At 60.2% G+C, this 57,349-nt stretch carries 50 protein-coding genes and 1 pseudogene (2 of these 51 cut by a window edge); 28 read left to right on the forward strand and 23 right to left on the reverse strand.

All coding sequences use genetic code 11. The annotated features are described in order from the left end of the window. The 3 genes from ACVVH8_RS06700 to ACVVH8_RS06710 form a co-directional block, all read right to left on the reverse strand. Positions 1-944: the 5' portion of a high-affinity branched-chain amino acid ABC transporter permease LivM gene (locus tag ACVVH8_RS06700; RefSeq protein ID WP_475229142.1), read on the reverse strand. It extends 313 nt beyond the left edge of the window; the window shows 944 of its 1,257 coding nt (coding positions 1-944); it begins with the start codon at positions 942-944; its stop codon lies beyond the left edge, outside the window. After that, a complete protein-coding gene (gene livH / locus ACVVH8_RS06705; protein WP_103307207.1) occupies positions 941-1,864 on the reverse strand; it encodes a high-affinity branched-chain amino acid ABC transporter permease LivH in 924 nt (307 codons plus the stop codon). Before livH ends, ACVVH8_RS06700 begins: the two co-directional genes overlap by 4 nt. A gap of 230 nt (positions 1,865-2,094) precedes the next feature. Further along, complete coding sequence (locus tag ACVVH8_RS06710; protein ID WP_093438696.1) at positions 2,095-3,222, reverse strand: branched-chain amino acid ABC transporter substrate-binding protein; 1,128 nt, start codon at positions 3,220-3,222, stop codon at positions 2,095-2,097. A gap of 352 nt (positions 3,223-3,574) precedes the next feature. Here ACVVH8_RS06710 and ACVVH8_RS06715 point away from each other — a divergent pair, with 352 nt between their 5' ends. Next, positions 3,575-3,880 (forward strand): DUF2288 domain-containing protein, encoded by a 306-nt coding sequence (locus tag ACVVH8_RS06715; RefSeq protein ID WP_475229145.1) that lies wholly within the window; start codon positions 3,575-3,577, stop codon positions 3,878-3,880. Between the two features lie 319 nt (positions 3,881-4,199). Here ACVVH8_RS06715 and ACVVH8_RS06720 read toward each other — a convergent pair whose 3' ends face one another. Continuing rightward, complete coding sequence (locus tag ACVVH8_RS06720; RefSeq protein ID WP_475229147.1) at positions 4,200-6,401, reverse strand: hypothetical protein; 2,202 nt, start codon at positions 6,399-6,401, stop codon at positions 4,200-4,202. Between the two features lie 196 nt (positions 6,402-6,597). On the opposite strand from ACVVH8_RS06720, the gene ACVVH8_RS06725 reads away from it, so the two are divergent. Then, positions 6,598-7,494: an NAD(P)-dependent oxidoreductase gene (locus ACVVH8_RS06725; RefSeq protein ID WP_475229149.1), complete on the forward strand. Its 897-nt coding sequence runs from the start codon at positions 6,598-6,600 to the stop codon at positions 7,492-7,494. Here ACVVH8_RS06725 and ACVVH8_RS06730 read toward each other — a convergent pair. Both ACVVH8_RS06730 and ACVVH8_RS06735 read right to left on the reverse strand, forming a co-directional pair. Next, complete coding sequence (locus ACVVH8_RS06730; protein ID WP_475229152.1) at positions 7,385-9,667, reverse strand: putative bifunctional diguanylate cyclase/phosphodiesterase; 2,283 nt, start codon at positions 9,665-9,667, stop codon at positions 7,385-7,387. The genes ACVVH8_RS06725 and ACVVH8_RS06730 overlap by 110 nt on opposite strands. Positions 9,668-9,815: 148 nt before the next feature. Beyond that, positions 9,816-10,184, reverse strand: a complete 369-nt coding sequence (locus ACVVH8_RS06735) for a YkgJ family cysteine cluster protein (RefSeq protein WP_103307211.1) — start codon at positions 10,182-10,184, stop codon at positions 9,816-9,818. A 302-nt stretch (positions 10,185-10,486) separates the two neighbouring features. Here ACVVH8_RS06735 and ACVVH8_RS06740 point away from each other — a divergent pair, with 302 nt between their 5' ends. Further along, positions 10,487-11,836 (forward strand): spinster family MFS transporter, encoded by a 1,350-nt coding sequence (locus ACVVH8_RS06740; protein WP_475229154.1) that lies wholly within the window; start codon positions 10,487-10,489, stop codon positions 11,834-11,836. 169 nt (positions 11,837-12,005) lie between these two features. On the opposite strand, the gene rapA is transcribed toward ACVVH8_RS06740, so the two are convergent. Then, positions 12,006-14,852, reverse strand: a complete 2,847-nt coding sequence (rapA, locus tag ACVVH8_RS06745; protein ID WP_213027777.1) for an RNA polymerase-associated protein RapA — start codon at positions 14,850-14,852, stop codon at positions 12,006-12,008. Positions 14,853-15,092: 240 nt separating this feature from the next. Between rapA and ACVVH8_RS06750 the strand changes: the two genes are divergently transcribed. Next, on the forward strand, positions 15,093-15,434 hold the full coding sequence (locus ACVVH8_RS06750) for an aspartate-semialdehyde dehydrogenase (protein ID WP_103307214.1): 342 nt from the start codon (positions 15,093-15,095) through the stop codon (positions 15,432-15,434). Here ACVVH8_RS06750 and ACVVH8_RS06755 read toward each other — a convergent pair. The 3 genes from ACVVH8_RS06755 to ACVVH8_RS06765 all read right to left on the reverse strand — a co-directional run bounded on the left by ACVVH8_RS06755 (position 15,404) and on the right by ACVVH8_RS06765 (position 18,037). Further along, a complete protein-coding gene (locus ACVVH8_RS06755) occupies positions 15,404-16,615 on the reverse strand; it encodes an aminotransferase class V-fold PLP-dependent enzyme (protein WP_475229156.1) in 1,212 nt (403 codons plus the stop codon). The two genes, ACVVH8_RS06750 and ACVVH8_RS06755, sit on opposite strands and share 31 nt — an antisense overlap. Continuing rightward, positions 16,612-17,082 (reverse strand): RidA family protein, encoded by a 471-nt coding sequence (locus tag ACVVH8_RS06760; protein WP_213027779.1) that lies wholly within the window; start codon positions 17,080-17,082, stop codon positions 16,612-16,614. The genes ACVVH8_RS06755 and ACVVH8_RS06760 overlap by 4 nt, the downstream gene beginning before the upstream one ends. 88 nt (positions 17,083-17,170) lie before the next feature. Continuing rightward, positions 17,171-18,037 carry a LysR substrate-binding domain-containing protein gene (locus ACVVH8_RS06765; RefSeq protein WP_103307219.1) on the reverse strand — a complete coding sequence of 289 codons (867 nt, stop codon included), beginning with the start codon at positions 18,035-18,037 and terminating at the stop codon, positions 17,171-17,173. Between the two features lie 183 nt (positions 18,038-18,220). Between ACVVH8_RS06765 and ACVVH8_RS06770 the strand changes: the two genes are divergently transcribed. The 3 genes from ACVVH8_RS06770 to ACVVH8_RS06780 all read left to right on the forward strand — a co-directional run bounded on the left by ACVVH8_RS06770 (position 18,221) and on the right by ACVVH8_RS06780 (position 19,547). Then, on the forward strand, positions 18,221-18,382 hold the full coding sequence (locus tag ACVVH8_RS06770) for a hypothetical protein (protein WP_475229158.1): 162 nt from the start codon (positions 18,221-18,223) through the stop codon (positions 18,380-18,382). A gap of 145 nt (positions 18,383-18,527) precedes the next feature. Then, positions 18,528-18,644 carry a cytochrome c oxidase subunit CcoM gene (ccoM, locus tag ACVVH8_RS06775; RefSeq protein ID WP_007959205.1) on the forward strand — a complete coding sequence of 39 codons (117 nt, stop codon included), beginning with the start codon at positions 18,528-18,530 and terminating at the stop codon, positions 18,642-18,644. A gap of 630 nt (positions 18,645-19,274) precedes the next feature. Further along, the gene (locus ACVVH8_RS06780) at positions 19,275-19,547 is read left to right on the forward strand and encodes a hypothetical protein (protein ID WP_475226325.1); all 273 of its coding nucleotides are present in this window, start codon (positions 19,275-19,277) and stop codon (positions 19,545-19,547) included. A 203-nt stretch (positions 19,548-19,750) separates the two neighbouring features. On the opposite strand, the gene ACVVH8_RS06785 is transcribed toward ACVVH8_RS06780, so the two are convergent. Together ACVVH8_RS06785 and ACVVH8_RS06790 are read right to left on the reverse strand one after the other, a co-directional pair. Further along, positions 19,751-21,226 (reverse strand): inorganic phosphate transporter, encoded by a 1,476-nt coding sequence (locus tag ACVVH8_RS06785; protein WP_103307050.1) that lies wholly within the window; start codon positions 21,224-21,226, stop codon positions 19,751-19,753. Positions 21,227-21,599: 373 nt separating this feature from the next. Then, a complete protein-coding gene (locus ACVVH8_RS06790; protein ID WP_103307048.1) occupies positions 21,600-21,800 on the reverse strand; it encodes a hypothetical protein in 201 nt (66 codons plus the stop codon). A 653-nt stretch (positions 21,801-22,453) separates the two neighbouring features. On the opposite strand from ACVVH8_RS06790, the gene pcaR reads away from it, so the two are divergent. The 11 genes and pseudogenes from pcaR (at position 22,454) to pcaC (ending at position 33,474) form a co-directional block, all read left to right on the forward strand. After that, positions 22,454-23,296, forward strand: coding sequence for a pca regulon transcriptional regulator PcaR (gene pcaR, locus ACVVH8_RS06795; RefSeq protein WP_123465317.1), 843 nt, complete (start codon positions 22,454-22,456; stop codon positions 23,294-23,296). A gap of 295 nt (positions 23,297-23,591) precedes the next feature. After that, positions 23,592-24,938 carry a 4-hydroxybenzoate transporter PcaK gene (pcaK, locus tag ACVVH8_RS06800; protein ID WP_103307045.1) on the forward strand — a complete coding sequence of 449 codons (1,347 nt, stop codon included), beginning with the start codon at positions 23,592-23,594 and terminating at the stop codon, positions 24,936-24,938. Positions 24,939-25,212: 274 nt separating this feature from the next. Further along, positions 25,213-26,070: a CoA transferase subunit A gene (locus tag ACVVH8_RS06805; RefSeq protein ID WP_315449174.1), complete on the forward strand. Its 858-nt coding sequence runs from the start codon at positions 25,213-25,215 to the stop codon at positions 26,068-26,070. Next, complete coding sequence (locus ACVVH8_RS06810; RefSeq protein WP_475231142.1) at positions 26,067-26,849, forward strand: CoA-transferase subunit beta; 783 nt, start codon at positions 26,067-26,069, stop codon at positions 26,847-26,849. The genes ACVVH8_RS06805 and ACVVH8_RS06810 overlap by 4 nt, the downstream gene beginning before the upstream one ends. Continuing rightward, positions 26,846-28,051 (forward strand): 3-oxoadipyl-CoA thiolase, encoded by a 1,206-nt coding sequence (gene pcaF / locus ACVVH8_RS06815; RefSeq protein ID WP_401297985.1) that lies wholly within the window; start codon positions 26,846-26,848, stop codon positions 28,049-28,051. Before ACVVH8_RS06810 ends, pcaF begins: the two co-directional genes overlap by 4 nt. Positions 28,052-28,087: 36 nt before the next feature. Beyond that, positions 28,088-28,792, forward strand: coding sequence for a protocatechuate 3,4-dioxygenase subunit beta (pcaH, locus tag ACVVH8_RS06820; protein ID WP_103307041.1), 705 nt, complete (start codon positions 28,088-28,090; stop codon positions 28,790-28,792). A 1-nt stretch (position 28,793) separates the two neighbouring features. Continuing rightward, a complete protein-coding gene (gene pcaG, locus ACVVH8_RS06825) occupies positions 28,794-29,360 on the forward strand; it encodes a protocatechuate 3,4-dioxygenase subunit alpha (RefSeq protein ID WP_475229161.1) in 567 nt (188 codons plus the stop codon). A 187-nt stretch (positions 29,361-29,547) separates the two neighbouring features. Then, positions 29,548-30,843, forward strand: a complete 1,296-nt coding sequence (locus ACVVH8_RS06830; RefSeq protein ID WP_213027784.1) for an MFS family transporter — start codon at positions 29,548-29,550, stop codon at positions 30,841-30,843. 46 nt (positions 30,844-30,889) lie between these two features. Next, positions 30,890-32,253 (forward strand): annotated as a pseudogene (locus ACVVH8_RS06835) (3-carboxy-cis,cis-muconate cycloisomerase). An 11-nt stretch (positions 32,254-32,264) separates the two neighbouring features. Further along, entirely contained in the window at positions 32,265-33,071 is an 807-nt protein-coding gene (gene pcaD, locus ACVVH8_RS06840; RefSeq protein ID WP_475229163.1) for a 3-oxoadipate enol-lactonase, read from the forward strand. 10 nt (positions 33,072-33,081) lie between these two features. Continuing rightward, positions 33,082-33,474: a 4-carboxymuconolactone decarboxylase gene (gene pcaC, locus ACVVH8_RS06845; protein ID WP_475229166.1), complete on the forward strand. Its 393-nt coding sequence runs from the start codon at positions 33,082-33,084 to the stop codon at positions 33,472-33,474. 132 nt (positions 33,475-33,606) lie between these two features. Here the strand turns inward: pcaC and ACVVH8_RS06850 are convergent, their stop codons facing one another. The 5 genes from ACVVH8_RS06850 to emhA all read right to left on the reverse strand — a co-directional run bounded on the left by ACVVH8_RS06850 (position 33,607) and on the right by emhA (position 42,172). Continuing rightward, positions 33,607-34,413, reverse strand: a complete 807-nt coding sequence (locus tag ACVVH8_RS06850; protein WP_315449185.1) for a methyltransferase domain-containing protein — start codon at positions 34,411-34,413, stop codon at positions 33,607-33,609. Positions 34,414-34,687: 274 nt separating this feature from the next. Further along, positions 34,688-35,947, reverse strand: coding sequence for an OprD family porin (locus ACVVH8_RS06855; protein ID WP_475229168.1), 1,260 nt, complete (start codon positions 35,945-35,947; stop codon positions 34,688-34,690). Positions 35,948-36,389: 442 nt separating this feature from the next. After that, positions 36,390-37,850, reverse strand: a complete 1,461-nt coding sequence (emhC, locus tag ACVVH8_RS06860) for an efflux RND transporter outer membrane subunit EmhC (protein ID WP_475229170.1) — start codon at positions 37,848-37,850, stop codon at positions 36,390-36,392. Beyond that, positions 37,847-41,011 (reverse strand): efflux RND transporter permease subunit EmhB, encoded by a 3,165-nt coding sequence (gene emhB / locus ACVVH8_RS06865; RefSeq protein ID WP_213027790.1) that lies wholly within the window; start codon positions 41,009-41,011, stop codon positions 37,847-37,849. The genes emhC and emhB overlap by 4 nt, the downstream gene beginning before the upstream one ends. Positions 41,012-41,014: 3 nt before the next feature. Continuing rightward, positions 41,015-42,172: an efflux RND transporter periplasmic adaptor subunit EmhA gene (emhA, locus tag ACVVH8_RS06870; RefSeq protein ID WP_103307024.1), complete on the reverse strand. Its 1,158-nt coding sequence runs from the start codon at positions 42,170-42,172 to the stop codon at positions 41,015-41,017. A gap of 267 nt (positions 42,173-42,439) precedes the next feature. On the opposite strand from emhA, the gene emhR reads away from it, so the two are divergent. After that, on the forward strand, positions 42,440-43,072 hold the full coding sequence (gene emhR / locus ACVVH8_RS06875) for an efflux system transcriptional repressor EmhR (protein ID WP_103307022.1): 633 nt from the start codon (positions 42,440-42,442) through the stop codon (positions 43,070-43,072). Between the two features lie 402 nt (positions 43,073-43,474). Here the strand turns inward: emhR and ACVVH8_RS06880 are convergent, their stop codons facing one another. The 3 genes from ACVVH8_RS06880 to ACVVH8_RS06890 are packed head-to-tail and all read right to left on the reverse strand — an operon-like array spanning position 43,475 to position 46,047. Then, entirely contained in the window at positions 43,475-44,524 is a 1,050-nt protein-coding gene (locus ACVVH8_RS06880; protein WP_103307020.1) for an alkene reductase, read from the reverse strand. A 30-nt stretch (positions 44,525-44,554) separates the two neighbouring features. Beyond that, entirely contained in the window at positions 44,555-45,721 is a 1,167-nt protein-coding gene (locus ACVVH8_RS06885; protein ID WP_475229173.1) for an MFS transporter, read from the reverse strand. A 5-nt stretch (positions 45,722-45,726) separates the two neighbouring features. Next, the gene (locus ACVVH8_RS06890; protein WP_103307017.1) at positions 45,727-46,047 is read right to left on the reverse strand and encodes an ArsR/SmtB family transcription factor; all 321 of its coding nucleotides are present in this window, start codon (positions 46,045-46,047) and stop codon (positions 45,727-45,729) included. A 171-nt stretch (positions 46,048-46,218) separates the two neighbouring features. Here ACVVH8_RS06890 and ACVVH8_RS06895 point away from each other — a divergent pair, with 171 nt between their 5' ends. Further along, positions 46,219-46,797: an acyl carrier protein phosphodiesterase gene (locus ACVVH8_RS06895; RefSeq protein WP_103307016.1), complete on the forward strand. Its 579-nt coding sequence runs from the start codon at positions 46,219-46,221 to the stop codon at positions 46,795-46,797. 125 nt (positions 46,798-46,922) lie between these two features. On the opposite strand, the gene ACVVH8_RS06900 is transcribed toward ACVVH8_RS06895, so the two are convergent. Continuing rightward, a complete protein-coding gene (locus ACVVH8_RS06900) occupies positions 46,923-47,714 on the reverse strand; it encodes a lysophospholipid acyltransferase family protein (protein ID WP_475229175.1) in 792 nt (263 codons plus the stop codon). Then, on the reverse strand, positions 47,714-48,469 hold the full coding sequence (gene olsB, locus ACVVH8_RS06905; protein ID WP_475229177.1) for an L-ornithine N(alpha)-acyltransferase: 756 nt from the start codon (positions 48,467-48,469) through the stop codon (positions 47,714-47,716). Before olsB ends, ACVVH8_RS06900 begins: the two co-directional genes overlap by 1 nt. A gap of 153 nt (positions 48,470-48,622) precedes the next feature. Between olsB and ACVVH8_RS06910 the strand changes: the two genes are divergently transcribed. The 5 genes from ACVVH8_RS06910 (at position 48,623) to ACVVH8_RS06930 (ending at position 53,017) form a co-directional block, all read left to right on the forward strand. Then, positions 48,623-49,501 (forward strand): acyl-CoA dehydrogenase middle domain-containing protein, encoded by an 879-nt coding sequence (locus tag ACVVH8_RS06910; RefSeq protein ID WP_475229180.1) that lies wholly within the window; start codon positions 48,623-48,625, stop codon positions 49,499-49,501. Positions 49,502-49,682: 181 nt separating this feature from the next. Next, positions 49,683-50,756, forward strand: coding sequence for a serine hydrolase domain-containing protein (locus tag ACVVH8_RS06915; protein WP_213027795.1), 1,074 nt, complete (start codon positions 49,683-49,685; stop codon positions 50,754-50,756). Continuing rightward, positions 50,753-51,049 carry an amidase gene (locus tag ACVVH8_RS06920; RefSeq protein WP_103307009.1) on the forward strand — a complete coding sequence of 99 codons (297 nt, stop codon included), beginning with the start codon at positions 50,753-50,755 and terminating at the stop codon, positions 51,047-51,049. The genes ACVVH8_RS06915 and ACVVH8_RS06920 overlap by 4 nt, the downstream gene beginning before the upstream one ends. 218 nt (positions 51,050-51,267) lie before the next feature. Beyond that, a complete protein-coding gene (locus tag ACVVH8_RS06925; RefSeq protein ID WP_401297948.1) occupies positions 51,268-51,858 on the forward strand; it encodes a YceI family protein in 591 nt (196 codons plus the stop codon). A gap of 1 nt (position 51,859) precedes the next feature. Continuing rightward, entirely contained in the window at positions 51,860-53,017 is a 1,158-nt protein-coding gene (locus tag ACVVH8_RS06930; protein WP_103307005.1) for a phospholipase D-like domain-containing protein, read from the forward strand. A gap of 132 nt (positions 53,018-53,149) precedes the next feature. Here ACVVH8_RS06930 and bglX read toward each other — a convergent pair whose 3' ends face one another. Beyond that, positions 53,150-55,441 (reverse strand): beta-glucosidase BglX, encoded by a 2,292-nt coding sequence (bglX, locus tag ACVVH8_RS06935; RefSeq protein ID WP_475229182.1) that lies wholly within the window; start codon positions 55,439-55,441, stop codon positions 53,150-53,152. A 262-nt stretch (positions 55,442-55,703) separates the two neighbouring features. Here bglX and ACVVH8_RS06940 point away from each other — a divergent pair, with 262 nt between their 5' ends. The 3 genes in view from ACVVH8_RS06940 to ACVVH8_RS06950 are tightly spaced (at most 33 nt apart) and all read left to right on the forward strand, a layout consistent with a single transcriptional unit that may run on beyond the window. After that, positions 55,704-56,312 carry a LemA family protein gene (locus ACVVH8_RS06940; RefSeq protein ID WP_103307001.1) on the forward strand — a complete coding sequence of 203 codons (609 nt, stop codon included), beginning with the start codon at positions 55,704-55,706 and terminating at the stop codon, positions 56,310-56,312. Positions 56,313-56,325: 13 nt separating this feature from the next. Beyond that, positions 56,326-57,081 (forward strand): TPM domain-containing protein, encoded by a 756-nt coding sequence (locus ACVVH8_RS06945; RefSeq protein ID WP_475229184.1) that lies wholly within the window; start codon positions 56,326-56,328, stop codon positions 57,079-57,081. 33 nt (positions 57,082-57,114) lie between these two features. After that, positions 57,115-57,349, forward strand: the beginning of a protein-coding gene (locus ACVVH8_RS06950; RefSeq protein WP_103307434.1) for a TPM domain-containing protein. Its footprint extends 383 nt past the window's final position; 235 of the gene's 618 nt are visible here — the first part of the coding sequence; its start codon is at positions 57,115-57,117; its stop codon lies beyond the right edge, outside the window.

Consider the following 57,349-nt stretch of genomic DNA (forward strand, 5'->3'; position numbering starts at 1 on the left):
GACAGTTTGATGATCGTCGGGTTGAGACCGAGCGCACGGCAGGCGATTTCGTCTTCACGCAGCGCTTCCCACGCACGGCCGATCGGCATGCGCAGCAGGCGGTTGATGACGAACAGTGCTGCCAGCGCCAGCAACAGGGCAACGAGGTAGAGGAAGATCACCTTGTTGATCGAGTTGTATTGCAGGCCGAAATACTCGTGGAAGGTTTGCATGCCTTCCGCAGCTTTACGTTCGAAGGTCAGACCGAAGAACGTCGGTTTCTCGATGTTGCTGATGCCGTTCGGGCCACCGGTGATATCGGTCAGGTTACGCAGGAACAGACGGATGATCTCGCCGAAGCCGAGGGTCACGATCGCCAGATAGTCACCGCGCAGACGCAACACCGGGAAACCCAGCAGGAAGCCGAAAGTCGCCGCCATCAGGCCGGCAATCGGCAGGCAGATCCAGAAGCTCAGGCCGTAGTAGTGCGACAGCAGCGCGTAGCTGTAGGCGCCGACGGCATAGAAGCCGACGTAACCGAGGTCGAGCAGACCGGCCAGACCGACGACGATGTTCAGGCCCAGGCCAAGCATCACGTAGATCAGGATCAGCGTTGCGATATCCACCGCGCCACGGGAGCCGAAGAACGGCCACACCAGCGCAATGAGGATCAGCGCAATGATGAAATAGCGCTGGGTGGTTGGCAGGGTCAGGAAGTTGCTGGCCTTGGCCGGGATCAGCGGCAGGCCCGGCGAGGAGTTCCACGCCTTGCTGATCTGCTGGTTGAACAGCACCCGCAGGAACATCAGCACCGAGCACACGGTGATGGTCGCCAGAATGGCCGGGCTGGTGCCGTGCACTTCGAGGTTGATGCCGACGATGGTCAGTTTCAGACCGAGTACCGGGTAGGCCACGGCCCACACCAGCAAGGCACTGAACAGTGCCTGTTTAAGATTCCTAGTCATACTTTCTCAACCTCCGGACGGCCCAGAATGCCGGTCGGACGGAACAACAGCACCAGAACCAACAAGCCGAAAGCCACGACGTCCTTGTACTGGTCGCCGAAGATATCGGCGCCAAAGGCTTCCGCCACCCCAAGCACCAACCCGCCGAGCATGGCGCCGGGGATGCTGCCGATGCCGCCAAGTACCGCAGCGGTGAAGGCTTTGAGGCCGACGAGGAAACCGGCGTTCGGGTTGATCACGCCGTATTGCATGCTCAGCAGCACAGCGGCAACCGCTGCCAGCGCAGCACCAATGACGAAGGTCAGGGCGATGATGTTGTTGGTGTTGATGCCGAGCAGGTTGGCCATCTTGATGTCTTCGGCACAGGCGCGGCAGGCGCGGCCCAGGCGAGAGCGGGAGATGAACAGCGTGAGGCCGAGCATGGCGATCAGGGTCACCACGAACACCACGATCTGCATGTAGGAAATCAGCACTTCATGTGCGCCACCTGGACCGAAGGCAATGTTGCCCGGAATCAGGTTGGGGATTGCTTTGTCCTTGGAGTCTTGCGCCAGCAGAACCGTGTTCTGCAGGAAGATCGACATACCGATGGCGGAAATCAGCGGGATCAGACGGTTGCTGCCGCGCAACGGGCGGTAGGCAATGCGTTCGATGCTGTAACCGTAGGAACTGGTGACGACGATGCTGGCGATGAACGCCGCCGTCATCAACAGCGGGACACTGTCGAGTCCCATCATGGTCAGCCCGGCGATGGCGATGAACGCCACGTAGGAGCCGATCATGTACACCTCGCCGTGGGCGAAGTTGATCATTCCAATGATGCCGTAAACCATCGTGTAGCCGATGGCGATCAGGGCATACATGCTGCCAACGTTGAGGCCGTTAACCAGCTGTTGGAAGAAGTGATAGATGTCAGGCATTACAGCGCTCCTAAAAACCTGATACGCATTTCACTGGTGGAGTCATTTTCCCGCCCGGCCCCGTGGATCTATATCCACTTCGAATCCGGGGTTTGCCAGCGAACCGCTGATGACGGTTTTGAGATTTTCAGGTGGGGAGACTGGCGGATCACGCCAGCGCGGCCCTTACATTCGTAAAACAAAGCCCACGGCACGCCGTGGGCTTTATTGGCAGTCAGTCCGGCCGTGCCTTACTGAGGCGACACTTCGGTTTTCGGTTTGCCGTTGTGCCACTCGTAGACCACGAATTTGAAGTCTTTCAAGTCGCCCTTGGCGTCGAAGCTCAGGTCACCAGTTGGCGTCTTGAAGGTACCGGCGTGGATGGCTTCAGCCACTTTGGCCGCGTCTTCGGACTTGGCTGCCTTGATGCCTTCGGCAATCACTTCAACCGCCGAGTAGGACGGGAACACGAACGGGCCGCTCGGGTCTTCTTTCTTCGCTTTGAAAGCATCGGCCAGGGCGATGTTGGCAGGGTCCTGGTCGAAGGATTTCGGCAGGGTTACCAGCAGGCCTTCGGCAGCGTCTTTGGCGATCTGGGTGATCGAGTCGTTGCCCACGCCTTCTGGGCCCATGAACTTGGCTTTCAGGCCTTTTTCCTGGGCTTGACGCAGGATCAGACCCAGCTCCGGGTGGTAGCCGCCGTAGTAAACGAAGTCGACGTTGGCTTGCTTGAGTTTGGCAATGATCGCCGAGAAGTCTTTGTCGCCGGCGTTGACGCCTTCGAACACGGCAACTTTGGTGCCTTTCTTCTCAAGGGTCGATTTCACGGCGGTGGCGATGCCTTCACCGTACTGCTGCTTGTCGTGCAGGACGCCGACGATTTTCGGTTTGACGTGGTCGGCAATGTAGTTACCGGCGGCAGGACCCTGGGCGCTGTCCAGACCGATAGTACGGAAGATCATTTTGTAACCACGGGCGGTGATGTCCGGGCTGGTGGCAGCCGGGGTGATCATGATCACGCCTTCGTCTTCGTAGATGTCCGAAGCAGGTTGAGTGGAGCTGGAGCACAGGTGACCGACCACGAATTTGACGCCGTCGTTGACGACCTTGTTCGCGACCGCTACGGCTTGTTTCGGATCGCAGGCATCGTCGTATTCAACGGCTTCGAGCTTCTTGCCGTCGACGCCGCCCTTGGCGTTGATTTGTTCGATGGCCATTTTCGCGCCACTGAACTGCATGTCGCCGTACTGGGCTACAGGACCGGTTTTTGGGCCGGCGATACCGATTTTGATGGTGTCAGCTGCGAACGAATGGCTGGCAACCCCGGCCAGAACCATAGCGGCAAACAGTTTGGAAATCTGCTTAGTAGCCTTAGTCATAGTGCTCCACTCTTACTGTTGTAATTTTTTTGAGTTCTGGCGCCGTAGCAGCAGAACCGGGTCAGATATCTTTGCGATACCCTCCGGAAATGCCCCCGGCAACTGTACCGGTACAGTGTAGAGCGCCGGTTGTTGGCCTGGGAAGCGGGCGCCGAGGGGCAAAACTTGGGGGTGTCGCATTTTTGAATGAAAAAGACAGAATTGCGGCGGGGCGTTCGTGGGCATATATCCCAATCATCAGCATTCCCTGGCGTTCCTGCTCTTTTCGTTCGGTGCAGCCATTTGCAACCGGGTTTTTCTGGCGGACCACCGACGTTATCATTCGCGTCGATTTCTTTTCCGGACAGTTCCCATGAATCAAGAACCTAGCACCCTCTATGCCAAGCTGCTCGGCGAGACCGCATCTATTACCTGGAAAGAGTTGGAGCCGTTCTTCGCCAGGGGTGCCCTATTGTGGGTCGACCCTGCGCTGGATTTGATCGCCGCTGCCGAGGCCGTGGCGTCGGATGAAGGCGAGAAAGTCGCTGCCTGGCTGGCCGAAGACCAGGTCGCCAAGCTGTCTGAAACGCGGGCGCTGGATATTTTCGAGCGCGATCCACAGCTGTGGGCGGTGGTGGTGAGTCCGTGGATTTTGATCCAGGAAAGGGCGGCGGTCTGAATGCCTGCACTGATGCAGTGCATGCCAGCATCGTTGAAAAGTGTGTAGCCGAGTAGCGTGATGGCACGTTGCCGTAGAGAAACACCACAAGCGAGGGTGGCATCACGGTGACGTAAACGTAACGGGAACAGTTTAGTAAGCAGCCTAACGGCTGCTTAATTGTTTCTGGATATTGGAAAAGCTGAAATCTTCAGGGAATCTGAGGGCCCAATCGCTGGCAAGCCAGCTCCCACAAGGTTTGCGGTGAACACCAATATTGTGAACACCCGAAAACCTGTGGGAGCTGGCTTGCCAGCGATTGGGGCGACCCGGTCTGTGATCAGACCGAGAACGACTTCCCGGTATGGTTATTGAGGGAAATAACCTTGGTCTTGCCAATCCGGTGACGGTAGATCTCGCGCAGGTACTTGATCGCTTTCTTCACGCAATCGCGCGACAGGCGAATGTCATTGATCGAGACAAACTTCTCTTTATCGTTGATCAACTCGCGGTACTTCTTCTCGTACATCGGCTTGATCGCGTACCAGTTGGTGTCGAGGATCTTCGCCGGGTTCTCGAATTCGTTGAGCAGGTCATCGATGCGGTCTTCGTCGAATTCTTCGTTGATGATGAAGTCGAGAATCGAGTTATCCAGCGTCTCGTCGAACCGGTACGGGTTCTTCGCGAAGCAGCGCTTGATGAACGCCACGATCAAGGTCAGGAAGTCGTCCGACAGGCACGGGCTCTTGGCGATCAGGGTGGTCAGCGACAGGTTGGCCGAAGCACCGATCACCAACGCATAACGCTTGAGCGTGGTGTTGGGGAACAGGCTGTTGAGGTGGGTCTTCAACCGGTTCAGGTCCATGTACGACAGTTTGTAGTCTTTCGGCAGCGAGACAATCGAGACCACCGACGAGCAGTTCTTGAAGAAGTGCAAGTCGTGCAGCGCGGCAGCGTCGTAGCCGGAGTTCTTGTACTGCTCCAGCGAGGCGCGATAGCGCTTGGACTCGATCGGCAGCAGGCTGATGCCTTCGATCGCCTGGGTGACCTTGTTGAAGTGCGGCAGGTCGATTGAGCGGAAGAACAGATCGTCGATGTTCAGGCGCTGCGGCTCTTTATCGAACACCTTGAACTTGTCGCTGCTCGGCGGCGGCGTTTCCGGCACCACCGATTCGGCGTAGGCAATCGCCACCGGGCCGGCCAGACTCATGAACAGGTCGTTGGCATCCAGGCGAATGGTTTCGCCGATGTCGATGCCGGCACGACGGAAGTAGTTCTGGTCGTAGTCAGTGGTGACGGCCTGCGCGGTCAGAATGTTGAAGATCTGCTGCGAGATGTACTGGTTGGCGTGTTTTTCCATCGCATTGACGTCAATGTTCTGGATGTTGCCGTCATCGCTCTCTTCGGCGTATCGCATGATGTCGTTGGAAATCAGCATCATCGCGTTCCATGGGCGGATACGGCCCATGACGCTGGCTTCGCTGCTGTCTTCGTTGGCGAAGTTGTAGGAGAAATCCCATTCTTCCGAGAGGTATTTGCACAGCAGGCGACCGGCGTTGATGTGCAGCGCCTCGGACATTTCGCTGCGGTGGTCGGAAATGTTCGGCAGCACGCAGATGCCGCTGGTGAAGATCGGCTCGAACACGAACGAATGACCGCTCTTGCCGTCATGCTCGTCCATCGGCTTGGTGTCGAACGTCTTGTTCATGTACGAGTGCTGCTGGGCCAGGCCGAATTCCGAGGCCATGCCGGAACCGGTACCGCCGCCGGCACTGAAGATCGAGAAATACAGGCGCGACTGGTTGGCCTTGATGCCGCAGCTGTCGATCAGGTACGAGTGAATCATTTTCCAGTCTGGGCTGGAGAAACGCTGGGTGTCCTTGTTGAGGATGATCTTCGCCAGATACTGGCCGAGGATCGGCGCGTTACCGGCGCCACCGGCGTGGACTTCGGACAAGTCCATGATCTTCATTTTGCTGTAGTCGCGCAGGAAGCCGCTTTTCTCGCCCTTGCGCGAGAAACGGATGCGCCCGGCGATGTCCTTGTCGAGGTCGCCGAGCATCACCAGCGGCTCTACCAGAAACACCGGTTTGGTAGATTTGTTCGGGCCGATGCGCAGGTTGTTCTTGATCCACTGGGCCGGGCTGTAGCCCTTTTCGGCGTAGCGTTTGTCTGGCGACAGGCGATCTTCGTTGTTGAATTCGTTGAGGTAGAACTTGCGCGCGTTGTACACCAGCTCCGCGACGTCGAGGGCGATGTTGGAGCCGCAGCGACCGAGGCCGATCAGGCACACCGAGGGGAATTCCTGATCGTTGTGCTGTTCGTTGTCGCCTTCCAGGTGCGGCGGACGCGGGAACACCAGATCACGCAGGCCATCGAGGTTGTCGAGGATACGGTCGGTATTGGTTTCGGTGAAGTACAGGTATTGCTGAGTTGACAGCGGGCGCGACGGGACCAATGGCTTCGACGATGACGGGCTGTTCGCCGCGGGGCTCAAGGTCAGATCGGATACCGCGGTGGCGGGATTGTTTTTAGAAGTCATTGTGCGCCATATGCCTGGACTGGTTGGCTCGCGGGCCAGTTGCCTGCGAACCTCACGGAATAAGATCTCGCGTCTTTTTTTGCGCGAATTGAGCCCGAGCGTCAGGGACTTGGCCTGACTGTCGCTTGGGGGAATCCTTTCCTGATCGTTGATGAATCGGCCATTATTCGGCGATCTTTAATCAAAAGGAGGCTAAATGATGTCAACGCTACCTTCGTTGGGGTTCGCCGGAATCGGTCTGATGGGCCTGCCAATGTGCCGGCGTCTGCTGGCAGCGGGTTATCCGCTGGCGGTGTGGAACCGTAACCCGGCCAAGTGCGCGCCACTGGTCGAGGCCGGTGCCCGGCAGGTAGCGAGCCCCGCAGAACTGTGCGCACACGCCGGCGTGGTGATGTTGTGTCTGGCCGATACGGCGGTGGTGCGCGAAGTCGTGTTCGGCCCGGCCGGTGTCGCCGAAGGAGCGAAAAAAGGTCAGTTGCTGGTAGATTTTTCCAGCCTTGAGCCGACGGCGACGCGTGAAATGGCGGCGCAGTTGCTGGAGCAAACCGGCATGGCCTGGGTGGATTCACCGGTATCCGGCGGCGTGGTCGGGGCCGAGGCCGGTAGCCTGGCAATCATGGTCGGTGGCGAGGTGGCGGACGTTGAGCGCGTACGCCCGGTGCTGCTCAAGCTGGGGCAGCGCGTCACGCACATGGGCGGCGTTGGCGCGGGTCAGGTGACCAAGGCCTGCAATCAGATGATCGTCGCCTGCAATGCGCTGGTGATTGCTGAAGTGGTGGCGTTGGCCGAGCAGGCGGGCGTCGATGCCAGCCTGATTGCCGAGGCGTTGGCCGGTGGTTTTGCCGACTCCAAACCGTTGCAGATCCTCGCTCCGCAAATGGCCGAAAGCCGTTTCGAACCGATCAAATGGCACGTGCGCACGCTGCTCAAGGATCTCGATACGGCGGTGAAGTTCTCTCGCGAACAAGGCTCGGCCACGCCGATCAGCGGATTGGCCGCACAACTGATGCGCCTGCATGGGGCGCAAGGCTTTTTGGCGCAGGATCCAGCGACACTGGTGCAAATGTACCGCGCGCCAGAATCAACGGATTGATCGTGTGTGAATGTTTGCGCTGATTGATTTCTTCCAGCACCGGGCGCAGCTCGTCCAGCGGCACCGGGCGGCTGAGCAGGTAGCCCTGAATGAAATCGCAGCCCGAACGCTCGAGGAACTCGTATTGCTCCAGGCTTTCCACGCCTTCGGTGACCACCTGCAAATGCAGGGTGTGCGCCATGACGATGATCGCCTGGACGATCTCCATGTCGGCCGTGGCTTTGGGAATGTCGAGGATGAACGAGCGGTCGATTTTCAGGGTGTTGAGCGGCAGTCGCTTGAGGTAGGCCAGCGACGAGTAGCCGGTGCCGAAGTCATCGATCGACAGCGACACACCGAGGGCGCGGATCTGGCGCAACAGCACCAGGGTGTTGGCGATGTTGCCCATCAGCGCATTCTCGGTGACTTCCAGCTCCAGCCGTTCCGGCGCCACCCCAGCGGTGCGCAGCGCACTTTCGATTTCGTCCGCCAGTTCTTCCCGGGCGAGGTTCAGCGGTGAACAGTTCCAGGCGATTTTCAGTTCTTCGCAGCCATGGCGCGACAGTTCACCCAGATCCTTGCAGGCGCGGCGCAGGACCCAATTGTCCAGTTCGGCGATCAGGCCATTGTTTTCGGCGATGCTGATAAAGCGGTCCGGGGTCAGCAGGCCGTGGACCGGATGCTGCCAGCGGATCAACGCTTCGAGCTTGGTAACCCGGCCGGTTTTCAGTTCGAAGATCGGTTGGTAATACAGCATCAGGCCGTTTTCTTCGCGCAGGGCGTGGCGCAGCTCTTCCTCCAGTTGCAGCTCGAAGCTGGCGCGGGTCTTCAGGTTGGAGCTGAAAAAGTGCAAGCCATTGCGTCCCGCGCCTTTGGACTGATACAACGCCAGATCTGCGTGCTTGAGCAACTCCTCGCAGGTGGTCCCGTCTTCTGGATAGAGGCTGATGCCGATGCTGGTGGTCATCACCATCCGGCGTCCGGCGAGTTCGATCGGCTCTTTCATTTTCTGCATGATCCGTTGCGCCATGCCGCGCGCCTCTTCACGGTCATTCAGACCGATCAGGATGCAAAACTCATCCCCCCCGAAACGCGCGACCACGTCTTCATGGCTGCGCACCGAGCCTTTGATGTGATTGGCGATGACCTTGAGCAAGGCGTCGCCGGCGTCATGGCCGAGGCTGTCGTTGATCCGCTTGAAGTGGTCGATGTCGAGAAACATCACCGCGAGCATGCCGCCTTCGGTGGCTTTCTGGCTGAGCTTCTCGGCGAAGATCTGGTTGAAGCCACGACGGTTGATCAGGTTGGTCAGGGCGTCGTAGTTGGCCACTTGTTGCAGCGACATGCGCGCCTGATCGAGTTGGCTGAGCAGCGCGTTGACTCGGCGCAGGTCGTGCTCCTTGTTCTGCAACTTCTTGTCGGCCAGTGCTGCGCTGATCGCGCTACCGAGGATCAACAGAATGATCAGCGCCACCGTCAGGCCCAGTTGCAGGTGACTGCTTTCCGCCGAAAGGCTCGGCACACTACCCTCGGGCAACACCAGACGTAACGCCGCCATCCCGGTGAAGTGCATGCTGAAAATGCCCGCGCCAAGGATCAGTGCCGCGGCGTACTTGAGCATCTGATGAGCGATGCCGCTGCCTTCACGCAAGTAACCCGCGACCCACAAGGCCGCGAAACTGGCGACGATGGCAATCACGATCGACAGGCCGAACAACAAGGGCTGGTAATAAGCCGTGGCAACCGAGTGCATCGCGGCCATGCCGACGTAGTGCATACCGGCAATGCCCAAGCCGATGACGATGGCGGTTTTCAGGTAATGCATCAGGCTGGGTTGCGCCTCGCTCAGCGTGTGCATGGCCAGCCACGAAGCGAGCAGGGCAATCAGCAGGGAAAACAGGGTGATCGGCAAGTCGTACTGAATGTCGATCGGCGCCTGAAAGGCGAGCATGCCGATGAAGTGCATGGCCCAGATGCCGCCGGCCAGGCAGGTCGCGCCGATCCAGCGCCACAGTCGTTGTGAGCCGGGGTCTTCAGCGTGGCCGACGCGTTCGGCCATGTCGAGGGTAGCGAAACTCGCAGCGCAGGCGACCAGATAGGCCACCAGCACCAGTAAAGGGTTGTGTGTGCAATCGAGAATGACCTGCCCGCTCTCCGGCAGCTCGGTAACAAACTGCAAACCAAGCCACTCCATAGCATGCCCCGTCTCTGAAGTCGTCCTTACTGCGTCGTCAACGCAGGCGAATGACTGGAGTATAGAGGCGGTTTTCGCGATGCAAGCCGTGGTAGCACATTGATGCCAATGATTTCGGCATTAGCCTCATAGCCATTGGCGCTAAAGGTCAGGCGCTCTTGTCGAAAGGGATCTCGGCCCAGTCGGGTTGCAGGGGTGGCAGGCCGAAGCGCGCGCGGGCCTTGTCGCAGTCAACGTTCTGTTCGCCGTTTTCCCACGACGATTCGAATTCACGGCAGGGGCTGGCGCGCTGCTCATAAATCGAGCACTGCACGTTGCTACCCACTTCACCGACCAATGCCGTGCAGCGCGGCGATTTGCAGTCGGTGCCGTTCATCGCCACCCGACTCGGGCTGATTTGCGTCACCAGTTCATCGGGCACAGTACCGCCGGAGGATGAGCACTCACCCCAGAAAAAAGACACGCGAAAATGGGAACAGCAGGCACCGCAATTCAGACACGGACTGACTTCGGACATGGGGGCGGGTATCAAAGGGATTGATCGGGAGATCCGGACGGATCCGGCGGCCATTCTAGGCTTCGCCACGAACTTGGGAAGGGGGGCGCGAAACTATTTTTTTGTGGCAAGGTTTTGCCGCGAAAGCCCCGGTTTTCGGGGGACTTCAGCGTTATCAAGGGCTTACGTTTCGTTACAGGGCCATGGCCCGATATCAGGCAGACGAATGATCACAGACAGCCTCTGCCGGCCTGACTAGATTGCAGGTTCCGGGCTCGGATGCGTCGGCAGTGAAGCCCTAATAACAATAAAGAGACGGACCCATGCAGAACTCGACCCAAGCGGCGAATGCCTGGCGCATTCTGTTCCTGCTGTTCCTCGCCAACCTGTTCAATTTCTTCGACCGCACCATCCCGGCGATCATCATCGAACCGATTCGCATGGAATGGCACCTCAGCGACTTTCAGCTGGGGATCGTCGGCACCGCGTTCACCATTGTTTATGCGATTGCCGGCCTGCCGCTCGGGCGCATGGCCGACACCGGCTCACGCAGCAAACTGATGGGCTGGGGCCTGGCGACGTGGAGTGCGCTGACCGCGGTCAACGGTCTGGTCGGCAGTTTCTGGAGCTTTTTGCTCGTGCGCATGGGCATCGGTATCGGCGAGGCCAGTTACGCACCGGCCGCCAATTCGTTGATCGGTGATCTGTTTCCGGCCCACCGTCGGGCGCGTGCGATGGGTATTTTCATGCTTGGTCTGCCGTTGGGGCTGCTGCTGGCGTTCTTCACCATCGGCTGGATGGTCAAGGCATTCGACAGCTGGCGCGCGCCGTTCTTCATCGCCGCCGTACCGGGGCTGCTCCTCGCGATCTTCATGTTTTTCATCAAGGAGCCAAAACGCGGCGCAGCGGAAACCGTGCAGGTCTCGCAAGAGAAAGTCGACAAACCGATCCGCCGGATCCTCGCCGTGCCGACCTTCCTGTGGCTGGTGATGGCCGGGCTGTGCTTTAACTTCGCCACCTATGCCTGCAACTCGTTTCTGGTGCCGATGCTGCAACGCTATTTCCTCATGCCGTTGCAGGAAGCGGCGGTGGCGACCGGGTTGATCGTCGGCGTGACCGGGCTGATCGGCCTGACCCTCGGTGGCTGGATCGCTGACAAGATTCACCAGCGCGTGGCCAATGGGCGACTGCTGTTCGCGGCGTTCAGTCTGATTATTTCGACGCTGTGCACGGCTTGGGCGTTGCATGCCGGGCGCATCGAGATTGGTGTGTTTGTGGCGCTGTTCAGCGTCGGTTGGCTGTTTGCCTATAACTTCTATACCTGCGTGTACACGGCGATTCAGGACGTGGTCGAACCGCGCCTGCGGGCGACAGCGATGGCGTTGTTCTTTGCCGGGTTGTATCTGCTGGGCGGTGGATTGGGGCCGGTGGTGGTTGGCGGGCTGTCGGATCATTTTGCCAAGTCGGCGATGATGGCGGCGGGGGCGGAGCAGATGACTGAAGCGTTCAAGGCAGTTGGGCTGCACGACGCTATGTATCTGATTCCGGTGGCGCTGTTCCTGACGATGGTGTTTCTGTTTCTGGCGGCGCGGTGTTTTGTGCGGGATGCGCAGCGGATGAAGGAGGGCTTGGTGGCGGTGGTTGAGCCAGACATTGCTGCTGCGACTGCATAACCGCTATCGCTGGCAAGCCAGCTCCCACAGGGATTGTGTTCATGCTGGAGATCCAATGTGGGAGCTGGCTTGCCAGCGATGAGGCCATCAGCATCAGCTAATAAATAACAGGCAAAAAAAGGCCCGCATCACTGCGGGCCTCTTGTTTTCAGCGCTGGAGCAGGGCGGTTTAGCCCGCTACCAATACCCGAATCGCTTCCAGTCGCAAAGCAGCCTTGTCCAGCATCGCCAGACCTTGCTCACGCTGTTCACGCAACGCCACCAGTTCGCTGTCACGCACGGTCGGGTTGACCGCTTGCAACGCGGTCAGGCGCGCCAGTTCTTCGTCGGTGTCGGCCGCCAGACGGCGACGGGCCTCGGCCACGCGCTCGGCGTGACGCGGGGTGATCTTGTCTTCACCGGCGTTGATCCGGGGCGTCAGCTGATCGCGCTGGGCCTGAATGAACTTGTTGGCGCTGGCGCGTGGGACGCTTTCCAGTTGATCGTTGAGGGTTTCGAACGAGACGCGGGCCGACAGATCGTTGCCGTTGGCGTCGAGCAGGCAGCGCAGCGCGGCCGGCGGCAGGTAACGGCCCAGTTGCAGCGAGCGCGGGGCAACCACTTCGCTGACATAGAGCAGTTCCAGCAACACGGTGCCCGGTTTCAGCGCCTTGTTCTTGATCAGCGCGACGGCGGTGTTACCCATCGAGCCGGACAGCACCAAATCCATGCCGCCCTGCACCATCGGGTGTTCCCAGGTGATGAACTGCATGTCTTCGCGCGACAGCGCCTGGTTGCGGTCGTAGGTGATGGTCACGCCTTCGTCGTCGCCCAGCGGGAAACTGGCGTCGAGCATCTTCTCGCTCGGCTTGAGGATCAGGGCGTTTTCCGAATGGTCTTCGCTGTCGATGCCGAACGCATCGAACAGGGTTTCCATGTAGATCGGCAGGGCGAACTGATCGTCTTGCTCAAGGATGTCCTCGACCAACTGATCGCCTTCACCCGAACCGCCGGAGTTGAGCTCCAGCAGACGGTCGCGACCGGTGTGCAGCTCCTCTTCCAGACGCTCGCGCTCGGTGCGTGCCTCGTCGATCAGCGCTTGCCACTCGCCGTCGTCGGCTTCTTCGAGCAGCGGCAGCAGGCGTGGGCCGAACTGGTGCTGCAAGGCGTTGCCGGTCGGGCAGGTGTTGAGGAACGCGTTCAGCGCTTCGTGGTACCACTGGAACAGACGCTCTTGCGGGCTGGTTTCCAGGTACGGCACGTGCAGTTCGATGATGTGTTTCTGGCCGATCCGGTCGAGACGCCCGATACGCTGCTCGAGCAGGTCCGGATGCGACGGCAGATCGAACAGCACCAGGTGGTGAGCGAACTGGAAGTTGCGACCTTCACTGCCGATTTCCGAGCAGATCAGCACTTGCGCGCCAAATTCTTCGTCGGCGAAGTAGGCGGCGGCGCGGTCACGCTCAAGGATGTTCATGCCTTCGTGGAACACTGTGGCCGGGATGCCGGAGCGCACGCGCAGGGCGTCTTCCAGGTCCATCGCGGTTTCGGCGTGGGCGCAGATCACCAGCACTTTGGTGCGCTTGAGCATTTTCAGCTGATCGATCAGCCACTCGACACGCGGGTCGAATTTCCACCAGCGCTCTTCTTCGCTGGCGTCCGGCTGGGCCTGGAAGCTGACTTCCGGGTACAGCTCGGCGTGTTCGCCCAGCGGCAGTTCCAGATATTCGTCCGGGCACGGCAGCGGGTACGGGTGCAGTTTGCGCTCCGGGAAGCCCTGAACGGCGGCGCGGGTGTTACGGAACAGCACGCGGCCGGTGCCGTGGCGGTCAAGCAGTTCACGCACGAGGCGGGCGCTGGCTTCGGTGTCGCCATCGTTGACGGCGGTCAACAAGGCTTCGCCTTCGTTGCCGAGGAAACCGTGGATGGTCTTGTGCGCTTCAGGCGACAGGCGACCCTTGTCCAGCAGCTCCTGAACGGCTTCGGCCACCGGGCGATAATTTTCGCTCTCGGCGCGGAAGGCGGCCAGGTCATGGAAACGGTTTGGATCGAGCAGGCGCAGACGGGCGAAGTGGCTGTCCTGACCGAGTTGTTCCGGCGTGGCGGTGAGCAGCAGCACGCCCGGAATGGTTTCAGCCAGTTGCTCGACCAGGGTGTATTCCGGACTGGCCTTGTCTTCGTGCCAGACCAGGTGGTGGGCTTCGTCGACTACCAGCAGATCCCAACCGGCGGCGAACAGTGCGTCTTGCGCCTTTTCGTCGTCGACCAGCCATTCCAGCGCTACCAGCGCCAGTTGGGTATCTTCGAACGGGTTGCTGGCATCGCTTTCGATGAAGCGTTCTTCGTCGAACAGCGCGACCTGCAGGTTGAAGCGGCGGCGCATTTCGACCAGCCACTGGTGCTGAAGGTTTTCCGGCACCAGGATCAGCACGCGGTTGGCGCGACCGGAGAGCAGTTGGCGATGGATCACCAGACCGGCTTCGATGGTTTTACCCAGACCCACTTCGTCCGCCAGCAATACGCGCGGCGCGATTCGGTCGGCGACTTCACGGGCAATGTGCAACTGGTGCGCGATCGGCTGCGCACGCACGCCGCCCAGGCCCCAGAGCGAAGATTGCAACTGGCGGCTGGTGTGTTCGAGGGTGTTGTAGCGCAGCGAGAACCACGCCAACGGGTCGATCTGCCCGGCGAACAGACGGTCGCTGGCCAGACGGAACTGAATGAAGTTCGACAGCTGGGTTTCCGGCAGGGTAACGGCTTCGTTCTGCGCGTTGAGGCCGTGATAGACCATCAGACCGTCGACATCGTCGACTTGCTGGACGGTCATCTTCCAGCCTTCGAAGTGGGTAATGCTGTCACCCGGCGAGAATCGCACGCGAGTGAGGGGCGCATTCCGTAGCGCGTACTGGCGGGTTTCGCCAGTGGCCGGGTAAAGCACGGTCAACAAGCGGCCGTCCTGTGCCAGAACGGTGCCTAAACCAAGCTCTGCTTCGCTGTCACTGATCCAGCGTTGCCCCGGTTGATACTGCTGCGCCATGCTGCCTGACTCCCACCTTGAAAAAGCGGGCTATCTTAACGGAATGCAGGCTTCAGGGCCAAAGGATTAGGCGCAGCGGCAAGCATTTAGCTACAAGCTGCAAGTGCAGACAAAAGCAGTCATCCGTCAGTTTTCGAGCGATTTGCGGCACCCGTGAGTGCCAACCCGGTCACAAGTTAGCGACCAGTGGCTCAAGCCGCCATCGCCCAAGCCGATAGCCTGCTGACAGGAGACCCTTATATGTTGCCACCGATGCTCCCCTTGAGCGCTGTGCCGATCACTTCCCAGCAGGATCCGATCCGCCAGCGGCCGGACATTCCTCCGGTGGTGCCGGTGCAGGAAAGCTCCAACGAAAGCACGATCGATCTGCAAAAGCGCGATCCTGAAGAGGACAGACTGATGGCGCGCGAAGAACAGCGCCGTCAGCAGGAACGTGATCGTCGCCGGCGCGAAGCCGATGAAGACCCCGAAGAGCACCTCGCCGTGCCGGGTCATGAACTGAATGCCGACAACACCGTGCCGGTGGTGCCGCTGATGGAAGATCAGCCGCGTCAGGGCCTGTGGGTCGACATCGAAATCTGAGGCTGAGCGGCCAGTTCAGCCAGGTTTGCCAGCAACACTTCGATTTCCTCTTCTGTATTCAGATAACTCACCGCCACCCGCGCGATGCTGTCCAGCCCGCGCGCCTGCATGTCCAGCGGCGTGTAGGCGACGCCATTGGCGCCGATGTTGATGCGGCGTGCGGCCAGTGCCTGCTTGAGCGCAACACAGTCCCAACCCTGGAGCGTGAAAGCGATCAGCCCGGATTGCTGCTGCGCCGCGCCGAGATTGCGCAGGGTCAGGCCGGGAATCGTCTGCATGCGCTCACGCAGGAGGCGGCTGGATTGTTCGATGCGCCGTCGAATCGAAATCGCACCGATTCGATTGTGTTCCTCCAGTGCATTGGCCAATCCGGCCAGCAGGGCCAACGACACTTCACTGGTCTCGAAACGCCGGGCGTCATTGCGCAAGGTGAAGCGCTGGCCGTCCCACGGCGCCGACAGCACATCGCGTTGTACCGGCAACAAACGTTGCAGAAACTGCGCGCGCACATACAGCAGCGCAGTGCCGCGTGGACCGCGCAGAAACTTGCGCCCGGCGCCCTTGAGCACATCGCATTGCAGGGCCTGAACATCACAGGGCAACTGCCCCAATGCCTGGCCGGCGTCGATGAAATAGGGGATGCCGTGGCGCTGGGCGACCGTACCGATTTGTGCCGCCGGGTTGATCAGGCCGCCGTTGGCGGGCAGCCAGGTCAGGGCGATCAGGCGCACATGGCGATCGATCATTTGCGCCAGTGCCTGTGGATCGACGGCTCCCTTGGCGTCGCAGGGAATCACCTCCAGTCGCGCGCCGGCCTTCACCGCTTCAGCCATGCAGGCCAGATTGCCGGCCCATTCATGGCGCCCCACCAGAATCCGCTCGCCCGGTTGCCACGGTTCCAGCGCGTTGAACGCCTGACTCCACGCCGCCGAGCCGCTGCTGGCAAACGCAATGTCTTCGGGTTGGGCATTGAGCAGGACAGCGGCGGCGGTTCTTGCCCTTTCCAGTACCTGACCGTCGGCCACTTCCATGGGCCCGCCGAGCGCTTCTCGTTGCAACTGTGCGATCACGGCGTCTAGGGTCGCTTGGCTCGGCAGTGAGGCACCGGCGTGGTTGAAATGGATGACGTTATTGCAACCTGGGGTTCTTGATCGCAGAAACGCGATGTCCTCAGCATTCACGGCTGGAGCTCGAAAATCGCATCGATTTCCACCGCCACGCCACTGGGCAGGCTGGCAACACCGACCGCGGTGCGCACATGGCGACCCTTTTCGCCAAGGGCATTGACCAGCAGATTCGATGCGCCATTGGCGACCGCGCCCTGACGCTGGAAGTCAGGCGTAGCAGCAACAAACACACCGAGACGAATGATGCGCACCAGTTTGCCCAGATCGTCCCCCAAGGCAGCGCCGAGCTGTGCGAGCAGGCCCAAAGCAGCGAGTTCGGCGGCGTTGACCCCTTCCTCTTCGGAGATTGCTTCGCCGAGTCGGCCGATGAAGGCGGGTTTGCCGTCCAGCAGCGGAATCTGCCCAGAGATAAATAGCTGGTTTTGGCTGACGACGTGATTGACGTAATTGGCGATGGGCTGGCTCGGTGCGGGCAATTGCAGGCCGAGTTGCTGGACGCGTTGGTTGAGAGAGTCGGTCATGGCAAGTCCTCCGGAGTGAGGGCTTCAGCATGTTGCCCCGTGGCAGGGCGGACAAACGGATAGATTTAATCCGACGTATCCAAATAACTCATGCGTCGGCAATCGCTTCCAGCCACTGGCAGAAACTCTGTACAGCCAGGCTTGGCGGACGTTCGGGAGTGACCAGCCAGTATCCGATTTCACTGTGCATCGGCGGCGTGTCGAAGGCAGGCACCAGTGCACCTTCCTTGAGTCGACGCTCGATCAGGCGCTGGCGCCCCATGGCAATGCCTTGGCCGGCGACGGCGGCTTCGACCACGATGTTGTAGTCGTGCAGCATGACGCTGGGCACATGAGCCAGATCGATGCCGCTGTGTTGCTGCCAGTCGATCCATTCAAACGGCTGGTGCGACTTGGCCATCAGCAGCGGTCCATTGTTGACACCTTTCGCCTTGGCGGCGGGGCTGCACACCGGGGTCAGGGTTTCGCTCATGAAGCGCCGGGCGCGGACTTTCGGCCAGCCGCCCTTGCCATAGCGGATAGCCAGATCGACTTCACCACCGCCGACATCGGCCAATTGCACGGCGGGCAGCAGTTCGACATGGATGTGCGGATGTTTTGCGTTGAAATCCGCCAGTCGCGGGGCCAGCCATAACGTGGCGAAGGAGGCGAGCAGGCCGATGCGCAAGGTGGCCGGTTGTTCGCCGCGCAATTGTCGGGTGGCTTGGGCGATGGCGGCGAGGGCGGGTTCGATCTGTCGGTAATACGCCGCGCCGGCGGGCGTCAGGTCGATGGCCCGTGTGCGCCGGACAAACAGCCGCAGGTTGAGGCATTCTTCAAGCTTTTGCACTTGGTGGCTGATCGCACTTTGCGTGACTGACAACTCATCGGCAGCCTTGATGAAACTCAAGTGGCGCGCCACGGCCTCAAAGGCGCGCAGGGCCATCAGTGGTGGCAGATCCTGGTGCAAGGGCACGGCAAACATCCTTTGGGGCTTGGTTCCAGGCGCCGATTGTGCGTGGAAATCCGGCAGCGGGTACATCAATTGTTGAAGGTGCGTTATGCCGATGGCTGTTCAGCGCTCGCGTCAGGCTGCATTATTGGCGCAGTCCTGCCTTTGACGCGGCAGTTGTGATTATTTCAAGCGATGCCTGTTGCCATGAGCCAAGACGACACACTGATTGACCTCAATGCCGAACGTGCCAAGCGCGTACACGACATCAAAGAGAAGCGCCTGAATGAAGTGCGCAATGCCTTCGAGCAGGCGATGCCGCTGGGAAAAACCAAGAAAAAGTCGAAAAACAAACCGAAAAAGCGTTGATCTCCTCCTGCATCCGTTGATGCAGGTCAGTTATTTTCCCGCCTTTATCTCTCTTCGTTGCTGGTATTGATCCCGGTCAATTTGTGCGCCTGTGTGTTTGGTAACTTAGTTCCATCGCAGCAGAGCAGGGGCCAGGAGGCCAGTCATGTTTTTCGATAACGTGGTGTTTGCCGGGGTGCTGACTGTTGGCCTCATGGTTCTGTTTTTTGCAGGGTTTGGATTTTTTATCTGGAAGGATGCGAACAAGCGCAAGAAGCCTTGATTTCCTTTCAGGTTTGATGAGCACGCAAGGCATTTTGGGCGACTTCGGTTGCCCTTTTTTTTTTGCCTTGGCGGCCTGTGGGCCGACCATGCTTGGGGTGTTTTTTGTGAATATCCGTTGCTGCGGGTGTTGCTGATTAGGGTTCCGCCCTTACGGCGGGTCACTTTTTCCAGACGCCGAAAAAGTAACCAAAAAGGCTTTACCCTGACGTACGGCCCTCGCTGTGGCTCGGGTTCCTTCGCTGCGGGATCGATCCGGGGGGCATCGCCTCCGGTTTGCTTCGCTGCACCTCCTCTCGATGTGTTTGGCTTCGCCAAACGGTCGCTGCGCTCCCACCCCCGGATCAATCCCTCCGCTCAGCCTGCCGACGGGCGCTTGAGATCAAGAGCGGTACTCGAGCTAACGCTCATTGTGTTGAGTGGGGCGGCATGCGCCGCGTGCGGGGGTGTACTCATTTTTTTGTGGGAGCTGGCTTGCCAGTGATGGCGGCCTGACAGCCGACCTGTTTCTGTCGGTTGTACTCCACCCCTGTGGGAGCTGGCTTGCCAGCGATGGCGACCTGACAGTCGACCAAGCTCTGGCGGTTGTACTTATGCCTTGTAGGCACTGCCGAAGGCTGCAATCTTTTGATTGGCTTTGGCTTTGGCTTTGGCTTTGGCTTTGGCTTTGGCTTTGGCTTTGGCTTTGGCTTTGGCTTTGGCTTTGGCTTTGGCTTTGGCTTTTGATCTTGATCTTGATCTTGATCTTGATCTTGATCTTGATCTTGATCTTCAGGCCCATCGGCAGGCCGAGCGGAGGTGTTCATCCGGGGTAGGCGCGCAGCGCCGTGCGGCGAAGCCGCATTCATCGAGAGGAGGTGCAGCGAAGCAAACCGGAGGCGATGCCCCCGGATGGACACCGTAGCGAGGGAACACTGAGCCTAGGCGAAGTGCCNTTTTTGGTTACTTTTTCGGCGTCTGGAAAAAGTGACCCGCCGTAAGGGCGGAACCCTAAGCAGCCGTTACCGCAGCAACGGATATGCCCCCAACCCCTCAACCCCCACCCCCCCAAACACAAAAAAAGGCGCGATTCCTTCGAATCGCGCCTTTCTCATGTGCCGCTATCTATCAGCTACCCAAAGCCTTAGACGCCAGCCAGAACAACCCGGCCGACAGCGCAACAGTCGCCGGCAGGGTCAACACCCACGCCAACAGAATGGTGCGAACCGTACCACCCTGCAGGCCGCTCTTGTTGGCGACCATGGTCCCGGCCACGCCCGAAGACAGAACGTGAGTGGTCGACACCGGCAGGCTGAAGATGTTGGCCATACCGATCAAACTGGCAGTGGTGATCTGCGCCGACATGCCCTGAGAATAGGTCATGCCTTGCTTGCCGATCTTCTCACCGATGGTCAGTACCACGCGTTTCCAGCCAACCATGGTGCCCAGGCCCAGGGCCAGTGCGACCGCCAGAATCACCCAGAACGGGGCGTATTCGGTGGTGGTGGTCAGATCTTTGCGCAGTTTGTCCAGGTCAGCCTTTTCACGGGCTTCCAGGCCTGGCAGCTTGCCGACTTTCTTCGCCGTGTCATCCAGGCACAGTAGGTAGCGACGAACTTCTACGCGGCTTTCCGACGACAGCGAATGGTAGTCCGCTACACCTTTGAGGGTGTGGAGCAGGGCGCTGATGGTCGGTTCGGTCTGCTGCGGGTTGCAGCGGAATTTCTCCGGCAGGTCGCCTTCTACACTTTTACCCAGGGCCAGGAACTCGCCGAGGGAATCAGAGTTGCGCTGGTAGAACTGGCTCAGGTGCAGGGTCGCATCGCGGGTGCGTTCGATCTGGTAAGTCGTGCTGTTCAGGTCAAGTACGAACTGCGCAGGAACGATACCGATCAACACCAGCATGATCAGGCCGATGCCTTTCTGGCCATCGTTGGAGCCGTGCACGAAGCTCACGGCCATGGCCGAGATCACCAGGACCAGACGGTTCCAGAACGGCGGGTGCTTCTTGTCGTCGATCTTGCGGCGCTGTTCCGGTGTCTTGTGCATCTTCGACAGCGGGCGCCACCATTTCAGGCCGATCAGCACCAGTGCCGCGATCAGGAAGCCAGCCATCGGCGAGAACACCAGCGAAGCGCCGATGTCGATCGCTTTCTGCCAGTTCACGCCGTCGGCCAACGGGATATCGTTGATCAGGGCATTGGCCAGGCCGACACCGAGGATCGAACCGATCAAGGTGTGGGAACTCGACGCCGGGATACCGAAGTACCAGGTGCCCAGGTTCCAGGTGATCGCCGCCGCGAGCAACGAGAACACCATCGCCAGGCCATGGCCGGTGTTCACATTGATCAGCAGTTCAACCGGCAGCAAGTGGACAATGGCATACGCCACGCCAACCCCGCCCAGCAGCACGCCGAGGAAATTGAACACACCGGAAAAGAACACCGCCAGGTGAGGCGGCATGGCTTTGGTGTAGATAACAGTGGCTACCGCGTTAGCGGTGTCATGAAATCCATTGATGAACTCGAAGGCGAGGACAAACGTCAGGGCGAGCAAGAGGCTCACAAGCACCCAAGCATCCAGTCCGCTGAATAAATCGATCATGAAGGTTTTCTGACCCGGTCGTAAGGGGGCGCGATTATGCCAGAAAAGTCTCGAAATCGATGCCCTACCTGCTCATCGGTAACATTCTTCTTCGATTTAATTTGTTGCAGCGCATTAAAACCAAGCGTCGCGCAGGGTTTTTCAAGTCATTGAATTACTTGGAAAAAGTCCTTCTAGCCCGTGAGTTTCGCAGGCACGTAAAGGGTTCAAACGCTTGTCTGAAATATCTGTGAAACCTGTCTGAATCGTCCCTGCAGCCTGCCGGCTGGGGAGATAGCCGCTGCCCGCGGGTAGCGGGCGCGCAAGGCTTCGTCGTTACACCGCGCTTGTAGCCGGTGCTGGCGCAAACCTTCAAAGAAGCAAAAACCGTGACTTATGGCTCTTCGGTTTTGAGTTCTTCTTCCATCTTTTTCAGTTCTTGCTGGAAAACCTGATCCTGAACAGTTGGTCGTTTCCGCCATGCCTTGCGTTCCGGTTCGGGTTGAGCGGCGTAGGTGGTGACTTCCCCGCCGTAAACATCCTTGTAACGTTGTTCCTGGCGCTCAAGTTCCGCGCGCAGTTCGTCTTTCGTCACAGTGCTACCTGTTTGAGTTGAGTTAAATGTCTGGCGAATCGCACGGCAACAAATCGATTGAGCGAACCCGCCGAGGCTCAATGCCAGAATGGACATTGGTGGTGTCGGCAGAACGTTCAAGACTTCCATGTTGCAGGCGGCTACGTCACCAGATTAAAACTGACGCAGCATCAGTTTCCAGTAATCAGCAAGCGTGCTGGCGGTGCATGAGTATGAGCGTCAGGCGCTGGCCGGGCTGACCGCGATGGACATCGCGGCAGCGGGTGGCGTCGTTATCAAGGAAAAAACGACAGACCACTGACTTGCATTATAGCGGTCGATTTGGAATTGACTATCTCTGCCAAGTTAAAAACGGTTCCGGATGTGTGATTGTTTTGTGACTCACAACTTTTAACAGAAGTTGTCGGTGGGGTGTTGCCTTGTTTGTCAGGTGATCAGTTTCTGGCGCCATTTAGTCGAACAACTATGCGCAGAGCCAATGATGCACCGAAGTTCAATCCTCACTAATAAGGCGCCCGAGCGGCCAGCCGGGAGCCATTGCGATAATCGGTCGGCGGTTCGATAATCGCCCAATCTTGGCGTCTCCACTCTTGTGCATCTTCCCGGGAGTCGCTTGTATAGCCATTGATCCGTGCCGGAACCAAGGACAAGAAATGAACGATCAAATGCGCAACTCCTTCACCTCAGTGGCGCCGCCGATTGTTGCCTCGCCGGCCAAACGGATCCAGGCGCTGACCGGTGATCCGGACTTCATGACCTCGCTAGCCCGTGGTCTGGCGGTGGTGCAGGCCTTTCAGGAGCGCAAGCGTCATCTGACCATCGCCCAGATCAGCCACCGCACGGAAATTCCCCGGGCCGCCGTGCGCCGTTGCCTGCACACGTTGATCAAGCTCGGCTACGCCACGACTGACGGGCGCACCTACTCGTTGCTGCCGAAAGTGCTGACCCTCGGCCACGCCTATTTATCCTCGACACCGTTGGCCGTCTCCGCGCAGCCGTACCTCGACCGCATGAGCGAGCAACTGCACGAAGCCTGCAACATGGCCACGCTGGAAGGTGACGACATTCTGTATATCGCCCGCTCGGCGACCACCCAGCGACTGATTTCCGTGGATCTTTCGGTGGGCGGGCGCTTGCCGGCCTATTGCACGTCGATGGGGCGGATTCTGCTGGCAGCTTTGGACGACACGTCGCTGGGTGAATACCTCGACCACGCTGAACTGGTTGCCAAGACCAGCCGCACCCTGCACACGCCCGAGGCGCTACTCGAATGCCTGCAAGAAGTGCGGCAACAAGGCTGGTGCATCGTCGATCAGGAACTGGAGCAAGGCCTGCGCTCGATTGCCGTGCCGGTCTACGATGCTTCCGGGCAAGTGGTTGCAGCACTGAACGTCAGTACTCACGCCGGTCGCGTCAGTCGTACCGAGCTGGAACAACGCTTCCTGCCGGGCCTGCTCAGCGCCAGCCGCGACCTTAGTGCGCAATTGTTCGCCTGATGAAGCTGTTCGATAAACGCACAGTGTTGCGTTTATCGAATTGACGCTAAAACCCTCGGATCATTAATGTCGCGGCAGCGTCATCCGGCGCTGATCTGTATGAGCCCGCCGGATTGTCGACTCCCATAATAATGACAAGAGGCAACTCACCATGCGCATGCTCCCCGACTGTCTCCGCCCCATCCCCTGTTGCCGGGTTCAGCGCAACGCCTGATCCAGACCTTCTATTCTTGTGACCGTGCCGCTCTTTGGCCGGCCGCCGTTCGACTGCGTTTTTTTGCGTGGAATAAAAATAATGAACCAGCCTCAGTCCGCTGTGGGTAACTGCCTCGACGTGCAGACCTTCATCAATGCCCAACCAATCTCGCGCTATCAGTGGCGGGTGGTGATCCTGTGTTTCCTGATTGTTTTCCTTGATGGCCTCGACACCGCCGCGATGGGTTTCATTGCCCCGGCGCTGTCGCAGGACTGGGGCATCGACCGCGCCAGCCTCGGCCCGGTGATGAGTGCCGCGCTGATCGGCATGGTCTTCGGCGCGCTCGGTTCCGGGCCCTTGGCTGACCGTTTCGGGCGCAAAGTCGTATTGGTGGGGGCGGTGGTGCTGTTCGGTGCTTTCAGTCTGGCCTCGGCGTACAGCACCAATGTCGAGCAATTGCTGGTGCTGCGTTTCCTCACCGGCCTCGGTCTGGGCGCGGGGATGCCGAACGCGACGACACTGCTGTCGGAATACACCCCGGAGCGCAAGAAGTCGCTGCTGGTGACCAGCATGTTCTGTGGATTCAACCTCGGCATGGCCGGTGGTGGTTTTATTTCGGCAAAGCTGATTCCGGCGTTCGGCTGGCACAGTTTGTTGCTGATTGGTGGAATCCTGCCGCTGATCCTCGCCGTGGTGCTGCTGTTCTGGCTGCCGGAATCGGCGCGTTACCTGGTCGTGCGCAACCGCGGTACCGACAAAGTGCGCAAGACCCTCGCGCCGATTGACCCGGTCACCGTCGCTCAGGCTTCCAGCTTCAGCGTGCCGGAACAGAAAACCGTCAAGGCGCGCAATGTGTTTGCGGTGATCTTCTCGGGCACCTACAGCACCGGCACCTTGTTGCTGTGGCTGACCTATTTCATGGGCCTGGTGATTGTGTATCTGCTGACCAGTTGGCTGCCGACACTGATGCGTGACAGCGGCGCAAGCATGGAGCAGGCCGCGTTCATTGGCGCGTTGTTCCAGTTTGGCGGGGTATTGAGCGCGGTCGCTGTGGGATGGGCGATGGACCGTTTCAATCCGCACAAGGTGATTGGCATTTTCTACCTGCTGGCCGGAGTGTTTGCCTACGCGGTGGGGCAGAGTCTGGGCAATATCACGCTGCTGGCGACCCTGGTGTTGGTGGCGGGGATGTGTGTGAACGGTGCGCAATCGGCAATGCCGTCGCTGGCAGCACGGTTTTATCCGACTCAGGGGCGAGCGACCGGGGTGTCGTGGATGCTCGGGATTGGTCGGTTCGGCGCGATTCTCGGGGCGTGGATGGGCGCGACGTTGTTGGGCCTGGGCTGGAATTTCGAGCAGGTGTTGACGGCGTTGGTGATTCCGGCGGCGTTGGCCACTACGGCGGTGGTGATCAAGGGCATGGTCAGTCATGCGGATGCCACCTGATTTTCAGCACATGATCGTTCCTACGCTCTGCGTGGGAACGCCTCAATAGACGCTCTGCGTCTGCTCTTGGACGCGGAGCGTCCTGGGCTGCGTTCCCAAGCGGAGCGTGGGAACGATCATTGTTAGGTTGATAACAATCTGTTCGATAAACGAACACTCAGTCGATTATCGGATTGTTTGGCGAATTTCCCAGGCTTAATCTGCAGTGACTCCGGCGCTGAACCTCGCGCCTTTTTATCACTGGCGATTCATTACAAAAACGGGAGCCCGCTCCATGGCTGAGATCCTTTCGCTGCACGACGCGGTGAAGCAATTCGTCAACGACGGCGACACCGTCGCGCTCGAAGGCTTCACTCACCTGATCCCTACGGCGGCAGGTCATGAAATCATTCGTCAGGGCAAGAAAGATCTGACCCTGGTGCGGATGACGCCAGACCTGATCTACGACCAACTGATCGGAGCCGGTTGTGCTCGCAAGCTGATCTTCTCCTGGGGTGGCAATCCGGGTGTAGGTTCGTTGCACCGTCTGCGTGACGCGGTCGAGAAGCAATGGCCGCACCCGCTGGAGATCGAAGAACATTCCCACGCCGATCTGGCCAATGCCTACGTAGCTGGCGCTTCCGGCCTGCCGTTCGCGGTGCTGCGTGCCTACGCCGGCTCCGACCTGCCAAAGGTCAACCCGCTGATCAAAACCGTCACCTGTCCATTTACCGGTGAAGTGCTGGCGGCCGTGCCGTCGGTGCGTCCGGACGTGACCGTGATCCACGCGCAGAAAGCCGACCGCCAAGGCAACGTGCTGTTGTGGGGCATTCTCGGCGTGCAGAAAGAAGCGGCGCTGGCCGCCAAGCGCTGCATCGTCACCGTTGAGGAAATCGTCGACAACCTCAACGCGCCGATGAACGCCTGCGTACTGCCGACCTGGGCCTTGAGCGCGGTCTGCCATGTACCCGGCGGTGCGCATCCGTCCTACGCCCACGGTTACACCGAACGCGACAACCGTTTCTATCAGGCGTGGGACCCGATCGCCCGCGACCGTGAGACGTTTACCGCGTGGATCAACGAATACATCCATGGCTGCGCTGACTTCAGCGAGTTCCAGGCCAAGTTGGCCGCTGCTTCGGAGGCCAAATAATGACTTACTCCACCAATGAAATGATGACCGTCGCCGCAGCCCGTCGCCTGAAGAACGGTTCGGTGTGCTTCGTCGGCATCGGCCTGCCGTCGAAAGCTGCGAACCTGGCACGCCTGACGTCGTCGCCGGACGTAGTGCTGATCTACGAATCGGGCCCGATCGGCGCCAAACCGAGCGTACTGCCGCTGTCCATCGGTGACGGCGAACTGGCGGAGACCGCCGACACTGTCGTCCCGACCGGTGAGATTTTTCGCTATTGGTTGCAGGGCGGACGCATCGACGTCGGTTTTCTCGGCGCCGCGCAGGTCGACCGTTTCGGCAACATCAACACCACCGTGGTCGGCGATTACCATGCGCCGAAAGTGCGTCTGCCGGGTGCCGGTGGCGCGCCGGAGATTGCCGGTTCGGCGAAAAGCGTGTTGATCATCCTTAAACAGTCGGCGCGTTCGTTTGTCGACAAGCTCGACTTCATCACCTCGGTCGGTCATGGCGAGGGCGGCGATTCGCGTAAACGTCTGGGCCTGCCGGGCGCCGGGCCGGTCGGGATCATCACCGACCTGTGCATCATGGAGCCGGAAGAAGGCACCTACGAATTTGTGGTCACCGCACTGCACCCAGGCGTGACCCGCGAGCAAGTGGTCGCCGCCACCGGTTGGGCGATCCGTTTTGCCGATGACGTAGCCACCACCGCCGAACCGACGGAAGTCGAGTTGACCGCACTGCGCGATCTCGAAGCGCGCACGGCCGCCGCCCACGGTCAGGCACCGGGAGAAGCATGATGCGTGACGTTTATATCTGCGACGCGATTCGTACCCCCATCGGCCGTTTCGGCGGTGGACTGTCTGCCGTTCGTGCCGACGATCTCGCGGCTGTGCCGATCAAGGCGCTGATGGAGCGCAATCCATCGGTGGACTGGAATGCAATCGACGAGGTGTTTCTCGGCTGCGCCAACCAGGCCGGCGAAGACAACCGCAACGTCGCACGCATGGCGCTGCTGTTGGCGGGTCTGCCGGACAGCGTGCCGGGCGTGACCCTCAATCGCCTCTGCGCTTCGGGCATGGACGCGATCGGCACCGCATTCCGCGCGATTGCCAGTGGCGAGATGGAGCTGGCGATTGCCGGCGGCGTCGAGTCGATGTCCCGCGCACCGTTCGTGATGGGCAAGGCTGACGCGGCGTTTTCGCGCAACATGAAACTGGAAGACACCACCATCGGCTGGCGTTTCATCAACCCGTTGATGAAGGCGCAATACGGCGTCGACGCGATGCCGCAGACCGCCGACAACGTCGCCGACGACTATCAAGTGTCCCGCGAGGATCAGGACGCTTTCGCCTTGCGCAGTCAGCAACGCACCGCTGCCGCGCAGGCCGCTGGCTACTTCGCCGAAGAAATCGTCGAAGTGCGCATCGCCCACAAAAAAGGCGAAACCGTGGTCAGCCAGGACGAACATCCACGTGCCGACACCACACTCGAAGCGCTGAGCAAACTGAAACCGGTCAACGGCCCGGACAAAACCGTCACCGCCGGCAATGCTTCCGGGGTTAATGACGGCGCCGCCGCGCTGATTCTCGCGTCCGCCGAAGCGGTGAAAAAACACGGTCTGACCGCTCGTGCCAAGGTACTCGGCATGGCCAGCGCTGGTGTCGCGCCACGGGTGATGGGCATCGGCCCGGTGCCGGCGGTGCGCAAACTTACCGAGCGTCTCGGTGTGGCGGTCAGCGATTTTGATGTGATCGAACTCAACGAAGCCTTCGCCAGCCAAGGCTTGGCAGTGCTGCGTGAACTGGGGCTGGCGGATGACGCGGCGCAGGTCAACCCGAATGGCGGCGCGATTGCTCTCGGTCACCCGTTGGGCATGAGCGGCGCGCGTCTGGTGCTGACCGCGCTGCATCAGCTGGAAAAGACCGGCGGCAAGAAAGGTCTGGCGACCATGTGCGTCGGAGTTGGCCAAGGTCTGGCCTTGGCCATCGAACGCGTCTGACGCAAGCCGTGACGAAAAAGAACAGAGGAAAGCGACATGTCTGACAAGCCTGGTTACCGTCGTCCGCAGGAAGGCACTCAGCCTGAGTACCTGCACCCGACGTATCAATCCACCAATCTGCGCTCGCCATCGAAGCCGTTGGTGTTTCTGCCGCATTCGTTGTCGGAGATCACCGGCCCGACCATCGGTGCCGAACGCGTCGCCGAGAAAGATAATGACCTGACCGCCCAGCACGACGGCGAACCGTTGGGCGAGCGGATCATCATTCACGGCCGTGTGCTCGACGAAAACGGTCTGCCGGTGCCGGGGATTCTGGTGGAGATCTGGCAGGCCAACGCCGCCGGCCGCTACAACCACCAGCGCGACCTGCACGACGCGCCGCTGGACCCGAACTTCACCGGCACCGGCCGCACCGTGACCGACGCCGATGGCTGGTATCAGTTCCAGACCATCAAGCCCGGCGCCTATCCGTGGGGCAACCACCACAACGCGTGGCGCCCGGCGCACATTCATTTTTCGTTGTTCGGGCCGAGCATCCTTACTCGCTTGGTGACGCAGATGTACTTCCCCGGCGATCCGCTACTGGCCTACGACCCGATCTACAACTGCGTGCCGGACACTTCGGCCAAGGAACGCCTGATCGCCAGTTTCGATCTGGAAAAAACCATTCCGTCCTACGCCCTCGGTTACCGCTGGGACATCGTCTTGCGTGGCCGCGACGCCACGCCGATGGAGAAATAAGATGACCCTGACTGCCACCACGTCCCACACCGTCGGGCCGTACTACCACATCGGTCTGACCTGGCTGAACCGCGAAAACCTCGCGGTCGAACAAACCCTCGGCGAGCGCGTGGCGATCACCGGCCAAGTCGTTGACGGCAACGGCGATGTGGTCAACGACGCCATGCTTGAAGTCTGGCAGGCCAACGCTGCCGGCAAGTACGCGCATCCGGAAGACGAGCAGGACAAACCGCTGGACCCGCATTTCGAAGGTTTCGGCCGGGTGCCGGTGGACGCTGAAGGGCGTTTCCGTTTCACCACGATCAAGCCGGGCACGGTCGAAGGCCTGAAGGGCTCGACCCAGGCGCCGCATCTGGTGGTATTGGTGTTTGCGCGGGGCTTGGTGAAGCATTTGCTGACGCGGATTTACTTTGAAGGGGAGCCGGCGAACGTGAATGATCCGTTGCTGGAGTGTGTGCCGGCCGAGCGCCGCGCGACCTTGCTGGCGAAGCCGGATGCGGCGGGGGTGTATCAGTGGAATGTGATTTTGCAGGGCACTGACGCAGAGACGGTGTTCTTCGATTATTGATCGCTGCCTACTGATCGTTCCCACGCTCTGCGTGGGAATGCCGCCATGGACGCTCTGCGTCCAGTGTGACGCGGAGCGTCACGGGATGCGTTACCACGCAGAGCGTGGGAACGATCAATACAGGATGTGGAACGGGACTGTTGCAAAGTATGTCTAGACTCTCACTGTCCCTATCGAGTGATAAACAATGACAACCATCACCTCCCATTACACCGGCGAAGAGCGCAGCAAGCGCATCTTCGCCATTGTCGGCGCTTCGTCCGGCAACCTCGTCGAATGGTTCGACTTCTACGTCTACGCCTTTTGCGCGATCTATTTCGCCCCGGCGTTTTTCCCTTCCGATAACCCGACGGTGCAACTGGTCAACACCGCAGGCGTGTTCGCCGCCGGCTTCCTGATGCGCCCGATTGGTGGCTGGATTTTCGGGCGTCTGGCAGACAAGAAGGGCCGCAAGACCTCGATGATGATTTCGGTGCTGATGATGTGCTTCGGTTCGTTGCTCATCGCCTGCTTGCCGACCTACAACACCATCGGTGTCTGGGCGCCGTTGTTGTTGCTGTTTGCACGTCTGCTGCAAGGCCTGTCGGTCGGCGGTGAATATGGCACCACCGCGACTTACATGAGTGAAGTCGCGCTCAAGGGCCAGCGCGGTTTTTTCGCCTCGTTCCAGTACGTGACGTTGATCGGCGGGCAACTGCTGGCGGTATTGCTGGTGGTGATCCTGCAACAGTTCCTCAGCGAAGACGAACTGCGTGCCTACGGCTGGCGGATTCCGTTTGTGGTCGGTGCGGTCGCGGCGGTGATCTCGCTGTTCCTGCGCCGTTCGTTGAAAGAAACCACCAGCAAGGAAATGCGCGAGAACAAGGACGCCGGCAGCATTCGTGCGTTGTTCCGTGACCACAAAGCCGCGTTCATCACCGTGCTCGGCTACACCGCTGGTGGCTCGCTGATTTTCTATACCTTCACCACCTACATGCAGAAATATCTGGTGAACACCGCCGGCATGCACGCCAAGACCGCCAGCTACATCATGACCGGCGCGCTCTTCCTTTATATGTGCATGCAACCGCTGTTCGGCATGCTCGCCGACAAGATCGGTCGACGTAACTCGATGCTCTGGTTCGGCGCGCTCGGTACGCTGTTTACCGTGCCAATCCTGTTGAGCCTGAAAAGCGTCAGCAGTCCGATCCTGGCCTTTGTGCTGATCACCGTGGCGCTGGCCATCGTCAGTTTCTACACCTCGATCAGCGGTCTGGTGAAAGCCGAAATGTTCCCGCCGGAAGTCCGCGCCCTCGGCGTCGGTCTGGCCTATGCCGTGGCCAACGCAATCTTTGGCGGTTCGGCAGAATATGTGGCCCTGAGCCTGAAAGCCGGGGGCATGGAAAACGCCTTCTACTGGTACGTCACGGTGATGATGGCCGTCGCGTTCCTGTTCAGTTTGCGCTTGCCGAAACAGGCGGCGTATTTGCACCACGATCTCTAAACCGATGCGCGCGGGCCGTCATGGCCCGCGCCGGCAAGGACTGTTTATGACTCAGCGACCGGGCAATCAATTGTTCGATGCCTACTTCACTGCCCGCGATATGCGCGACGTGTTCTGCGATCAGGGCCGCGTGCAAGCGATGCTCGACTTCGAAGCGGCGCTGGCTCGGGCCGAGGCGCGGGTCGGAATGATTCCGTCACACGCGGTGGCGCCCATCGAAAATGCCTGCCGCGCCGGTTTGTATGACTTCGCCGCGTTGGGCGAGGCGATTGCCACGGCGGGCAATTCGGCGATTCCGCTGGTCAAGGCCTTGGGCAAGCAGATCGCCGCCACGGATGCCGAAGCCGAGCGCTATGTGCATCTGGGCGCGACCAGTCAGGACGTAATGGATACCGGGCTGGTCCTGCAATTGCGTCAGGCGCTGCAACTGATCGAAAACGATCTGGCACAACTGGCCGATGCTCTTGCGACTCAGGCCCAACGCCACGCCGCGACCCCGTTGGCCGGCCGTACCTGGCTGCAACACGCAACCCCGGTGACTCTCGGCATGAAAATCGCCGGTTGGCTTGGCGCAGTGACTCGCAGCCGTCAGCGTCTGCGCGAACCAAGCCGCGCCTGCTGGTGCTGCAATTCGGCGGCGCGTCCGGAACCCTCGCGGCGCTTGGCAAGCAGGCGTTACCGATTGCCGAAGCTTTGGCGCAAGAACTGCAACTGACCTTGCCGGAACAACCGTGGCACACCCAGCGTGATCGCATCGTTGAGTTCGGCGCGGTGCTCGGTTTGATCGCCGGCAGCCTCGGCAAACTCGGCCGCGACATCAGCCTGTTGATGCAGACCGAAGCGGCGGAAGTCTTTGAACCGTCGGCTCCGGGCAAGGGCGGTTCTTCGACCATGCCGCATAAACGCAACCCGGTCGGAGCGGCGGTGCTGATCGGCGCGGCAACGCGAGTGCCGGGGCTGGTGTCGACGCTGTTCAGCGCGATGCCGCAGGAGCACGAACGCAGCCTCGGTCTGTGGCATGCCGAATGGGAAACCCTGCCGGAGATTTGCTGCCTCGTCTCGGGGGCGCTGCAACAGGCGCGCCTGCTGGCTGATGGCCTGGAAGTCGATGCCGCACGCATGGCACGCAATCTCGAACTTACCCAAGGGCTGGTGCTGGCCGAAGCGGTGAGCATCGTCCTCGCGCAACGGGTCGGCCGCGATACCGCGCATCACCTGCTTGAACAATGCTGCAAGCGCGCGGTGGCCGAGCAACGCCACTTGCGCGCAGTTCTCGGTGATGAGCCAGCGGTCACCGCCGAACTGAGCGGCGCCGAACTGGATCATCTGTTGAATCCCGCCCATTACCTCGGTCAGGCGCAAGTCTGGGTCGAGCGTGCGGTGGTCGAACATCACGCATTGTCTGTCTGAAGGAGAGGGCTGTGGCTTTCGTTCAACTCGCCGATGGCGAACTGCACTATCAAATTCAAGGGCCTCAGATTGAAGGCCCGGTCGATGCGCCGGTGCTGGTGCTGTCCAACTCGCTGGGCACCGACCTGCACATGTGGGACGCGCAGATGCCGGCGTTCACCGAAAATTTTCGTGTGCTGCGTTTCGACACCCGTGGGCACGGTCAATCGTTGGTGACACCGGGGCCGTACAGCATCGAGCAACTGGGCCATGACGTGCTCGGGCTGCTGGATGCGCTGCACATCGAGCGCGCGCATTTCTGCGGATTGTCGATGGGTGGATTGATCGGCCAGTGGCTGGGGATCAATGCCGGGCATCGCCTGCACAAACTGATCGTCTGCAACACGGCGGCAAAAATCGGCGATCCGTCAGTGTGGAATCCACGCATCGAAACCGTGCTGCGCGACGGTCCGGCGGCAATGGTTGCCCTGCGTGATGCCTCGATTGCCCGTTGGTTTACCCCGGACTTCTCGGCGGCTCATCCGGCGGCGGCCAAGCAGATCACCGACATGCTCGCGGCGACCTCGCCTGAAGGTTACGCGGCCAATTGCGCGGCGGTACGCGATGCCGATTTCCGTGATCAACTGGCTTCGATCAACGTGCCGTTGCTGGTGATTGCCGGCAGCGAAGACGCGGTCACGCCGCCGTCCGGCGGGCATTTCATTCAGGAGCATGTACGCGGCGCCGAGTATGCCGAGTTCTATGCGGCGCATCTTTCCAACGTGCAGGCCGGCGCTGAATTCAGCGACCGTGTGCTGGCGTTTTTGCAGGCCAGGTGAGGAAGTTTTTGTGGACGAGAAACAACGTTACGACGACGGCATGCAGGTGCGCCGCGCAGTGTTGGGCGATGCCCACGTCGATCGCAGCCTGACGACGCTGACCGAGTTCAATGGCGAATTTCAGGAGATGATCACCCGTCATGCCTGGGGCGATATCTGGACCCGCCCGGGTTTGCCTCGGCACACCCGTAGCCTGATTACCATTGCCATGCTGATTGGCATGAACCGCGAGGGCGAACTGAAACTGCACCTGCGCGCAGCCGCCAATAACGGCGTGAGCCGTGGCGAGATCAAGGAAGTGATCATGCAGAGTGCGATTTATTGCGGGATTCCGGCGGCGAATGCGACGTTTCATCTGGCGGAGTCGGTGTGGGATGAGCTGGGTGTCGAATCCCGGGAATAGTTGTTGTCCAGTCTGACGCCATCGCTGGCAAGCCAGCTCCCACAGTGTTCTCGGGTGTACCCAAAATTTGTGAACAACCCAAAAACCTGTGGGAGCTGGCTTGCCAGCGATAGCGGTAGTCGCCGTGATGCATCACACCGTGGCGACAATGAATATCCGCTTGAACGGAAACAACGTATGCCCATTCCTCTCCTGCGGATAATGCTCATGCACCCGCATCAGGTAGTGATAGATAAATCGCGACTGCTCCTCTGAATTCAGCGCCTGCATCACCGGGCGCAACGCCGACACCTTGACCCAGTCATACACCGGCGATTTCCCGTCGACCACCTGCAATTGCTCGGTCTCCCAGATATCCAGCGATTCGGTCAACGGCGCGAGCAGGCGATAGTAATCCTCCAGCGCCAACAGCGGCCGCGCCGCCATACGTTGGCGCAATTGCCGCGTACCCAGCGGTGTGCCGCCGGGGCCGGCATCGTCCAGCGTGTCGAGCATCAGCCGATACCACAACGCATCGCGCCAGTCCGGCATGTGCGCCGCCAGGCAGCCGCCGCGATTGAGCTGGCCGAGCAAGCGCGGCAGTAAGGTGTCGTGGTCGCCGATGAAATGCAGCACGGCCGCCGCGAGCAATAGATCCGCCGGTTGTTCAGGCTGCCATTCGAGCAGATCGCAGTGTTTCCACGATGCGTGAATCGGCAGGCAGCGGGCTTCATCAAGCATTTGTCGCGAGCTGTCGACGCCCTGCAGCTGTGCACGCGGCCAGCGCTGGGCCAACAACTGCGTGGCAATACCGGTGCCGCAGCCGAGGTCATAAATATGTTTGGGGTTGTGCAGTTCGACACGGTCGAGCAATTCATTGACCGGGCGTTGCCTGAGACGGGAAAACTGCTGGTACGCCTTGGCGTCCCAGTCGGGAGCTACATTGAGTCGGGTGATCATGAGGGGGTCCTCTGGTGATCAGCATTGTCTTCCGATGACAGCCTGGCTCAAGTCTTGGGGACCAACATCAACAGATAACGGAAGTGGGAGAGGTCGTACGCCTGAGTCCTTCAGGTTTTTTCAACTCTACCCGACGTCGAACAAAGTGCCAGCGCTCCTGACGGATGGCTCGCTGATATCACCTTTTATGCAGGAACTGCCGCAGGCTGCGATCTTTTGATCTTAAAAACAAAATCAAAAGATCGCAGCCTGCGGCAGCTCCAGGGGATTGAGGTTAGAGCAGGCTGATCGGGTAGCTGATGATCAGGCGGTTCTCATCGAACTCGTTGTTGCTGAAGTCCCGGCGCATGGTCGAGTTGCGCCATCTGACGTTGAGGTCCTTGAGTGTGCCGCTCTGCACGGTGTAACCCAGTTCCGATTCGCGACCCCATTCCTTGCCATCGGTGATGGTGCCGGTATGCACGTTGTCGCCACTGATGTAGCGGTTCATCAAGGTCAGACCGGGGATGCCAAGTGCGGCAAAGTTGTAGTCGTGGCGTACCTGCCAGGAGCGTTCCTGTGCGTTGTCATAACTTGAGTTGTAACTGTCGTTGGCCAAGGTGCCGCCGCTGGTGCCGTTGACGCGCATCCAGGCGCTGTCGCCTGTGAGCTTTTGCAGGCCGATGTAGAAGGTGTTGCCGCCGTATCGGGCCGAGAACATGCCGGACCAGGTCTTGTTATCGAGATCACCGGCGCGGGCGCTGCCGTCGTCCTTGCCGTAGAAGAAACCGAGGTTGGCGCCCAGTGTCCAGTCACCGAGTGGCTGGCTGTGGACCAAGTTGACGTATTGCTGGCTGTAGATGTCCTTGAGCTCGGCATTCCACACACCGATCTGCGTGCGTTTTTCGTTGAAAACGTATTCACCGCCCTGAAAGTTGAAGCGATCGGAGGTGAACGCAGCTTTGCCGAACATCGACATGTCGCTCATGCTGCTGTCGTCGCGCGGACTGTTGGCGCGGAACTGGCCGCCGTAGAGGGTCAGGCCGTCGATTTCCCTGGAGGTGATCTGGCCGCCACGAAAGGTTTGCGGCAGCGAGCGGCCGTCATCCGAACGCAGGATCGGCAGCACCGGCATCCATTCGCCAACCTTCACTTCGGTCTGCGACAGCTTCGCCTTGAAAGCGACATTGGTGCGGCCGAAGTTGTCCGCCGGGCGACCGTCGTGATCAAGCGGCAGCAGCTGCGACCCGCCAGTACCCTTGCCACCGCCGAGCTTCACCGAATACAGGCCGAGCACGTCCATGCCGAAACCGACGGTGCCTTGGGTGAAACCGGATTTGGCGTCGAGGATGAAGTTCTGCGTCCACTCTTCAGCTTTGCCCTGGGCTTTGGTCGGGTTGGTGAAGTTGCGGTTGATGTAGAAGTTGCGCAGGTTGAGATTGACCTTGGCCCCTTCGATAAAACCGCCTTCTTCAGCGGCAGCGGGCAGGGCAGCGCCAGCGAGGGCCAGGGCGATCAGGCCGGGGAATGCGTACGGCGCAGTGGGATGTGTCATCGCAGGATCTCTTTGTTATTTTTTTGGGTCGAACGAGGCCCGTTGCCGCCGTTTGCGGGGCAGACAGGGTTATGCAGATTCGGGACGAGGCGGCGGAGATCAGCCGGACAGGGCAGGGCGCGGGGGCATGGTGTCGAACCTGTTGTTATTGGTTTTGTGGGACGAATGGTGCGGGGCGCGCAGGCGTGGTTTCAATCGGAGAAAGCGGGTTCTGGGCGATTATCGAACCAAGATTGATGATGATTTTGCGGCGGCTGTGCGGGCCTCATCGCTGGCAAGCCAGCTCCCACAGTGATCTGGCTGGATGCAGAAATTGAGAACACCACAAAACCTGTGTGGGAGCTGGCTTGCCAGCGATGGGGCCAGCCCAGGCAACACAACTTTTTGACAGACAACAAAAAGCCCGCCAAATGGCGGGCTCCTTGTGTTCACCTGATGATGATCAGAACAGCTTCATCTTCGGCGCTTCTTCTTTCAGCGGTTCGTTCTGCGCGGTTTGCGCATTCCAGCCACCGCCCAGGGCCTTGTACAGGTTGACCGCACTGGTCAGCTGCGCGAGGCGGTCGGTGATCAGCGCTTGTTGCGCGCTGAACAGCTGACGCTGGGCATCGAGGAAGGTCAGGTTGCTGTCGACGCCGATGCGGTAACGACGTTCGGCCAGGCGGTAGTAATCCTGGTTGGCCTGAACGAAATCACGCTGCGCTTGCAACTGCTCGGTGTAGGTCTGGCGTGCGGCCAGGCCATCGGCGACTTCCTGGAAGCTGGTTTGAATTGCCTTTTCGTAGTTCGCCACGCCAATGTCCTTCTGGATCTTGGCGTAGTCGAGGCTGGCGCGCAGGCTGCCGGCGTTGAAGATCGGCAGGTTGATCTGCGGCTGGAACAGCCAAGTCCCCGAACCACCCTTGAACAGACCGGACAGGTCCGGGCTCAGGCTGCCCGCGTTGGCGGTCAGGCTGATGCTCGGGAAGAACGCGGCACGGGCGGCGCCGATGTTGGCGTTGGCGGCCTTCAGGTTGTACTCGGCCTGGAGGATGTCCGGACGACGTTGCAGCAGGTCCGAAGGCAGACCGGCCGGTACGTCGCTGAGCAGATCATCCGACAGCGGTTTGGCCGCTTGCAGGTTGGCCGGGATGCCGGTGCCGAGCAGCAGGGTCAGGCTGTTTTCGTCCTGCGCGACCTGGCGGGTGTACTTGGCCAGTTGTGCACGGGCGTTTTCCACCGAGGTACGCGACTGCGCCAGATCCAGCGCCGAGGCGACACCGACTTCATTGCTGCGGCTGGTCAGCTTGTAGCTTTCTTCGAAGGCACCGAGGGTGTCCTGGGTCAGCTTCAGCAGTTCCTTGTCGGCTTGCCAGGTCAGGTAAGCATTGGCGACGCTGGCGACCAGACTGATCTGCGTGCTGCGGCGCGCTTCTTCAGTGGCGAAGTATTGTTGCAGCGCTTGTTCGCTCAGGCTGCGAACCCGACCGAAGAGGTCGAGTTCGTAGGCACTGATGCCGACGGTGGCGGAGTACGAGCTGGTGATGCTCGACTCGCCGGTCTGCGATGCACGGGCCGGAACCCGTTGACGGCTGCCACTGGCATTGGCCGAAACCGCCGGGAACAGGTCGGCACGCTGGATGCGGTATTGAGCCGCGTAGGCGTCGATGTTCAGTGCCGCAACACGCAGGTCACGGTTGTTTTCCAGCGATACCTGAATCAGCTGTTGCAGGGCAGGGTCATGGAAAAACTGCTTCCAGCCCTGCTCGGCAGCGGCTTGCGCCGGTGCCTGGGCCGGCGAATACGCCGGGCCCTGCGGGTACTGGCCTGCGACCGGAGCCTCAGGCTGCTGATAATCAGGTATCAGCGAGCAACCGCTCAGCACGAAGGCGGCGACTGCGAGGGAGAGTAGCGACTTGCTCATTGGCCAGCCTCTTTAGGAGTTTCTTTAGTTTCATCCTGGTCGGCGTTTTTACGCTGGCCCATGGACGAAACCGTGACGAAGAACAGTGGGACCCAGAAGATCGCCAGGATCGTGGCGGTGATCATACCGCCGATTACCACCGTACCGATGGCGTGTTGGCTACCAGAGCCCGCGCCGGTGGAAATAGCCAGCGGTACCACACCGAGAATAAACGCCAGCGAGGTCATGATGATCGGACGCAGACGCATGCGGCAAGCCTCGATAGCTGCGTCACGCAGGCTGGCGCCCTGTTCGTGCAGCTCCTTGGCGAACTCGACGATCAGAATGGCGTTTTTCGCCGCCAGACCGATGGTCGTCAACAGACCCACCAGGAAGTACACGTCGTTGGACAGACCGCGCAGACTGGTCGCCAGCAAGGCACCAATGATCCCCAACGGCACCACGAGTACGACAGCAATCGGAATCGACCAGCTCTCATACAGTGCCGCCAGACACAGGAATACCATCAGCAACGACAGCGCGAACAGGGCCGGGGCTTGCGAACCTGCCAGACGCTCTTCATAGGACAGACCGGTCCAGGAGATACCGACACCTTTTGGCAGTTTCGCCGCGATGGCTTCGACTTCAGCCATGGCTTCACCCGTGGAGTAACCCGGAGCCGGAGCACCGAGGATTTCCACCGCCTCTACGCCGTTATAGCGTGAGAGCTTGGGCGAGCCGTAGATCCACTCGCCCTTGGCGAACGCCGAGAACGGAACCATGGTGCCGCTGGCGTTGCGTACGTACCACTTCTTCAGATCTTCCGGGTTCATGCGCGAATCCGGCTGGCCTTGCACGTACACCTTTTTCACCCGACCGCGGTCGATGAAGTCGTTGACGTAGCTACTGCCCAAGGCAATCGACAAGGTGTTGTTGATGTCGCTGATGGTAACGCCGAGGGCACTGGCCTTCTCGTCGTCGATTTCGAGCTGGAACTGTGGCTCGTCGTTCAGACCATTCGGACGCACCTGCGACAGCACCTTGCTCTGCGCCGCCATGCCGAGGAACTGGTTGCGTGCTTCCATCAACTTTTCGTGACCAATACCGGCGCGGTCTTGCAGGAACACGTCGAAACCGGTGGCGTTACCCAATTCCAGTACCGCCGGCGGGGCGAAGGCGAACACCATCGCATCACGGAAGGTAAAGAAGTGCTGCTGGGCGCGAGCGGCCAGTTTGAACACGCTGTTGTCGGCGTCACGTTCGTGCCATGGCTTGAGCATGATGAACGCCATACCCGAGCTTTGACCACGGCCGGCGAAGTTGAAGCCGGTTACAGTGAACACCGATGCTACCGTGTCACCTTCACCGCCATCCTTGGTCGGCCGCAGCAGGTACTCACGCATTTCATCCACGACCACCTGAGTGCGCTGGGCACTTGAGCCGGCCGGGGTCTGCACTTGAGCGAACAGTACGCCCTGATCTTCTTCCGGCAGGAAGGACGAAGGAATGCGCATGAACAGCCAGATCATGCCGATCAGAATCAGCGCGTAGGCCAGTAAATACGGGACCTTTTGACGCAGGATGTTACCGACGCCGCGCTCGTAGCTTTTGACGCTACGGTCGAAGTTGCGGTTGAACCAGCCGAAGAAGCCTTTTTTCGGCGTGCCATGCTCACCATGAGGAATCGGTTTGAGCATGGTCGCGCAGAGCGCCGGAGTGAAGATCAGTGCTACCAGCACCGACAGGGCCATGGCCGAGACGATGGTGATCGAAAACTGCTTGTAGATCACGCCGGTCGAGCCACCAAAGAACGCCATCGGCAGCAGTACTGCCGACAGTACCAGGGCGATACCGACCAGTGCGCCCTGGATCTGGCCCATGGACTTTTTGGTCGCTTCCTTGGGAGACAGCCCTTCCTCAGCCATCACCCGTTCGACGTTTTCCACCACGACGATGGCATCGTCCACCAGCAAACCGATGGCCAGCACCATACCGAACATGGTCAGGGTGTTGATGCTGAAACCGGCGGCGGCGAGGATGCCGAACGTACCGAGCAATACCACCGGCACGGTCATCGTGGTGATGACGGTGGCGCGGAAGTTCTGCAGGAACAGGAACATCACCAGGAATACCAGCACGATCGCTTCGACCAGGGTTTCAACCACACCCTTGATCGACTCGGTCACCACTGGAGTGGTGTCGTACGGGAATACCACTTCCATCCCTTGCGGGAAGAATGGCTTGAGGCTGTCGATGGTGGTGCGCAGGGCCTTGGCCGTGTCCAGGGCGTTGGCGCCGTTGGCCAGTTTCACTGCCAGACCGGAAGCCGGGCTGCCGTTGAACTGGGCGCTGATCGCGTAGTTTTCACCACCCAGGCCAACGTCGGCGACGTCTTTCAAGCGAACCTGCGAGCCGTCCTTGTTGACCTTGAGCAGGATTTCCTTGAACTGCTCGGCGGTTTGCAGACGGGTCTTGCCGATGATCGTCGCGTTCAGTTGCTGACCTTGCACGGCCGGCAAGCCGCCGAGCTGACCGGATGAGACCTGGACGTTCTGCGCCGCAATGGCGGTTTTCACGTCGACCGGGGTCAGGTTGAAGTTGTTCAACTTGGCCGGGTCGAGCCAGATGCGCATCGCGTACTGGGCACCGAAGACCTGGAAGTCACCGACACCGGCGGTGCGCGAGATCGGGTCCTGCATGTTCGACACGATGTAGTTGGACAGGTCGTCCTTGGACATGCTGCCGTCACGCGACACAACGCCGATCACCAACAGGAAGTTCTTCACTGCCTTGGTCACACGGATACCTTGTTGCTGCACTTCCTGCGGCAACAGCGGGGTCGCCAGGTTCAGCTTGTTCTGAACCTGTACCTGTGCGGTGTCGGAGTTGGTGCCTTGCTCGAAGGTCGCGGTGATGGTCATGCTGCCGTCGGAGTTACTTTCCGACGATACATAACGCAGGTTGTCGATACCGTTGAGCTGCTGCTCGATCACTTGGACCACGGTGTCCTGCACGGTTTGCGCCGAAGCACCCGGGTAGGTCACGGAGATTGCAATGGCCGGTGGCGCAATGCTCGGGTACTGGTTGATCGGCAACTTGAGGATCGATAGTGCCCCGACCAGCATGATCACCAGGGCAATTACCCAGGCGAAAATCGGACGGTCGATGAAGAATTTTGACATGGGTTACTCCCCTTTGCCGCCGGCGGCTTTGTCAGCTGCCTGTGCGGGGGCCGGGTTCTTTGCGCCGACATTGGTCGCTTCGGTCGGTTTGACCTCGGCACCGGGCTTGACGAATTGCAGGCCTTCGGTGATCAGACGATCGCCGGCCTTCAGTCCGTCTTCGATCAGCCACTGGCTGCCGACGGTGCGGCTGGCCTTGAGCTGACGCAACTCGACCTTGTTGTCCGGACCAACGACCAGTGCGGTCGGTGTGCCTTTGAGGTCGCGGGTCACACCCTGCTGCGGGGCGAGGATCGCGGCGCTGTTCACACCAGCCTGCAATTGGGCGTGGACGAACATACCCGGCAGCAACGTGTGATCCGGGTTCGGGAACACGGCGCGCAGGGTCACGGAACCGGTAGTCGGGTCGACCGATACTTCGGAGAATTCCAGCTTACCGTCGAGCTTGTACTGGCTGCCGTCTTCCAAGGTCAGCTTGACCGCTGCAGCGTTGTCGCCGGATTTTTGCAGACGACCGCTTTCCAGCTCGCGACGCAGTTCCAGCAGTTCAACCGACGACTGCGTGACGTCGACGTAGATCGGGTCCAGTTGCTGGATCACGGCCATGGCGTCAGTCTGGCCGTTGCTGACCAAGGCACCTTCGGTGACCGAAGAACGACCGATACGGCCCGAGATCGGCGCGTAGACCTTGGTGTAACGCACGTTGATCTGCGCGCTCTGCAATGAAGCTTCCGATTGCAGACGGTTGGACAGTGCGGTGTCGTATTCCTGACGGCTCACAGCCTGTTCATCGACCAGTTGCTTGTAGCGGTCGGAGATCGATTTGGTCGAACGCAGGTTGGCTTCAGCGCTTTTCAGTGTCGCTTCATAGACCGATGGATCGATCTGATAGAGCTGCTGGCCGGCCTTGACGTCGGCACCTTCCTTGAACAAACGCTTGAGAATGATGCCGTTGACCTGCGGTCGAACTTCAGCAATGCGGAACGCACTGGTGCGGCCCGGCAGTTCTGACGTGAGGGTAAACGCTTGTGGTTGCAGGGTGACGACGCCGACCTGAGGGGGCGGAGCGGCCGGTGCCGCTTCTTCCTTTTTACATCCGCTGAGCAGCGATGCCAGGGCGACGGCAGTGACCAGAGCGGTAACAGCTGGCTTGAATTGCATGAAGATCCTCGGGTCAGGCGCGCAAAAAACGCACAAGAAGTGTGGAAGGGTAAAAAAAGAGTGTCGGGTGGATAAGTAGCTTGCTAAGGAATATACTTACGTTCATGGTTGTTTGTAAACACCTTGGCCGCGTACCCACCCTGTTACAAAAGTCGTTGCAAGGTTCGAAATTGTAGGCCGGGGAGTCGATTCGCGAAGAGATCGCCCCCTTTTTATTCAGCGGATATTCAGCCATCCCTGAAACATCCTGTTTGAGGTTTTACTGCCATGGTCCGTCGTACCAAAGAGGAAGCTCAAGAAACCCGCAGCCAGATCCTGGAAGCGGCAGAGAAAGCCTTTTATGAAAGGGGCGTCGCTCGTACGACGTTGGCGGACATCGCGACCATGGCCGGTGTCACGCGCGGCGCGATCTATTGGCATTTCAGCAACAAAGCCGATCTGGTCCAGGCCATGCTCGACAGCTTGCATGAGCCGCTGGATGAACTGGCAAAAGCCAGCGAAAGCGAGGACGAACTGGACCCGCTGGGCTGCATGCGCAAATTGCTGATTCATTTGTTTCATCAAGTTGCGCTGGATCCGAAGACCCGACGCATCAACGAAATTCTGTTTCATAAGTGCGAGTTCACCGATGAAATGTGCGATTTGCGCCAGCAGCGCCGGGCGGCCAGTCTCGATTGCAATCTGCGTATCGGGCTGACCCTGCGTAATGCGGTGAATCGCGGCCAGTTGCCGGAAGATCTCGACACTGCCCGTGCGGCCATCAGCATTCATGCCTATATCGATGGCCTCCTGTACGGCTGGCTGTTGGCGCCGGACAGTTTTGAACTGCATGCCGAAGCCGAGCGCTGGGTCGACACTGGGCTGGATATGCTGCGCCTGAGCCCCAGCCTGCGCAAATGAAAGAAAAGAGCAATTGGCGCAGCTTATGTCAACTGGCCTGCTTTTATAAACGTTTGAGGCCCGGAGTTTATACGTAGCGAGCTACGGATTTTGTAGGGAATTTGTGTCTCCTGTGTGAACGAATGTGCCTGCTTGCCCTCACCCTGGCCCTCTCCCAGAAGGAGAGGGGACTGACCGAGGTGTTCTTTCGAGATACACCGACCTGAGATATCAGGTCCAACTCCAGATCTGAAAAGCACACAGATCGGCTCCCTCTCCCTCGGGAGAGGGCTGGGCGGGCGGCGTTCCGATGAGGGGCTACTTAATCAGCCGCGCAATCAATCTTCAGGCGAACACAAAAAAGCCCCCGGCTCTCACAAGTCGGGGGCTTTTGTGTTTTTGCTGCTTTGTACTGAATAGCGCTTACAGCGTCGGGTAGTCGATGTAGCCGACCGGGCCCTTGGCGTAGAACAACTCTGGACGCGGCTCATTCAACGGCGCATCGGCCTTCAAACGTGCCGGCAGATCCGGGTTGGCAATAAACGGTACACCGAACGCCACCGCGTCAGCCTTGCCGCTGGCCAGCCACGCGTTGGCGCTGTCCTTGGTGAAGCGTTCGTTGGCGATGTACGGGCCGCCGAAGGCTTCTTTGAGTTGTGGGCCGAGGCTGTCGGCGCCTTCTTTCTCGCGGGAGCAGATGAACGCGATGCCACGTTTGCCCAGCTCACGCGCCACATAAGTGAAGGTTTCAGCCAGATTGTCATCGCCCATGTCATGAGCGTCGGCGCGCGGTGCCAGGTGCACACCGACACGGCCGGCGCCCCAGACGTCGATCGCTGCGTCAGTCACTTCCAGCAGCAGACGTGCACGGTTTTCCAGGGAGCCGCCGTAGTTGTCGGTGCGCTGGTTGGTGCTGGTTTGCAGGAACTGGTCGAGCAGGTAACCGTTGGCGCCGTGGATTTCCACGCCGTCAAAACCAGCGGCCTTGGCGTTCTCGGCACCGGTGCGGTAGGCGTCGACGATGTCGGCGATTTCAGCGGTTTCCAGAGCGCGCGGGGTCGGGTAGTCGGACAGTGGGCGCACCAGGCTGACGTGACCTTTCGCTTGAACCGCGCTCGGTGCAACCGGCGCTTCACCGTTGAGGTACGACGGGTGGGAAACCCGGCCGACGTGCCACAGTTGCAGGAAAATCTTGCCGCCGGCAGCGTGAATGGCTTTGGTCACGTTAGCCCAGCCGCGCACTTGATCGTTGGACCAGATGCCCGGGGTGTCCGGGTAGCCAACGCCCATTGGCGTCACCGAAGTGGCTTCGCTGAGGATCAGGCCGGCGGAGGCGCGCTGTACGTAGTACTCGGCCATCAGCGCGTTCGGTACGCGGCCTTCGTCGGCGCGGCAGCGGGTCAGCGGAGCCATGATGATGCGGTTCGACAGCTCGACGTCGCCCAGTTTGATCGGATCGAAAATTGTTGCCATGAAATACAACCCTCGTAATGAAGTGGTTAATCAGTTGGTCGCGGGGGCCAGCTCGGCATTGCCGTTCTGACGGAAAGTAATCAGGGTCACCAGCAGGGCGAGCACCGCCAGAGCGGCTGCGGCCAAAGGCACGCTGGTCAGGCCGAAACCGTGGGCGATGACGCTGCCGCCGACCCAGGCACCAAGCGCGTTGCCGACGTTGAAAGCACCGATGTTCAGGGTCGAAACCAGGTTCGGTGCAGCCTTGCCGAAGGTCACCACGTTGATTTGCAGGGCCGGCACTGCCGCGAAGGAGGCGGTGGCCCAGAGGAACAGGGTGATTTCGGTCGGGATCAACGCGACGCTGGTCCAGCTCAGCACGGTGGAGACCACGGCCATCGACACGAACACGCCGATCAGGGTGGCACCGAGGCGTTTGTCCGCCAGTTTGCCGCCGATGATGTTGCCGACCGTCAAACCGAGGCCGATCAACAGCAGGGTCCAGGTCACGCCTTTTGGCGAGACACCGGTGACATCGCCGAGCAGCGGGGCGACGTAGGTGAAGAGGGTGAACATGGAGGCGGCGAACAGCGCGGTCATGCTCAGCGACAGCCAGATACCGGCGCCTTTGAGCGCGGCGAGTTCGGCGCGCATGTCGAGTTTTTCTTCGTCACGCTTGGCCGGCAGAAAGCGGATCAGACCGATCAGCGCGATCACACCGATCACGGTCACTGCCCAGAAGGTCGAACGCCAGCCGGCTTCCTGACCCAGTGCAGTGCCCAGCGGCACGCCGAGGACGTTGGCCAGGGTCAGACCGGTGAACATCAACGCGACCGCCGAAGCGCGTTTGTTCGGCGCTACCAGACCGGCGGCTACCACCGAACCGATACCAAAGAACGCACCGTGGCACAGCGCAGTGACGACACGGGCGAACATCAGCACGTTGTAATCACTGGCCAGCGCACAGAGCAGGTTGCCGACAATAAAAATCCCCATCAACGCGACCAGTGCAGCCTTGCGCGGCAATTTGGCGGTGGCCAGTGCCATGAACGGTGCACCGATGGCCACGCCCAGGGCGTAACCGGTCACCAGCCAGCCGGCGCCGGGAATCGACACACCGAGGTCGGCCGCCACATCGGGCAGCAGGCCCATGATGACGAACTCGGTGGTGCCGATGGCGAAGGCGCTCAAGGCCAGAATGAGTAGCGAGAGGGGCATTTGAATCAATTCCTTGTGGGAGCGCTGAGCTCTTTGACGATGGCGTCGAGGAACGCCTGAATCACGTCCTCGTTGCGTTTGAAGAAGTGCCACTGACCGGCCTTCTGGCTGCTGATCAACCCGGCGCGCTGCAGGGTGGCCAGGTGCGCCGATACGGTCGACTGCGACAGGCCGCAGCGTTGGTCGATCTGCCCGGCACAGATGCCGTACTCGTGGTTGTGGATCTGTTCCGGAAACTGGGCTTTGGGGTCTTTCAGCCAGATGAGGATGTCTCGCCGTACTGGGTGTGCCAGGGCTTTTATTATTTCGTCGAGGTCGATGTTCATGGCTTGGGGCTCGTGATGTCTGTAGCGCTATATCGCGATGAGGCGAACTTTAAATCGGTACTTCGCGATATACCAATATGAATTTGATCTGACGACCGCATAAATCGGTATATCGGGTTATAACGATACGTTGGGTGTAGCGATGAAAGCGCGCAGTGCTAAGCTGCGCCCATGAACTATCTCGCACATTTGCACCTCGGTGGCCAGCGCCCCGAGCAATTACTCGGCAGTCTGTATGGCGATTTCGTCAAAGGGCGGCTGCAAGGGCAGTTTGCGCCGCAGGTTGAAGCGGCGATTCAACTGCATCGACGGATTGACGTGTTCACCGATCGCCATCCGTTGGTGGACATCGCGCTGGGGCGATTTTCCGCGACTCGACGGCGGTATGCCGGGATCGTCCTCGACGTGTTTTTCGACCATTGCCTGGCGCGGGACTGGCGCTTGTATGCCGATCAACCGCTGGAGCAGTTCACCGCCGACGTCTATCGGGTGCTGTCCCGTGAGCGGCAATTGCCCGAACGCCTGGCGAAGATCGCCCCGCACATGGTCGCCAATGACTGGCTGGGTTCGTACCGCGAGTTTGAAGTGCTGGAGCAGGTGTTGCGCGGCATTTCCCGGCGGCTGACTAAGCCGGAAGAACTGGCGGGGGCGATGCAGGAATTGCGGCGGTTGTATGAGCCGCTCAGTGAGGACTTCGCGTTGTTCTACCCGCAATTGCAAGACTTCGCACAATCCTCAACAACACCCTGAATCCCTGTGGGAGCTGGCTTGCCAGCGATGGCGTCGGCACATTCAACATTCGTGTCGGCTGGTCTACCGCTATCGCTGGCAAGCCAGCTCCCACAGGGGCCGAGGGTGATTTCTGGATTGGTATTTCAGGCGGCGATGGCCGGGCGCATCGGGGATTTTTGCTTTTCCGGGATCGCGCCAAACAACGCCTTCTGCACCGCCTGCTGCGCGTCAAACGCGAGCGCCGCGCGCTCCCGGCCCTGGCAGGCAATCGGCTTGAGCAGATGCACTTCGACATCGCCGCAATCGTTGCTGAACAAACGCATCAGGTGCGACAGCAGATCATCGTCACCAATGAACGGCGCGAGCGAGTCGATCTCACCGTCGCGCAGATAACGGATCGCCACCGGTTGCAGCATCACCTCCGAATCAATCGCCGCCGACAGCAGGCGCCCGTGAAACGTGCGCAGCGAGCGCCCGTCCGTGGTCGTGCCTTCCGGGAACATCAGCAGCGAATGATCGCTTTGCAGGTGACGGGTCATCTGCTTGCGGATCAACTGACTGTCGCCCGAACCGCGACGGATGAACAGGCTGCCAGCCTTCGCCGCGAGCCAACCGGCCACCGGCCAGGTACGCACTTCGGCCTTGGACAGAAACGACAACGGCGTGAGCATCCCCAGCAGCGGGATATCGGTCCACGACACATGGTTGCTGACCCACAGCATCGGCTGCTTCGGCAATTCACCGTGAACTGTCACGCGAAAGGGCAGGGCGTTGCTCAGGCGCGCCATAAAAAACCGCGACCAGCGCTGGCGACGCTCCATCGAATGCGCCAGGCCAATCCGTTCAAACACACCGAAGACGCTGGCCATGCTCAAGCCCAGCGAGACCACCAGCAGCACTCGCGCAATCCGCGCGTACACCCGAAACCGGCTCATCACACGGCCGCCTTGAAATGCTTGGCGTAGCGCGGGCAGAGTTCGTCGCGTTTGAGCAGGATGAACACGTCCGCTACCTGGAAGTCTTGGTCCCAGCACGGCTCGCCACAGATCTTCGCGCCCAGACGCATGTAAGCCTTGAGCAGCGGTGGCATCTCCGCAATCACGTTGGAGGGGATATCCAGCGTCGGCAGCGGATTTTTCGGTTCGGCGCGTAAGTGCTCGGTGCACAGATAACGTTCGCGCAGGCGTTGCATGATCGCGTGAGCCTGAATGCCGCCGTCCTGCATCGGGATGCTCGCGCAGCCCATCAAGTAGCTGTAGCCACCCTGATTCAGCACTTCGGCCAACTCGCCCCACAGCACGGCGATGGTGCCGCCATTGCGGTAGGCCGGGTCAACGCAGGTGCGGCCGATTTCGAGGATCGGGCCTTGCAGATGAGCGAGGCCATGCAGGCTGAATTCTTCTTCGCTGTAGAACTTGCCCAGGCTGCTGGCGGCGGTGTGATCGAGCAAACGGGTGGTCGCCACCAGGCGTCCGGTGTTCAGATCACGCACGCCGATGTGGCTGCAGTGAACATCATAATCATCCATGTCCAGACCCAGCTCCGCGCCTTTCATTTTGGCGTTGAACTCGCCACTGAAGACGCTGAAGCGCAAGGCCTGGGCTTGCTGCAAGGCCTCGGCGCCGATCAGGCGTTCGGCTTGCAGGCGGCGTTCATTGCCGGTGTCGCTGATGCGGGCGATCTGAGTCATGTGAATCTCCGTACGGGCCTTTAACCCGTCGTGGGTTGCAGCCGATCGACTTTCTTTATGCAGCCGTGTTGTGCAAAGTCAGGCTATGTAGCCCCGGTGTCATCGCCATGAAAGTTTGGTGATGCTTATATGACAGCCCACAAGGAGCCTCTTATGCCCTGGCCAGATCTGCTGCACAGCCGTGAACGATTGCCCGCCGTTGCTGACCTTGCCGAAGGTTTTGCGACGTTGTTGCATCAACTGGGCAACGTCACGCCGTTCCAATTGGCGGTCACGGGCGGGCGGCGGATGGCGACGCCGGGGCTGGCATTTCTGGTCGGTTATCAAGCGGCGTTGCGCATGTTGTGGCCGAGTGCGCCGCTGAGCCTGGGCGCGTTGTGTGCGACCGAACAGCGCAGCTTGCGTCCGGCGGACATGCAGACGCGGTTGAGCGATTTGCGTCTGACTGGCCGCAAGGACTTTGTCACCGCCGGTGATGCGGCGGACTGGTTATTGATCGCCGCGCGCAGTGAGGAACCCGGCGAGGCGCCGCGACTGAGCCTGGCGGTGGTGTATCCCGGCGAACCCGGCGTGACCGTGGAAAAGCTGCCGGCGCTGCCGTTGATGCCGGACATCAGCCACGGTCGCTTGCACCTCGACGGCGCGATGTGCGAACTGCTTGCCGGCGACGGTTGGGACGCTTACGTCAAACCGTTTCGCACCCTTGAAGATGTCTATGTCTTGAGCGCAGTGACCGCGTGGCTGTATGGCGTCGGGCAGGACAGCGACTGGCCGCAGCCACTGCAATTGCGCTTGCTCGCGCTGTTGGCCGGGTGTGCGGAAGCGAGCCGGCAGCCGCCGAACAATCCGCCGGGGCATGTGTTGCTCGGTGGGTTGTTTGCGCAGTTTGAATCGCTCAAGACCGAAATCGATCAGGCGCTGGCCGCCGGTGATCCCGAGTGGGCGGTGATGTGGCAGCGCGATCAGGGCGTGATGCAGTTGGCGGCGGGGGCTCGGGCCAAGCGGCTGGCCAAGGCTTTGGCGGAGGCCTGACTGGCCCCATCGCTGGCAAGCCAGCTCCCACAGGGTTCTTTAGTGGATACAAATTTTGTGAACACCTGTGCAACCTGGGGGAGCTGGCTTGCCAGCGATGGCGGTTTCATGAACAACAAAAATCGCCAATCTGTCATCAACCCCGACTAGGCTCAGCAGGTTCATTTCCAGAGCCGTCACCATGTTCAAAGGCCTGTCGCTGTTTCTGCTGCTGCTCAGCTTTACCGTTCAAGCCGAGCAATGGCCCGGCGAACAATGGCCGGTCGGCCCCCGGATCACGGCGGTTGAAGATCTGCAGAGCTATGCCTTCCCGACTCGCGATGACACTACCCGCAAAGGCGTCCGCACCGATGCCCTGCTGATCATCCGCGACGGCCAGATCATCTACGAACGTTACGCCGGCCCCACGACCGAACTGACTCCGCACCTGACCTGGTCGATCAGCAAAAGCCTGATGGCCAGTGTGCTCGGCGTGGCTTATGGCGAAGGCTTGTTCAAGCTTGAAGACCCCGCCGTGAAGTTTTACCCGGCGCTGCACAAACACCCGGCGATCAAAATAGCCGACCTGCTGCACTGGGCCTCCGGCATCGACTGGCAAGAAGATTACGAATACGCCCCGCTGAAATCTTCGGTGGTGGCGATGCTGTATACCCGTGGCCACCGCGACATGGCCGCGTTCACTGTTGATCACGACAGCTACGCGGCGCCGGGGCAGGCGTTCCGTTATTCCAGTGGCGACAGCAACCTGCTCGCGGCCGCGTTGAAAACCATCGTCGGCCCGCAGCGTTATCCCGACTATCCATGGACGGCGCTGTTCGAACCGTTGGGCATTCGCCACGCCGTGTGGGAAACCGATGCCAGCGGCACGTTTGTCGCGTCTTCCTACGCCTACCTGACTGCCCGGGATCTGGCGCGGGTCGGTCTGTTAATGGCTCGCGACGGGCGTTGGCATGATCGGCAATTGCTGCCCAAGGACTGGCTCGCCTTTAACCTGAAACCTTTCAACGGATACAAGGCCCATCAGGACGAAGCCGTCCCCGGCGGTCAATGGTGGCTCAATCGCCCGGCGGATGGCGCGCCGTCACCCTGGCCTGACGCCCCGCCCGATACTTTCGCCGCACTTGGCCATTGGGGGCAGGCGCTGTACGTGATTCCCAGCGAGAAAATCGTGATCGTGCGCTACGGCGATGATCGCGACGGCAGCTACCGCCACAACGAATTGCTCAAGCGTGTGCTGAAGGCGGTGCAGCCATGAAGCGCTTCTTGCTGGTGCTGCTTGTCGTGCTGCTCGGCTGGGGCGTCTACGAACGGGAAAATCTGTGGGCCTTTCCGGACATCATCAGCGCCTACACCGCCAAGGAATATTGTTCCTGTCGGTATGTGATGAACAATGACGCCGAGTATTGCCATGGCTACGTAAAACAATGGCTGCCGACCAGCCAATTCACCGATGACAGCACCCGCAAAACCATCACCGTCAGCGGCATGGGCCGCCACAACAGTGCGCAATGGCAAAGCGAGCGTCAGGGCTGTCGCCTCGATCCCTGAGCACACCCAATCCCCCTGTGAATAGAAGCCCCTGTGGGAGCTGGCTTGCCAGCGATGACGGAGTGTCAGTCACACATGTACCGCCTGTGCCGGCGCAATCGCTGGCAAGCCAGCTCCCACAGGGAGTTAATCAATCGGTGGATTTGCGGTGATCGAGTTTGCAATAACCGTGGGGGCGGTTAAGGTTCGTGCAGGTTTATCGGCCCCACGAGTGTTCAATGTTCAACCGCTCCCTCTTCACAACCCTGTCCAGCCTGCTGCTGGCCGCCGCTGCGCTGCCGGCGCAGGCCAATTGGTATCTGGACGGCGAGTCGTCGCGGCTGTCGTTTGTCAGCACGAAAAACGCGCATATTTCCGAAGTGCAGCGCTTTCTGGTGCTGCACGGCAAGGTCGACCCCAACGGCCGCGCCGAGGTTGAAGTCGAACTGGACTCGATCAACAGCGGCATCCCGCTGCGTGACGAACGCATGCGCAAGGAGCTGTTCCAGATTGAGCAATTCCCTGAAGCCACCATCACTACGCAAATCGACCTGCGCCCGATCAACGATCTGGCCCCCGGCGCGCAACTGGAATTGCGTCTGCCGCTGACCGTCAACCTGCACGGCAAGCAACACGAATACCCGGCCGAGCTGTTGGCGACTCGTCTGGATGACCGACGTTTTCAAGTGGTGACGCTGGAACCGCTGGTGATCAACGCCGAGGATTTTGACCTCGTCCCGGGTCTCGACAGCCTGCGCAAACTGGCCGACCTGTCGGCCATCAGTCTGTCGGTGCCGGTGGGTGCGGTGCTGATTTTCACGGCGCGCTGACATGCGTGGCGCAATCTTCCCGTGGCGTGACGGCAACCGCTTCGAACTGTTGATCGACGGCCCGCAGTTCTTCCCGCGCATGCTGGTGGAGATTGCCCGTGCCGAAGAACAGGTCGAGCTGGAGTTGTATCTGGTCGAGGCCGGAGCCTGCGCCGAGGCCGTGGTGCAAGCGCTGGTGCAAGCCGCCGAACGCGGGGTGCGAGTGCGTTGCCTGTTCGATGATTACGGCAGCCTCGCGTTTACCCTCAACCTGCGTCAGCGTCTGATCCATGCAGGCGTCGAACTGCGCTTCTACAATCGCCTGAACTGGCGGCGCTGGGTCGGCAACTTCTATCGTGATCACCGCAAATTGCTGCTGGTCGATCAGCGTCTGGCAGTGGTCGGCGGCACGGGTGTCACCGATGAATTCTGGACACCGGGTCAGGACACCAGCGAATGGCACGAGGTGATGGTGGAAATCACCGGCCCGCTGGTGCTCGACTGGCAGGTGCTGTTCGACCGTCAGTGGATCGCCAACCGCCATCGACGGGCATGGAAGCCGTCGGCGCATGTCGGTCTGCCACGGTTGCCCAAGATGCCGGACTTGGGCGAGGGCATGGGCCGTGTGGCCTACGCCGATGCGCGTCAGCACCGCGACATTTTGCAGTCGCTGTTCCGCGCCTTGAACAGCGGGCAGAAACGCATCTGGATGGCTACGCCGTATTTCCTGCCAACCTGGAAGATTCGCCGCTCCCTGCGCAAGGCTGCTGCCCGTGGTGTCGACGTACGGTTACTGCTGACCGGGCCGCGCACCGATCACCCGTCGGTACGTTACGCCGGGCATCGTTACTACCCGCGCCTGCTCAAGGCTGGCGTGCAGATCTTCGAATACCAGCCGTGTTTCCTGCACCTGAAAATGGTCCTGGTGGATGACTGGGTGAGCATCGGCTCGTGCAACTTCGACCACTGGAATCTGCGCTTCAATCTGGAGGCGAATCTTGAGGCACTGGACCCGTCGTTGACGGCAGCGGTGGTCGCGAGTTTCGAGAAAGACTTTGGCTTGAGCCAGTTGGTGAGCCTGGAGGAGTGGCAGCGCCGACCGTTGTGGCGGCGGTTCAAGCAGCGGATTTGGGGATGGGTGGATCGGTTGGTGGTCAACATCCTCGATAGACGCGGGTAACCGGAACCCCAAAAATCATTGTGGGAGCTGGCTTGCCAGCGATGAGGCCATCACATTCAACATCTTAGTTGACTGTCAGGCCGCCATCGCTGGCAAGCCAGCTCCCACATGTTTATGTGTTGCCTGAAAAAATTACAGCAACTCAAAGCTCTGCTGCGTCACGTCCTGGGAGTCCAGGCCGATCTGCACGTTGAACTTGCCAGGTTCTGCAGCGTACTTGAGCTGGGCGTTGTAGAACTTCAGGTCATCCTCGGTGATGGTGAAGTGCACGACTTTCTGTTCGCCGGCCTTGAGCATGATTTTCTGGAAGTTCTTCAGCTCTTTTACCGGGCGGATCATCGAACCGGTGACGTCCTGGATGTACAACTGCACCACGGTTTCGCCGTCACGCTTGCCGGAGTTCTTCACCATGACGCTGGCGTCGAGCTTGCCGGTGGCGTTCAGCGTGGTCGATGACAGCGCCATGTCGCTCAGGGCGAATTGGGTGTAGCTCAGGCCATAACCGAACGGGAACAGGGGACCGGTGGTGTCATCGAAATACTGCGAGGTGTAGTTGCCCGGTTTGCCCGGCGTGAACGGCCGGCCAATGCTCAGGTGGTTGTAGTAGGTCGGAATCTGGCCCACGGAACGCGGGAAGGTCACCGGCAGTTTGCCCGAAGGGTTGTAGTCGCCGAACAGCACGTCAGCGATGGCGTTGCCGCCCTCGGTGCCGCTGAACCAGGTTTCCAGGATCGCGTCAGCCGACTGGTTTTCTTCGAGGATGGTCAGTGGGCGGCCGTTCATCAGCACCAGCACCAGTGGCTTGCCGGTGGCTTTCAGGGCACGGATCAACTCGCGCTGGTTTTCCGGGATGTTCAGGTCGGTACGGCTGGAGGATTCGTGGGACATGCCACGGGACTCGCCGACGGCTGCGACGATCACGTCGGCGTCCTTGGCGGCTTTTACCGCTTCATCGATCAGCACATTCGCCGGACGCGGGTCATCGACCACTTCCGGGGCGTCGAAGTTGAGGAAGTTCAGGTAGTCGAGGACCTTCTTGTCGCTGGTGATGTTGGCACCACGGGCGTAGAGCAGGTTCGCTTTGTCGCCGATGAGTGCGTTCATGCCGTCGAACAAGGTCACCGATTGTGCTGGACGCCCGGCGGCAGCCCAACTGCCCATCATGTCGATCGGTGCCTTGGCCAGCGGCCCGACCAGTGCGACTTTCGCGTCTTTCTTCAGCGGCAGGGTGTCGTTCTGGTTCTTCAGCAGGACCAGACTGCGACGCGCGACCTCACGGGCCTCGGCGCGGTGCAGACGGCTTTCGGCGTAAGTGTCGGCCGGATCATCCTCGGCCTTGCCGATGCGCAGGTACGGGTCCTTGAACAGGCCCATGTCGTACTTGGCGGCGAGCACTTCGCGCACCGCGTTGTCGATGTCCTTCTGTTCGATCTCGCCGGACTTGAGCAGCCCCGGCAGCTCTTTGCCGTACAGGGTGTCGTTCATGCTCATGTCGATGCCGGCTTTGATCGCCAGCTTCGCCGCTTCACGACCGTCGCGGGCGACACCGTGCTTGATCAGCTCGAAGATCGCCCCGTGGTCGCTGACCGCCAGGCCTTTGAAGCCCCAGTCCTTGCGCAGCAAATCGTTCATCAGCCAGGTGTTGGCGGTGGCCGGAATACCGTTGATCGAGTTCAACGCGACCATCACGCCGCCGGCGCCGGCATCAATCGCGGCGCGGTACGGTGGCAGGTAATCCTGGTACATCTTCACCGGGCTCATGTCGACGGTGTTGTAGTCGCGGCCACCCTCGACCGCGCCATACAGGGCGAAGTGCTTGACGCTGGCCATAATGCTGTCGGCGGCGCTCGGGGTCTCGCCCTGGTAGGCCTTGACCATGACTTTGGCAATGCGCGAGGTCAGGTAAGTGTCTTCACCGAAACCTTCGGAGCTGCGGCCCCAGCGCGGGTCGCGGGAGATGTCGACCATCGGCGCGAAGGTGATGTCGAGGCTGTCGGCGGCGGCTTCTTTGGCGGCAACGCGCCCCGACTGGCCGATGGCGTCCATGTCCCAGCTTGAAGCCAGAGCCAGTGGAATCGGGAAAATCGTACGGTGACCGTGGATGACGTCGTACGCGAAAAACATCGGAATCTTCAGGCGACTGCGCATCGCCGCGTCCTGCATCGGACGGTTTTCCGGGCGGGTGATCGAGTTGAACGTGCCGCCGATATTGCCGGCGGCGATCTCTTTGCGGATCAGCTCGCGGGGCATTTCCGGGCCGATGCTGATCAGGCGCAACTGGCCGATTTTCTCGTCGAGGGTCATTTGCTTCATCAGGTTGCTGATGAACGCATCCTTGTTTTCCAGGGGTACCGGGGTCGTGGCGGCCAGTACTTGATGACTGGCCAGGCTGACGAACAGACCCAGCAAACACAGCTTCTTCATGAATATTTTTCTCAAGGGCCCAAACGGCAAATGCGATGCCGGCCAGCCAAAAGTTAGGGAGCGACTATTGTTGTTCGGGTACAGGCTCAAACAAGCAGAGCCAAAAACGGCAGCCGACACTTGGCAGCATGATCACGCAGGGCACTTTTTAGCCCATTGCCCCGTCGTAATCCAGCGACGCGGCCGATTATGCCCCAAGAGCCGGCCGAGAATGTTTCGCACCCGGTTTTTATAATGAAATGTGCCAAGGAGCATCACCGTGATGAATGTCAGTCCAACCTATCGCTCGCGCTTGCAGGTCGCCACGCTGCTAGTGCTCGCCACGCTGCTGACGGCGTGCGGCATCAACAACATCCCGACCCTCGACGAGCAGGCCAAAGCGGCATGGGGCCAGGTGCAGAACCAGTACCAGCGCCGGGCCGACCTGATCCCCAACCTGGTGGAAACGGTGAAGGGCTACGCCAAACATGAAGAGGAAACCCTGACCGCCGTGATCGAAGCGCGGGCCAAGGCGACCTCGATTCAGGTCGATGCCAGCACCCTCGACAACCCGGAAAAACTCAAGCAGTTCCAGCAGGCGCAGGACCAACTGACCGGCGCGCTCAGCCGTCTGATGGTGGTGTCCGAGCGTTATCCGGACCTCAAGGCCAACCAGAACTTCCTCGCCCTGCAATCGCAACTTGAAGGCACGGAAAACCGCATTGCCGTGGCGCGCCGCGATTTCATTCTGGCGGTGCAGAAATACAACACCGAGATTCGCACCTTCCCCGGCCGTCTCTGGCACAGCGTTATGTACAGCGACTTGCCGATTCGCGAAACCTTCGAAGCCACCACGCCCGGTGCAGAAAAGGCCCCGGAAGTGAAATTCTGATCCGGGGTTGCCCATGCGCGTATTGAAGATGGGCCTGGTGCTGATGCTGTGGCTGTTCGCCGTCAGCGCCCGGGCCGAGTTGACGTTCCCGGCGCTGAGCGGGCGCGTGGTGGACGAAGCGCAGATGCTTGAACCCTCGGTGCGCGCGCAATTGAGCCAACAGTTGCAGGCCCATGAACAAGCGACCGGCGAGCAATTGGTGGTGGTCACGCTGCCGGATCTGCAAGGCACTACCATCGAGGACTTCGGCGTTCAGTTGGGGCGGCACTGGGGCATCGGCCAGAAGGACAAAAACAACGGCGCGCTGCTGATCGTCGCCCGGGACGAGCGCAAATTGCGCATCGAGGTCGGCTACGGTCTTGAGGATCGGCTGACCGATGCGCAGACCTCGGTGATCATCCATCAAGTCATTACGCCGGCCTTCAAGAGCGGCAATTTCAGCAAGGGAATCAGCGACGGTGTCGCGGCGATGCTGGTGGTGTTGGGCGGCAATCCGCTGGACGAGCCGTCGACGGTTTATGAGTCGAGCGGTGATCCTTCAGACGACTTTATTTCCCGACACCCGGCGTTGTTCGTGTTTCTGGTGATGTTGTTCATCCTGACGGTGTTTGTCTGCCAGATGCTCGGTATCCTTCCCGCTGGCCGTGGCGGCTCCGGTGGCGGCGGTGGTTTCGTCGGTGGCGGCGGATTTGGTGGCGGCGGTGGAGGCGGGGGCTTCAGCGGCGGCGGGGGCAGTTTCGGCGGCGGTGGTTCGTCGGGCGGCTGGTGAGCACATAACAATAACGATCAGGCACTTTTCGACATGGCATTACTGACTGAACACGAACAACGCAAAGTCGCCGAGGCAATCGCCCGGGTCGAGCGCGACACCGACGCCGAACTGGTCACGGTGCTCGCGGCGCGCGCCGACGACTACGCGTACATCCCGCTGCTGTGGGCCAGTTTGCTGGCGCTGGTGGTGCCGGGCTTCGTGCATTACCTGACCGGGTGGCTGACTCTGCGCAGTCTGCTGCTGGTGCAGTGGGGGCTGTTCATTG

This window comes from Pseudomonas trutticola BRTCR10, from assembly GCF_056155105.1.

Bases quoted from the DNA above. Each gene is read 5' to 3' on its own strand.
- livH (WP_103307207.1), bottom strand. From the start codon at position 1,864: ATGCCTGACATCTATCACTTCTTCCAACAGCTGGTTAACGGCCTCAAC.
- ACVVH8_RS06710 (WP_093438696.1), bottom strand. From the start codon at position 3,222: ATGACTAAGGCTACTAAGCAGATTTCCAAACTGTTTGCCGCTATGGTT.
- ACVVH8_RS06715 (WP_475229145.1), top strand. From the start codon at position 3,575: ATGAATCAAGAACCTAGCACCCTCTATGCCAAGCTGCTCGGCGAGACC.
- ACVVH8_RS06720 (WP_475229147.1), bottom strand. From the start codon at position 6,401: ATGACTTCTAAAAACAATCCCGCCACCGCGGTATCCGATCTGACCTTG.
- ACVVH8_RS06725 (WP_475229149.1), top strand. From the start codon at position 6,598: ATGATGTCAACGCTACCTTCGTTGGGGTTCGCCGGAATCGGTCTGATG.
- ACVVH8_RS06730 (WP_475229152.1), bottom strand. From the start codon at position 9,667: ATGGAGTGGCTTGGTTTGCAGTTTGTTACCGAGCTGCCGGAGAGCGGG.
- ACVVH8_RS06735 (WP_103307211.1), bottom strand. From the start codon at position 10,184: ATGTCCGAAGTCAGTCCGTGTCTGAATTGCGGTGCCTGCTGTTCCCAT.
- ACVVH8_RS06740 (WP_475229154.1), top strand. From the start codon at position 10,487: ATGCAGAACTCGACCCAAGCGGCGAATGCCTGGCGCATTCTGTTCCTG.
- rapA (WP_213027777.1), bottom strand. From the start codon at position 14,852: ATGGCGCAGCAGTATCAACCGGGGCAACGCTGGATCAGTGACAGCGAA.
- ACVVH8_RS06750 (WP_103307214.1), top strand. From the start codon at position 15,093: ATGTTGCCACCGATGCTCCCCTTGAGCGCTGTGCCGATCACTTCCCAG.
- ACVVH8_RS06760 (WP_213027779.1), bottom strand. From the start codon at position 17,082: ATGACCGACTCTCTCAACCAACGCGTCCAGCAACTCGGCCTGCAATTG.
- ACVVH8_RS06770 (WP_475229158.1), top strand. From the start codon at position 18,221: ATGAGCCAAGACGACACACTGATTGACCTCAATGCCGAACGTGCCAAG.
- ccoM (WP_007959205.1), top strand. From the start codon at position 18,528: ATGTTTTTCGATAACGTGGTGTTTGCCGGGGTGCTGACTGTTGGCCTC.
- ACVVH8_RS06785 (WP_103307050.1), bottom strand. From the start codon at position 21,226: ATGATCGATTTATTCAGCGGACTGGATGCTTGGGTGCTTGTGAGCCTC.
- pcaR (WP_123465317.1), top strand. From the start codon at position 22,454: ATGAACGATCAAATGCGCAACTCCTTCACCTCAGTGGCGCCGCCGATT.
- pcaK (WP_103307045.1), top strand. From the start codon at position 23,592: ATGAACCAGCCTCAGTCCGCTGTGGGTAACTGCCTCGACGTGCAGACC.
- ACVVH8_RS06805 (WP_315449174.1), top strand. From the start codon at position 25,213: ATGGCTGAGATCCTTTCGCTGCACGACGCGGTGAAGCAATTCGTCAAC.
- pcaF (WP_401297985.1), top strand. From the start codon at position 26,846: ATGATGCGTGACGTTTATATCTGCGACGCGATTCGTACCCCCATCGGC.
- pcaH (WP_103307041.1), top strand. From the start codon at position 28,088: ATGTCTGACAAGCCTGGTTACCGTCGTCCGCAGGAAGGCACTCAGCCT.
- pcaG (WP_475229161.1), top strand. From the start codon at position 28,794: ATGACCCTGACTGCCACCACGTCCCACACCGTCGGGCCGTACTACCAC.
- ACVVH8_RS06830 (WP_213027784.1), top strand. From the start codon at position 29,548: ATGACAACCATCACCTCCCATTACACCGGCGAAGAGCGCAGCAAGCGC.
- ACVVH8_RS06850 (WP_315449185.1), bottom strand. From the start codon at position 34,413: ATGATCACCCGACTCAATGTAGCTCCCGACTGGGACGCCAAGGCGTAC.
- ACVVH8_RS06855 (WP_475229168.1), bottom strand. From the start codon at position 35,947: ATGACACATCCCACTGCGCCGTACGCATTCCCCGGCCTGATCGCCCTG.
- emhC (WP_475229170.1), bottom strand. From the start codon at position 37,850: ATGAGCAAGTCGCTACTCTCCCTCGCAGTCGCCGCCTTCGTGCTGAGC.
- emhB (WP_213027790.1), bottom strand. From the start codon at position 41,011: ATGTCAAAATTCTTCATCGACCGTCCGATTTTCGCCTGGGTAATTGCC.
- emhA (WP_103307024.1), bottom strand. From the start codon at position 42,172: ATGCAATTCAAGCCAGCTGTTACCGCTCTGGTCACTGCCGTCGCCCTG.
- emhR (WP_103307022.1), top strand. From the start codon at position 42,440: ATGGTCCGTCGTACCAAAGAGGAAGCTCAAGAAACCCGCAGCCAGATC.
- ACVVH8_RS06880 (WP_103307020.1), bottom strand. From the start codon at position 44,524: ATGGCAACAATTTTCGATCCGATCAAACTGGGCGACGTCGAGCTGTCG.
- ACVVH8_RS06885 (WP_475229173.1), bottom strand. From the start codon at position 45,721: ATGCCCCTCTCGCTACTCATTCTGGCCTTGAGCGCCTTCGCCATCGGC.
- ACVVH8_RS06890 (WP_103307017.1), bottom strand. From the start codon at position 46,047: ATGAACATCGACCTCGACGAAATAATAAAAGCCCTGGCACACCCAGTA.
- ACVVH8_RS06895 (WP_103307016.1), top strand. From the start codon at position 46,219: ATGAACTATCTCGCACATTTGCACCTCGGTGGCCAGCGCCCCGAGCAA.
- ACVVH8_RS06900 (WP_475229175.1), bottom strand. From the start codon at position 47,714: ATGAGCCGGTTTCGGGTGTACGCGCGGATTGCGCGAGTGCTGCTGGTG.
- olsB (WP_475229177.1), bottom strand. From the start codon at position 48,469: ATGACTCAGATCGCCCGCATCAGCGACACCGGCAATGAACGCCGCCTG.
- ACVVH8_RS06910 (WP_475229180.1), top strand. From the start codon at position 48,623: ATGCCCTGGCCAGATCTGCTGCACAGCCGTGAACGATTGCCCGCCGTT.
- ACVVH8_RS06915 (WP_213027795.1), top strand. From the start codon at position 49,683: ATGTTCAAAGGCCTGTCGCTGTTTCTGCTGCTGCTCAGCTTTACCGTT.
- ACVVH8_RS06920 (WP_103307009.1), top strand. From the start codon at position 50,753: ATGAAGCGCTTCTTGCTGGTGCTGCTTGTCGTGCTGCTCGGCTGGGGC.
- ACVVH8_RS06925 (WP_401297948.1), top strand. From the start codon at position 51,268: ATGTTCAACCGCTCCCTCTTCACAACCCTGTCCAGCCTGCTGCTGGCC.
- ACVVH8_RS06930 (WP_103307005.1), top strand. From the start codon at position 51,860: ATGCGTGGCGCAATCTTCCCGTGGCGTGACGGCAACCGCTTCGAACTG.
- bglX (WP_475229182.1), bottom strand. From the start codon at position 55,441: ATGAAGAAGCTGTGTTTGCTGGGTCTGTTCGTCAGCCTGGCCAGTCAT.
- ACVVH8_RS06940 (WP_103307001.1), top strand. From the start codon at position 55,704: ATGAATGTCAGTCCAACCTATCGCTCGCGCTTGCAGGTCGCCACGCTG.
- ACVVH8_RS06945 (WP_475229184.1), top strand. From the start codon at position 56,326: ATGCGCGTATTGAAGATGGGCCTGGTGCTGATGCTGTGGCTGTTCGCC.